Raw genomic sequence first — 45,547 nt, 5'->3', positions numbered from 1 at the left:
AGTGGTTCGAGCTGTTTCCACAACTCTTTACTGATGGGGGCGCGAGACATACGGCTGCGAAGCATAAACGCTTCGCAGCGCTTCAAAGGGAAGTAGCGTTAGCGGCTCTAAGACGAGCACTACGACAAACACTCAGACTGGTTCTACGGTTAACTCTTCAAGCGTTACGACAACGGTAGATAAAGCCACCTACTGCAGCCAGAACAAAACAGCCGGTGCCTGCAAGAACGAAAAAGGCGAGAACGAAGACGGCAACGGCAGTTTCGGCGGCTCCTGTGATGCAGGCTTCACCTGCAAAGGCGACGCCGTCATGTGTGCAATGGCGAAAGAGCAGCACAAGCGCAATTGCGAAATGCTTGGCGAAGACAAAGACCCGGCCTCGTTTTTCAACCAGGTCAAAAACGGCACCGACTCCAAGAGCGCTGAAGCCCTCAAGGGCGAAGCCAATCAAATCAACATCAGCACCCAGCTGGACATGTCCGGCTCTGGCCTGTCGCGTTCATGTCCAGCGGATCCGCGCATAGATCTGCCGTTCGCTGGCAAGTCGTTCGTGATCCCATTCAGCGCCGTCTGCCCCACGCTCAAAACCATGTCAGACGTCGCTTTGATGATCACAGCCTTGTCGCTGCTCTTCTGGCTCGTCAACGGCCGCAAAGAAGGTGAATAGCCATGCCAATGATCCTTGCACAACTCCTGGGTGGCCTCGCCATGGCCATGAGCTCACTGGTTGGCCGCGTGCTGATTGCGCTGGGCCTGGGCTTCGTCACATACCTGGGCTTTGACGCCTTGATGAGCTCCATCGTCGGCCAGATCAACTCCTTGATGGGCACTTTTGCGGGCTCATCGCTGGCCGCCTGGGGCGGCTTTTTCCAGCTCGACAAGCACGTGTCCATGGTCCTGTCTGCGATCACCACCAAGATCGCCATGAAGGGCCTGGCATACGGCAAAAAATTCCTGCGGAGGACCTGACATGGCCATCAACTGGGTTACCGGCAAAGTCCGTGAAGGCAAGACACTGTGGACCATCTGTTGGGTCAAACAACTGTCTGAGAAAGACAACCGCCCGGTCTACTACTGCAACATCCCCGAAGTCACCATTGAAGGTTGGACAGAGATCGACCACCCTGACAAATGGATGACCGATGTGCCCAATGACGCCATCGTCATCATTGACGAGGTGCAGGATTTTTGGGGCTCTGCAAGCACCGGCTCCAAGGTGCCCACGCCCATCCTGGAGCTGTCCAAGCACGGCAAGCGCGGCATCGACTTCTTCATGATCACGCAAGACCCCCACCTGGTGCACTCCACGCCTAGAAAGCTGGCCCACTGGTACTACCACGTGATTCGCTCCTTTGGCACGCAAAACGCCATGGTCTACAAGTGGCGCGGCGTCCAGGCCGACCCCGAGAAGGTCAAGAAAAAAGCGGATCAGACCATCGTCTTCCCGTACCCCAAAAAGGTCTTCGGCAAGAAAGACAAGGCCGGCAACTGGATCAGCAAGCCCTGGTACAAAAGCGCGGACGTCCACAACGTCAAACGACAGATTCACTGGAAGGTCGTTGCGTTGCCCATCGTGGCCGTGATCGCCATTGCCGCATGCTGGGGCGCCTGGAAGCTGCTACATCGCACCATCGACGATGCCAAGCAAACCGCAGGCGGCGCCCCAGTCGCTGGCATCGTGCCAGGCACGGGCCAATCCAACGTCGCCACGCCCCCCAGCATGCGCAATCAAGGCCCCGTGCGCATGACCAAGGAAGAGTGGATCGCACAGCATCAGCCGCGGCTGCCCGACTTCCCCAACAGCGCCCCCAAATACGACGAAGTCACCAAGCCCAGCGTGGCACCGTTCCCGGCCGCCTGCGTGGCCATGAAAGAGCGTTGCGAGTGCTTCTCACAGCAGGGCACGCGCCTGCCAGGCACCAGCCGCGACGTCTGCCTGCAGATCGTGCAGAACGGCTACTTCGTGGACTGGACGCTGCCAGAGCCCAAGGAGCCCGCGCCCATGGCCCAGCGCACGCCAGAGCCGTCGGCACGCCTGGTCAGCGCACCAGCGCCAGGTGCATCGGCCATCACGCCGCAGGACGAATTCCAGCAATGGAAGCAGTTCCAGCAGTGGAAGCAGCAGCAAGATGCCAACGAAGCCGGTAACGCCCTGGCGCTGCGCAATGCAGGGCCACGCCTGCAGGGCAGTCTGAGCGTGCTCAAGTAGGGCGAGGCAATCACCTGGTGATTGCCTTCACGCAGCCGGGAGAGAGCCTAGTCTTTCTGCAGGTGCTGCATAGCACCTGCGGGAAGCTGGGTGAACGGGAGGCACCCTGCACCATGCCATGGGGGGATGTTCGGGAGCGAAGCGGGCAGAGGTGCAAGGCACCTCTGATCGGTTTGCGGAGTTCTGCCAGGCAGAGCACGAGCTCGACCAGGTGGAGCCGGAGCTCGACCAGGTGGAGCCGGAGCTCGACCAGGTAGAGCCGGAGCTCGACCAGGCAGAGCCGGAGCTCGACCAGGCAGAGCATGAGCTCGACCAGGTAGAGCCGGAGCTCGACCAGGTAGAGCAGGAGCTCGACCAGGTGGAGCCGGAGCTCGACCAGGTAGAGCAGGAGCTCGACCAGGTGGAGCCTGGGGCTGTCTGCAGCGGAGCTGCAGCTCAGCAGGAGAAAGAAGGCGGGGCTTGGGTGCGCGCATGCGGCGTTTGGGGCGTGAGGCCGGCAATTCGCCTTGTGTCGCGCAGCGTTCCGGGTGATGTGCTCACAGCGCAACCAGCGCGCCAGGCTAGGGCTTCCAGAAGATGGGATTGGTCTAGCTGCCGCGTCGTAGCGGTCGCACAAGCACTGGCCGGTTACGCGTGGCGTGCAGCCTGGCCAGGCATGCCGCCAGCTCGTCGCTGATAAACACGGCTGTCGCGCGTCAGCGCTTCTGCAGCATGTGCTCCTATGATGCGCAAAAAAGGAGAGGGCATGTACAGACGACAGCAAACAGAAAGCGACTGGGGGTTTTTCGGTGATGTAGCCAAAATTGCCCTGGGCGTATTCATCGGCAGCATGGCTGCAATCTTTGCCTATGAGAGCGTGCTGGCCTGGCGCGCAGAGCAGGCTGCACGGCAGCTTGCACAAGAGCTAAAAGCCATGAACGACCAGCAAAGGCAAGCACAGCAACAGATGTTGCAGCAACAAAAAGAAGAGCAACGACGCCAGATACGGCAGGAGCTGGAGAAAGATTGGCAGCGACAGCAGATAGAGCTTGCCGCCAAGCGCAAGGAAGCAGCTTGGCAGAGCTACTACAAGCCGTCACCGATTTGCCGCCTGGATAACGTGCGTGCCGACTGCGCCAATGAACACATGAGAGCAAGGCGTGCATTTGAGGCTGAATACCGCGACTAGCGAACATCGTAGATTGGCGAGTTGGCCGCGCCGGTTGGCGTTTCGTCCAGCTTACGCTGCAGCCTGTCTATGTTGGCCTGCATTTGCTTGATCTGCCTCTCAAGCACTTTTGCGTGCATGTAGTTCATCCTGGCCTGGTTGATGGCGTTGCAGTCTGCGGCAGACTGTCCCCAGGTTGTCTCCCAAAACAGTGCCAGCATTACCGGTCGGGGTGCTTGGCCGTTCTTGCGCCAGCGATGAACTGTTTTTTTGGTGACACCAAGAAAACGGGCTACCTGGTGATCAGGTAGCCCGATGTTGTCAAGAATGCTGTGAAGGTGTGGGAGTTTTGCTGGAACAGGTGCTTTGAACATGCCCGCGCTTCTAGACGGCAAGCATGTACGCTTTGTTGACGCATCTCAGCCCCAAAATTCTGCAAATTAGTGATTTAACATAATATACAGACTGCCGCCCTGGCAGCTGTACTTGCTACAGCAGCAGTAGCGGTGCCAGCAGCGCCCATCAGGGTTCCTGCGATAGCTGCTCCGGTCAGAAATTTGCGCACCATGCGCGATTTGCAGGCGCTTTCACGCTCGCTTTCCAGTGCGGCAATCACGATCCATTCCTTGGGATCAAGACCCAGTTTTTCGGCCAGTGCGCCAGCAACGGCAGGGCTCAAGTGCTCCCTGTATTTGGACGTGTAGAGCACTCGCTTGGACAGCCCGATTTCGTCAGCCCAAGCACTCAAATCTTTGACCTTTTCTGCTTCGGCTAACAGATTCATTGTGTTTTGCATAGAGCCTCCAAAAAGTGTGGCTTGATTGTTACTCAGAATGGATAACGTGATTTCCGTTTTGTTATCCAACATGAGCAATGTAACGTTTGCGCATTATCCGATGTGGATAACAAGGAGCCGCAAGCATGTCCGACAACACCCCCGCCAGTTCTAGTCCGCCACCTGCCCCGACAAGCCCCGGCGAAAGCGTTGCGGCTCCCGCTGAGGTGGGGCAGGTGGGGGGCACCTCTCTCGATCTTCAAAAGCTTCGTCGTCAATGCCTAGTGATTTTTCTTGTGGCTGGGTTTCTTGCGCCTGTTCTGCTTTCCTCTGTATTTGTCATCGGCAGTGCATTGGTTGCTTTTATTGACGCTCGCTTTTCTGACTACTCGGGTGCCATTTACGGCTGGTTTCTTTGGCTCATCTTCTGCCTTGTGAGCACTCTCAAGGTGTATTGGGAAGACAAGCGGGAGATGGGCGCATGACCTCCATGGCTATCCAGCAGCAGCGCGAACTGCGCGCAGTGGCGATGACATTGCTGTCTGTAAAGCCTCCTGTCTACGTCACATCCGGTGGCGTCATGGCGGCGCGTGACTACAAGGCCAAGTGCGCCCTGGTCAACCGCTTTGCACGCGGTGGCGTGCTGAATGCACCGGTTCGTTCGGCTCTTGTCGCCATGGCTTCCATGCATGGCGTTGCTATCAATTTTGGTTCCATAGCCCAGCCTTGCACACCTCCTGTCCCCGTAGGTAACACGGGGACAACTTCTACGGGGCAGGGCGTATGACCAAGCACCGTAATGACTTGGTCTTGGAAGGCAATGAGGTCAAGGCCCGCATCCATGCTGAGCAGATCAAGCATCGCGGCTATGTGCACACCGATTGGGTCCGCTTCACGGTCCATCGTCGCAATGCACCCTTGCCATCGGAAGAGTTGCTTTTCCCCCGGCCTGAGTTCACCTCCAGCCATTACCACGTCAGTGACCATGCCCGCCTGAGCATGTGCATGGACGATGGCAAGCCCGAGCGCCGTCACGAAGTCCGGCTGGCAAATGCCCTGCGTGAAATGTCCGATTCCGACCAGATGGCCGGAGCCCAGGCGTTCGAGATGGCAAAGGACGTGGCAAGCATCCTCGGTGCCGATTTCACGGTTGATCTAGAAGTCCGCAAGGGAAAAGACTTCTACCGCCACCGCCTGGACATTCTCCGCAAGGGCCATCCTGTCGGCTGGGTCGGATTCCTGAGCACCTCCGCAGGCTCAAAAGGCGATGCCCAGTCCCAAACCCTGCACGTCAACCTTGAGGGCATGGCCTGCACCTTCGCTCAAGCTGGATGGCGCGACACCCTTGCCGACTACATCGACCAGCACCGCGGACTGCTGACCCGCATCGACCTCGCCGTTGACTTCTTCGATGGTATTGCCGGGGGTATGGAACGATTCCGCGATGAGTACAAGTCCGGTCTGATGGACCACCTGGGCCAGCGCCCTGGCCACCGCCTGGATGGCACCTGGGACTGCGATGACGTTGCGATTAACAAGGGTCGCAGCTTCTACCTGGGCAACCGCGCCTCCGGCAAGCTGACCAACATCTATGAAAAAGGGCTCCAGCTCTACGGCCCCGAATCCTCCAGCCAGTGGACCCGGTTTGAGCTGCGCTACGGCAATCAAAAACGCCTGCTGCCCACTGACATGCTTCGCCGTCCTGCTGACTTCTTCGCGGGGGCCAGCGACTGGCATGCGGCAATCCTGCGCGAACACGGAGCCCAGGCATTGCCTGAGTCCGTGCCATGTGAGGCCCGCCTGCCCATCCAGACCATCGAAGCGGAAGTTGAGCGCAGTGCCCGTTGGTTCATCCGCACAGCAGGTGCCTCGGCCTGCTTGGCATTTAAGTACCTCGATCCACAAACCATGCTCTCCATGCTTGAAGACGAAAGCCGGATTCCTGGCCGTCTTCGCAAGTTCTCCATGGCCGAAATCAAGGCCGCATACCTCCACGTTTTCAAGCGGATCAGCAGTAAAGGGCGTGCTGAACCCGCATTCGCTTAATGCCCGAACCAAGGAAAAACCATGCGCTTTACCGCTGAAGCTGTTCTGACTGGCATCCAGTCTTCCAAGGGCGAATACGAAGGCCGCGCCTTTGATTCCACCACCTTCCACCTGGCTGTCGATCTCGGCGAAAAGTCCACGGGCGAAACCATCGGCACCGTGACCCGTCCTTTCAAGCTGGGCACCTCGGCAGAGTTCGCCAAGTGGAAAAACATGAAGGGCAAGTGGCCTGCCGGTGGAATCGCAGTCGATGCTGTTTTTGATGTGGCTGCTGGTGCTGACAACAGCTCCAAGCTGACATTGGTCGATATCCGCCCCAAAGCGGCGGCCTAAGCCATGGCCTACGTGATCCAGTCGGCTTACACCGGGGCTTTCCTGGCTCCTGACCCTGATGACGGTCAGCCGCGCTGGGTCATGTTGCTGCGAGAGGCGCATGCAGTCCCTGATTACGAAACCGCTGTGGAGATGATTGAGGACCACATCGATCCCTTCCACAAAGCGCAGATCGTTGACCTGTCGGAGCTTTGACAAATGCCTGACCTGCTTTTGACCCTTTCTTTCGCCTTGTTCGTGTGCAGCTTGATTTGGTTCATCTCAAGCGCCGTCAGCTTTTGGCGATTCGTGCGCGGCACTCCTGGCCGTGAAGCTGCCGCCGTTGACCTCGCATCGGCTGAGCTGAACGTCCTCGGTTTTTTGCCGGCCTCAAGCCACCAGCCACGCAATGCGCAGAACGCCGCGTCACGCGGTGAGCGGGGCGCGGCGGGCGAAGCGTTGCGGGGCAGGTCGTGAAGGCTCTGGCTTTCTCCTTTGCAGTCCTCGCACTGCTCGCAGCGTGTTCATACGCTGTCGAGCGCCGCCAAGCAGGGCGGGCTGCGCATGAATTCCAAAAGGCGTGGGTACATGGACTGGTCTAACACCAACCACATCTTGCAAGTTCTGATGGTCATCGGTTTGGTGCTCATTTTTTTGCATGGCTTCAATTCTGGGAACAAGCTGTGATTGCAACGATTGATGCTCCAACCATCGCCAAAGTTATCGGCTCATGCATGGCTGTGTGGGTCTCTGGTTACGGCATTGGGCAGGCTGTCGCATGGGTGCGAAAGCTGCGTGATGTTGTTTGACGTGCCGGACGTTTTTCCGGTTTTTTTTCAAAAAAGGAAATCGCTATGAAGGCGAAGATTCAAGCTCTGGGCCGTCTGGCCCGTAACAATGCAGCTCGCGCTGTCGTCATGGTCGGCACTCTGCCTGTTGCTCTGGCTGCGCGTGCGCAGTCCACTGACCCTTTCGATGCTGCTGCTGCTGAAGTCACGACCAAGGTGGCCTCCTATGGCGGTGCGCTCGTCGGTGTCGCTGCTGCTGCTGTGGTGTTCATGGTGGCCATCAAGTACGTGAAGAAGATTCCCCGCGCTTCCTAATCGCGGCTCCTTCCCATTGGCCCGCGTGCGGGCCTTTGGCAAGGGGCTGCTATGAAAAAAATTCTTTTAATTGCTGCGCTTTTTGCGCCAACTGCGTTTGCCCAAAGTAGTGCAGACAAAGCCGCTTTTGATGCGTTTAAATCAACTGTTTCCGGTGGTTTGCACACAATAACTTTTGGCGGCGGTGGTGTCCCGATTGTTACCGCACCTAACACGGATTTGCCTACGGGCTCTGGTTGGGTCCGCGCTGGGAACATGTCTATTGCTTCCGGCGCAACGCCTTCTTATGGCTACGATGTTTCGGGTAAGGCGCAGTTGCCGTTGTCTGGTGGTGCAAAGGTCCCTGTAAATGTAGCTTCTAGAATAACTCCTGCTGCTTTGGGGCGGTCGGTTGTTAGCTGCATGGGTAATCTTTATTGTTCTGGTGCTTTGCTGGCTGGTTCTGCCTTTGCAAGCTGGATGGCTGAAAATCAATTGCAATATAGCCCCGATTCAGGTTTTACTGGGATTCCTTTAGATCAAAGATACATAGATCACGGGTGTAATACAGCTTATTCTAGTTATCTTTCAAGATATCCTTCTTTTGGTACTGTTGCGGGCGGTTGTAATGGTCAATATGGCGGTGTTGTTATTGTAGTTAAAGGTGTTTATGCATCTAATAACTCCTGCTCCATTCATTATTCATGTTCAAATGGTACTAATCCAAATGGCAAGATTGGAATATCTGGTTACGACTATAACGAACCATCAAGGGCTACAAATTTAACGCTCGATCAGGTTCGCCAATTTGTTGAACAAAAGCAGCCTTCACCTGCTGTTGTTTATGAGGTCGTTTCTGCTGGTCAGCCTGTACAAGTTGAGCAGCCTCGAGTTACAGGCCCTGCTAGTGTTGTTTCCTCTCCAAAAGTTTCAACAAAAACAGTAACTAATCCTGATGGCACTACGTCAACGATAGTTACAACTACAACAACGACTAATAATCTTACTTACTCTGATAACTCTGTAAAAAATACTGTTACGACTTCTTCTGTTGTTGTTAAGGATGGTCAAGCAATTGAAACTACAGAAACAGATGAGGGCGAGGCAAAGGAAGATTTAAAACTAGAGACTTGCGGTTTGCCAAATAAGCCAGCATGCAAAATTGATGAGGAAGGCACCCCAGCAAAGGTCGAAGATACTCACAAAAAGGATGTGGACGATGCTTTGGTTGATCTAAAGAGGCTTTCACAAGACCCATCTACTTTTTGGCCTACTTTTCCTCAAATTCGATGGGATTTTGCACTGCCTACTGGTTGTGCTGCGATTGCAATTACAGCATTTTCGCCTTGGCTTCAAGAAATCGACGTTTGTCAATTTCAACCAATTTTTCACGATATCATGAGCGCCGTTTGGGTGCTTGGTGGTCTTTTTGGAGCGATTTCTATTTTCTGGCGCTCCACATTTGCAAAGGCGGCCTAAATGCCATTAGCAGCACTATTTCTCGGAAGTATTGGTCAAGTCCTCTATCGATTTATTGTCTATTTGGTGGGTGCCCAGCATGCAGCCCGCGTTGCGGCTGTCTTGGCCTTGGCTAGCATCTATATAGCCTGTGTGAGCTACTTTTCTTCCATGATCGTTCCCTGGTTGCAGGGCATTTTTTCCAGTGCTTACGGCTCGTTGCTGGGCCTTTTGTTCCCGCCAGTCTCTGGCACTGTCCTGGCGTCGCTTTCTGCTTATTGGGTTTGCGTCTACGGCGTTCACTATGTGTCAAGCCTGACAAAGGCGGCGATGGGCAAGTAATGGCGGTCTACGGCGTTGTCGGCAAGCTCGGCACTGGTAAGACAAAGTTCGCGGTCTATCAGGCGCGCAACGCGTTGCTAGAGGGCCGTCGCGTGGCCTCCAATGTCGACCTCAAGCCCTGGTTGATGAACAAGTACCGCCGTCGGCATTACGTGCGCCTGCCGGACAAGCCCACCGCCTTCGATCTGGATGCGATTGGCCACGGTAACCCCGATAGTTACGACGAAGAGAAAAATGGCGTCTTGATTCTTGATGAGCTGGGCACCTGGCTGAACACGCGCAGTTTTCAAGACAAGGGCAGGTCGGCTGTGATCGACTGGATGATTCACGCCCGCAAGCTTGGCTGGGACGTGTACTTGATCGTTCAGGATGAGGGCATGATTGACAAGCAAGTGCGCGAAGCCCTGATTGAATATCAGTGTCGCTGCATGAACCTGTCAAAGGTCAAGCTGCCATTCGTCGGCAACATCCTGGGCCTCATTAAAAAATCATGGGGCTACCTGCCGAAGATGCATACCGTTACGGCGCGCACGGGCTACGGTCAAAACGCCATCATTGCGGAAAAATGGCTGTACCGAGGCACTGAGCTGCATGACTTCTACGACACGCGCCAGATCTTTAAGTCCGACTACCCGCATGGCGCGCACAGCGTACTGCCCCCCTGGGATTGGGAGCCTGAAAAGCTCCCCGGCGATGTGCTGAGAGAGCGCATACAGTCCATCAGGGCGCGATTGCTACCTGCTGCACCAGTTAGGCCAGCGCCGAAGCCGCGCAGTAGGGCCCTTGAGCTGATTGCATCGCTCAAGGTCACTCCGGACGAAAAGCTCCGACTGGCGCGCAGATACCTCCAGATGCAAGTGCGCTAGCATCGGTGCCCATGGCACTAGATACCCGTGACTACTGGAAAAAGCGCTTTAACAAGCGTGATGGCTATACAGAGAACGCCGATTTCCGCATTGGCGTAGCAGAACACAAGCGCAAAAAGTACCGCAGCGCCTGGGCATCCAACTTCCGCAAGCTCGGCCTGCTTGTCCTGCTGGTCATCGTCCTGGGTCTCGTCAAGCGCTGGCTGCAAAACTGAGGCTTTCGTCTAGGGCGAGGCAATCTCCTGGAGATTGCCTTCACGCGGCCGGGAGAGAGCCTAGTCTTTCTGCAGGTGCTGCATAGCACCTGCGGGAAGCTGGGCGAACGGAAGGCACCCTGTCCGTGTTCTTGGCGCGAAAGTGCGCCTGCAGGAATATTTCACGATCTACGCACTTTTTTGCAAAAAAACTGCAAGTGCAATCTGCGGCCGCAGAAATCACAGGATCATATGCGCGCATGCCTCGTTTGGGGCCTGCCGCCAGCAGTTCGCCTTATCTCGCGCGCCTACCTCGTGATGTGCTCACAAAGCAGGCTGGCGCGCCTGTCAATCGCTTCCTGAGGTGCTTGCATCAAAGCTGTCGCGTCGTGGCGCTCGCATAAGGGCTGGCCGGGTACGCGGGGCGTGTTGCCTGCCCAGGCATGACGCCAGCTCGTCGCTGATAAACAAGGCTGTTCGCGCCGTAGGCGCTGCGGGCCTGATTGGGGCTAGCGAACGTCAAAGATTGGGCTGTTTGCTGCCTTGTCCACCTCGGCCAGTGCTTTTTCGAGCTCAAGAATCTGGCGCTGCAGCTTGGCAACCTGGCGTTTGAGCATGGCGTTTTCCTGAAACTGGAGCCTTCCCCAGTTCACGGCATCGCAGTTTGCCGCCGATTGGCCCCAGGTGGACTCCCAAAACAGGGACAACATAACCACACGCGGCGCTTGGCCTTTGCTGCGGTAGCTGCCCAAAGTTCGGGGCGAAATATCCAGGAATTTGGCTAGATCTGCATCGTTGCGCCCGATGTTGTCCAGCAGCGAATGGAGGTGCGGAAGTTGCGCGGGTCTAGGTGCTCGGAACATGCGCAAAGCTGGTCACATCAGGCCGTGCGCAGTGGGTCGAAAACAGGGGTGTTGCTGTCGCTGCTACGGCGTGTGCAAACGCCTGTTTTAGCGATTAAACATAATATACATTGTATCTCTCTGAAATCTACAAAAAAATAGCCCGTAAGCCATTGATTTGTAAGGTATAGAGCTAACACAAAGAGCTAAGAACCTCGTTGATGCACGGTTTGAACTGTATGTTGTTCACTTGCAACTGTCAACTGTCAATCTGACCAGCATCCACGTAGATGCTTGAAATGAATCAGTTTTTACTTGCAGATTGAGGCCGGCAAGTGTTAGGTTTTGGTGAAGAAAAGTTAACATAACCATAATTTCTACCCCACAAACATAGCCTAGGTCTTGGCCAGAGCTGGATTGTTCGGTGGCACCGGTTGGACCCAGCGAAACGGCTCGAGCAGGACCACGCACGACAAATTGCCCACGACATCTCCACCGCGCCCCTGGATGGCGTACTTGACGATGTTGGTCCGATTGGGCCCCGGCAAATGCCAGCCGCATTTGATCAGCTCGCGCTGGGCCTTGCTGGCCAGCTCGGTCAAATTCGCATCACCACCGACAGCGGCCGCGTAGTCCTTGAAGATCCGCGGCGATACCAGCGCCATGCCCTCAGGCACAAAATGCACCACGGCACCCGCTTCGTTGTATTTGAGTTCACGGCTGACCAGGCCTTGCTGAACCCACTGCATGAAGTCCACCACCAAATCACTGGGCTCTTGCGCCGCAGCAGCTTCCTCTTGGCCAGGCAGATCCGGCAGCTGCTGCACCAGCAGCACGGGCTCATTGGGATGCGCGGCGGCCGCCGGTTTGACTGCTGTGCGCGGAAGAATCGCCGGGATGTCGTCCAGCTCCATGAGGTCACGGAACTCTTGACTCACTCGCCTGGCGGGTGCTGGAGGCTGCTGCACCGGCTTGGGCTTGTTCTGGATTGCTGCAGTTTGATGTGATTGGTTGGAAGGCTGCTGTTGCGTTTGCAGCCGTGGCGAAGCAGGCGCAGCGCTTGCGCCAGTTTGGTGTGATTGCACGTGTGGCGCCGCATCTCCTGCGGCCTTCTTGCCCGAGCGTAGCGAAGCTCGCGCTGCTGGCCGGCTGTTCGCGGCCGCGCTTTCTGCCATGTCCAGGTAGAGGTTGTCATCCAGCAAATACGCATCATCGCCTGCCTCATGTGCATTGCTGTTGGAGGAAACTGGCCCAGCATGAGATCCGCTGCGTTCAGTTGGACCAGCCAACGGGCTTGTAGCGGCTGGGGACCGCTGCTTGGCTTCAGGATTTGGTTCAAGCTTGGGTTCAGGCTTTGGCCCAGGTGATTTGCCGTTGGACTTCGCAGCTGCAGCAGCTTGAGGTGGTTTGCTGAAGGCCGGCTCACGCATGACAAGTGCAAGCTTCCTGTCTTGGGCTGTCGCAGCTTCTTGCCGCTTGGCTTGCTTGACTGGCGCAGCTTCTGGCGGGTTGGTTGAATCTGGCGCAACCTCATGCAGATTGCTTTGTGTTGCAGCATCCTGATGACTGTTGCCCTCCGCTGCAGCAGTTTGGTGCTCATCTGGCACCGTCAGTGCTGGCGCCAAGTCTTGCTGGTCTTCCGCACCCGCTTTGCGCTTGTCCTTGATCACCAGGTGCCCGCGCATAGGGGCCGGGTACATGCCTTCTTGGGCATACAGCTTGGACAGCGGAAAGCGCAGCATCGCAAACTCATGCGTGTAGCCCCCCTGCTCTGCCTCATTGCCGTGGACCTCGACGTACCAAATCGCCTGTCCTGTCGCAGGATTGAGATCGATGACACCGTACTCCTGCCAGGTGTCAAACAAACGGTCGTTCTTGGCCTGGCCAGGAATCGCCTCCTCCGGTTCATGTGTCTTGACCCACTCGCGCACGCTGTCTGCCAAGCGCTTGGCAACAAACCAGACTGACCCTTCAAACACCCATCCTGCAGCACCATTGCGATTGAGCGGCAACACCGTTCCAGCTTGCAGCATGCTGGTCATGGCCTGCATCAGCAGATCCACCAGCGGAACCGCCTTGGCTGTGGCAAACCTGGCTTTGCTGCCGTTTTGCAAAGCTCGCTTGGTCGATGCCTGGTCGGCCTTCTTGACAATGGTGGCCACCAGGCTGTCTTTGTCCTGGCCGCACAGGTATGCCTCCAGCACTCCCAGCGCCTTCGGCTCTCTGGCCAGGAACGACAAAGCTGAAGCCGGCGCTACGCGAGAGATCAAGGTCTGCGCCAGTCTGGTGTGTGCGCTGTAATCGCGCTGGCTCTTGGGGGCAAAGTCCACCAGGTACTCCCCCGCCCTGCGCTGGTCCATGATCTGCAGCAGGCTGCCGCCGCTGGGCATCCAGCGGACCGAGTCGGCCATGCCATCGCAGCGCCATTGAATCCGTAGATCAGTCATCGGCTTGGCGATGTCATGCAGCAAGGCCGCAAAGAACACCACATAGGTCCACTGGTCGCGTTGATTGTCGATCTCCTCAATCGCAGACCCTTCGGGCAGCAGATGCGCGTTGCGCCAGGTCATTGCCGCCAACAGCATTTCGATGGTGTGAGACAGCAACCCCCCGGCATGCGCGTGGTGGTGGGCTTCTGAGGCCGGCATCAGTTGCACAAACTCAGCGTAGCGATGGATTGCCGGCAGCAGATCACGTTGCCAGGTGGCTTCAGATTGCCTGGACTGACGCCAGATTTCAGCGAGTGCTTTGTCTGCCTTTACGCACTGCAGCAGTTGTGAGGCGGTGAGCACGCGCAGCCAACCTGGCTCGGTGCCTGCAACGACCACGGGGTTTGCAGCAGCAGTCTGCGGCGCAGCATCCACCGGCGGCGGCCGCTTACCCAGCCATCGCGTTTGCACCTGCTGCAGCAAGCTGTTGATTCGACCAAGGAGTTGCATCAGAAAAAGCCCGTCAGCAAGGCGGCAGCACTTCGTCTGGCGAGGTCAGGGTTGCCGGAGCCCGGCAGCCAGGTGGTCAGGCTTTCCCCAGGCATGCCCTCCTCCAGGAACTCCAGCCAGGTCTGGCCCATCGGGTCCCACTTGATGCGCGACTTCGTATGGATGCCCCAGCTGCTGTGGGTGTGGACGAAGTCCAGCCGCATGATGGACGAAACCATGCGCTCCCATGCATCGTCGGGTGACTCTTTGGGCGTGGATCTGCTGACCCGTGATGCCACAGCGGCCATCAGCAATGCGCGCACGCACAGCAGAGGATCTTGGTCCTCTTCAAGGTGGGCTTCCATGCCATCAAAACGACCCAGCCACCGCAGCAAGGTGCTGGTGCGCGAGGCCTGGCCCAGCTGATTGAGTGTGTCCGTGATGGTGAAGATCGCACGCTGGCGATCCAGCGTGTCCCGGCCAAGGTATGGGAAATGCTGGTGTGCCCGATGCTTTTGAAGGGCGCTTTGCTTGATAGGAGGAAACGGGCCGTTTTGCATAGCAGCACACCATAGGCATGCTGTTACAAGGTGTCAGCAGGAAACCGTGAGGTGTATAACGCACGGTTTTCAGTTGAATAGCGCGTAAAAATGTGCTAGCAAGAATTCGCCGCTAATCCAGCACCTCATAGCGCAGTGGCATGACCTTTAGCCCTTTGTTAATTTGGCGTAACTGAGGCAATCTACTGGCGTTCCGTTGATGGCCGCTCGCGGCCGGTTAAGGCTGGTTGCCGCCATCCTGTTTAGGTGAACCGATTACCGTTGCCACCTATAGCGGTCATTGGACTTGTGACGTCCCGAGTGACTGGTCCGCTGTCAAGTCCGGCCATTTAGCAGAAGTCTCAAGTTCCGTGGCTCCATGCAGGTCAAAGGCCGCTCTCACAGGTGGTGAACTGGCGATGCTGACCCTGACCTGCCATTTAAGCAAGACCTGCATAGCTGTCATTCAGCAAGAAAGCGTGTCCTGATTACATACCACCCGCCATTCATCTTTCAGCATGCTCGGCTAACAATCTAGGGAAACCTTTGCATAGACATCTCCAGGTGATGTTGCCCCTGTTTTGTGGAGTTCTTAGCTCCCTGCTTACGCGGCTTTTTTGCGCTGTGCCTCGTACCAGCGTTGCTCGTATTGCATGGGGCTGAGGTAGCCCAAGCTCGAATGTAATCTGCGGTAATTGTAGAAGGCCATCCAGTTCATGATGGCCTGCCTTGCGTGCTCCCGGGTAGCGAAGCGTTGGCCGTGGACGCAAGCGGTCTTCAATCGACCCCAGAAACTTTCGATGGGCGAGTTGTCCCAACAATTGCCTTTGCGGCTCATGGACGAGCGTATGCCCCAGCCTGCTAATGTGGCCTGGAAGCTCTGGCTGCAATATTGGCTGCCCCTGTCGCTGTGGAATATGGCTCCCGGTTCAGGCCGCCTTCGCCACCAAGCCATTGCCATGGCATCTTTAACCAAGCTGCTTTGCATGTGGGGCTGCAGGCTCCATCCCACCACCTGACGGCTGAACATGTCAATCACTGCAGCCAAGTACAACCAGCCTTCGTCGGTCTGGATGTATGTGATGTCGCCGCACAGAAGTTGGTTCGGTGCCTGCGGCGTAAAACGCCGCTGCACCAAGTCAGGAGCAACCGGCAGGCTGTGCTTGCTGTCTGTGGTGGCTTTGTTGCATAAATCGGCCATAGGCCAAGGCATCCCCAATCCCAAATAGATTTACGCAGCAGCGACTGTCTGGGGCGTGCCCAGAGCGGTAAATTGATTGAGGATTGAAGCTCGGATGTGCAGCTCGGTCACCTGGCGCTCAAACGTCCTGGCCATCACCTTCTCGCCCAGGCGCTTGAAGCAATTCATCTTGGTCTCCACCAGTGACCTTCGGTGGTAGCCGCTCCAGCGTTTCCAGATAGCCCGCCCCAACTGCCTACACGCCTTGACCGCTTCATTGCGGTGAGCAAATGCCAGCCCTTTGCGCAGCTTCGCTCCTTTGCGCGGCGGGATGATTGGAATGGCTCCCCGCAGGTAGCACGCCTTATGTACATCCTGCGTGTCGTACGCCCCATCACCGGTAAAGCTAGCTATCTCTTCATTGCTTGGAATTTGACCTAGCAGGTCTGCTGCCATGGGCGAGTCGCCCACTTCATTGGTTGTTACTGCGATGGCCCGAATCTGCAGTGTCTGGGCATCAATACCCAGATGCACCTTGCGCCACTGGCGGCGGCGCTCGGCACCGTGCTTTTTGGTTTTCCACTCACCTTCGCCCAAGAACTTGATGCCCGTGGAGTCGGCCAGCATGTGCAAGCCTTTGTCACTTGCACGGTAGCGCACCTGCACATCCAAGCTCTTTTGCCTGCGACACACCGTGCTGTAGTCGGGCACTGGCCAATGCAGGCCTGCCATACCCAATAGCGACTCAACCAGGCCCAGTGTCTGGCGCAAGGGCTGGCCAAACAAGCACTTGATGGTCAGGCAAAACTGGATGGCCGCATCTGAGAACTTCTGGCAACGACCACGCTTGCCCGTGGGCCGAGCTAGCCACTGCATATCCCTATCGAGCCAAATGGTCAGCTCACCTCGCGCCTTCAACGCTGCGTTGTAAGCCTTCCAGTTCGTTGTGCGGTACTTAACCCGACCCCAGCTCGTCTCTCTCATCTCCCGAGCCTACCTCAGCTGCGACCGGCATTTGTGCAACAACGCCCTTGCAAAGTAAAGCTCATGCAGCCAACAGTTTGCAGGTTTCCAATCTAATGTAAATCGTACTGACCTTTTAAAATCATTTTAAATTTAAATAGCTTCTCAAGCTATTTAAATTTCCTGTATCCCATAGAAGCATTTCCCTGTCCCCGTAAATCCTTTGCGCCTCCGACGAATGTTGAGGAGGAGGCGCGCCCTTTGGGTAGGGCCTGTAGCCTGTAAGAGCCATTTACCAGTTGCAAGACGCCCCGGCTTGCACCCCTTTTACACCTGCTAACTAATAGACACACATCGCAACGCTTGTCAAGCGGAAACCGTGCGGTGCATACCTACCGATTTCCGGTTGAGGGTTTGGTCCCACAAAACGAACATGCGACCCGGCGACGCTTTTGCGTCAACTTCCCGGGTCGCATGTTTTGTTTTCGTTCTCCTCCTTGGTGCGGCCCGGGTCTTTTTGACCAACAGGAAATTCATGTACCGCACCTTTGCTTGCCTATGCCTGGCATCCGTTGCAGCGACAGCCCATAGCACGACGCTGGTGGACGGCAATACACGGGTCATGCTGGGCCGCTACACCACGGCAGAAGCTGCACCCGCCAAAACCATGTTTGAGCCACTCGATTTGGTGGCCCAGATCACGTTTCCCCGCGAGCACGTGGTCAACGTGGGTGATGCCATTGAACACACTTTGCTGCGCACCGGCTACGTCCTGGTTGAACGCAGCGCCTTGAGCGCTGATGCAGCCCGTTTCTTGCAGCTCCCGCTGCCTGAGGCGCAGAGATCACTTGGTCCCTTCTCAGTGCAAGGCATTCTTGACGTGCTGGTGGGCCCCGCGTGGAACTGGCATCGGGACAACGTGCGCCGCAAGGTCTGGTTCACCCTGGCCAAGGAGTACGGTCCACGGACCCTGACACCCATTGTCTCGACCAGCAAGGAGTGACGAATGCACTCAGTCACTCCGGACACCGCATCGCATGTACCAGAGCACTCCCCCGTGGATGCTGGGTTGTTGGCACCCGAAATCGCCTGGCCACAGGAGCCAGACTTGGGTGTTGAAGGTCTTCATGCAGCAGCTGCAGGCAAAGCAGCTGGCCAGGCAGCGAAGCCCATTCCTCGCGCGAAGGACCAACGCCAAGGGCTGCTGGGCAACAGGGTTGTGCGCCGCTGCGTCCTGGGAGGAGCAAGCCTGGGCATTTGTGTGCTGGCATACCTCAATTTCTGGCCCAAAACGACTGTGCCAGACCTGCTGGGCACCAGCCTGCCCAGCGTGCCCGCTGAGGTGATTGCGTCAGCACTGCCCCAGGTTGAGCCAGTTGATCCGCGTTTGTCTGATGCGTCAGCCGACATGCTGGGTGACTTCTCTGGGTTTGTTCCAGCTCCAGAACCCATCAGTGCTGCAACTGACTTGGGTTCATCCCTGGATGGACTACCAGTGCTGCATACGCCGGCTGCTGGCACGGAGTCAGCTGCGTCGGCAATGACGGTTGCTGCGGCAGCTCCAGCGCCCGAATCCACTCCCCCCGCTGAAGCGCCCAACCCTCCTGCAGGCCCTGACAACACGGAATTGCTGCAGCGTCTGCAGCGCATGGAACTGCTGCTCGCCCAACTGCAAAAGCAGCTGGAACAGCAAGCAGCAGCAACTGCACTGTCAGCTCCTGCTGCTGACGCCGGAGTCGTAGGACCAGTGCCAGCGGCACGCCCTAAACCTGTGCCCGTGCAAAAGGTGGCCAAGGCCACCACGCCAAAGGCACCAGCTGCACCCAAGGCCTCCCAGCATGCGAAAGCTGCCCCAGCGCAAATTGCCAAGCAGCCATCTGCTCCAGCTCCAAAACTGTCGGGTCAGCTGGTTTCCGTGGACATGTGGAATGGCCAACCTTCGGTCGTGGTCGCCTCCGGAATCGCTGGTGACCGCCGGGTGCGTGTGCTGCGCCCTGGAGATGTCATCAACGGTTTGGCACTGCGCTCTGCTGATCCTGTCACGCAGTCGGCCAACTTTGCAGTGCCTGGCAGCGCTGGGTTGACGCTGTACGTGAGCCAGGGGGGATGAGCATGCGTGTTGCTCTCCAGCTCGCAGCAATCGCACTCCTGTGCTCTGCTGCACATGCCCAAGTTCGTACCGGCAGCACGATGGAGGCCAGCACACAGACTGCAGCATCCGGCAAAGGCCTGACCGAGCTGGATGCTGCAGATCGCGTGGCCCAGGAAGTATGGGGGCTGACGGCCGACGAAATGCGCCGCGCCAAGGTTTTGGCGCAGGGCCCCCGCAAGAACTTCTCGGTGGCCAACCTCTCGCCTTTGGAAATTTTGGGCATCCATGCCCGCAACGACGCGGAGCGCCGCCAGTATGCAGAGCGCTTTGCACGCATCTTCCGCGCCGATGTGGAGCGCTCCATCGCCTGGGACAGGGCCTACCAGGAAGCCATGGCCAAGCTCTACCCCAATGACCCAATGATCAGCTACGAAGGCATGCCCAAGGTGCAGTCGCCTGTTGGTGCTGCGGACATGCTGAACGTGCCACGCACCCAGATCGTGGAAAAGCCCGCCCCCTCCTCACAAATCCCAGCCCGGAGGAGCAAGTGATGGTGCGGATGATCGCTGCGCTGCTGACAAGCATGCTGCTGGTGCATCAGGTGCAGGCGCAGGGTGCTGCGCCCACAGTGCTGCATGACAGCGGTCGCAGCGTGCCGTTTTCTCCTTTGGTGGCCCAGCTGGTGGCCGGCGACGAGGCCGAATCGGTGCTCCAGGGTCTGTCCTTTCCCTTTGGCACCAGCCTGCAGCCCAAAGTGCTTGCACGCGATGGTGTGCAGGTCCTTGACCCCACCTGGTTGACCCAACCTCTGGCGATTGTGGCGGCCGAGGATCTGTCCATGCGCTGGCTGCAATTCAACCGCGACACGCTGCTCCAGCTTGGTGCTGTGGTGTTGGTGGTGCAAGCACAGGACGCACAGGGGTTCAAGCAGCTGCAGGAGCTGGTGCAGCCCATAGGGATTGCACCCGAAGTCAGCCCTTGGCTGGCTGAGCGCTTGCACGCTGCAGGCGCAGGTGTCTACCCGGTGCTGGTGCATACCGATGGGCGTGCCTACCAGGTGCTGTTCCAAATTTCTGCAGGAGAAGTGCAATGATGACAAGCACTTGCAATGCAATTGGACGACTTGGAACATTTGTGCGCCGGATTCGTCCACTTTCTGTTCCAGCGGAGCTGCAATGAGCGATGCTGTGATGGAAGGGCTGCTGCGCCCACCTGTGGAGGCATACAGCGCTGCTACAGCCTTCGGTATTGCTGGTGTGGCCGCAGCTGCGCCATGGGCGCTGATGATGCCGCACTCGCTGGGCCTGGTCGCCGCGGCGATTTCCGCCGGCTTCGGAGCCAAGCGATGTGGTCAGGCCTTTGGTGTGTACCGCTACCAACGTGGCCTGAAGTTCACCAAGATGACCCGGGTGCCGCCCCATCGTCTGCCTGTGACCAAGGAGCATCTGTACCTGGGTGAAGGCTTTGAATGGACCCAGGTGCACACCCAGCGCAAGCTGGATACCCGAGATAAGCGGGTACAGGAATATGTTCGCCCTTCGCTGCGGGAGTTGCGCCTGGCCCGCCTTGGCGAATCCTTGCGTAATTGGACCGATGAGCGCAGCGATTTGACCAGCCGCCTTGTGCGCACAGCCATTGATGCCGGTGGTCCTGCCAATCCATTTGCGTCAGGCGTGGACTTGGGAGGCTCCCCCATCTTGCACGGCGTTGGGGTACTGGAAGAAAAGCCCGTCAAGCTGCGCCAAAGCGCCCGCTCCGGCCACATGCTGGTGATGGGCACCACCCGTGTGGGCAAGACCCGGCTGCTGGAGCTGCTATGTACGCAGGACATCCATGCTGGCCATGTGACCATCGTCATTGATCCCAAGGGGGATGCCGATCTGATGCTGCGCATGCAGGCTGAAGCGCGGCGCGCTGGCCGTGAGAGCAGCTTTTACCTGTTCCACCTGGGCTACCCCGAGATTTCTGCCCGGTACAACGGCATCGGCAGTTTTGCGCGGATCACCGAGGTTGCAGGACGTGCCACGAATGCACTGCCCTCCTCTGGCAACAGCGCTGCTTTCAAGGAATTCTCCTGGCGTTTCACGAACATCGTGGCCCAGGCCCAGGTCGCCCTGGGGCGGATTCCAACCTACGAGACCCTGCTCAAGGACGTGACCGGCATCGATCCGCTGTTCATGGACTACGCCAACATGGTGTTTCGCCGCCATGCGGCCGAAGGCCGGTTCGTGGATTACGAAGCGCGCATCGAGCGCATCATCAGCCAGATCGCAGCCAAGAAAGCCCCCGTTCCTCGCAGCTTGGCAGACCGTGCACCTGAATTGGTGGCCATGTTCCTGTGGATCAAGGAGTCGCGCCTGGATGACAAGGTGCTGCTGGGCCTGGCGGCAGCGTTCAGCTACGAGCGCTCTTTCTACGAAAAGATCGTGGCCAGCTTGGGGCCCTTCTTGGAAAAGCTCACCTCTGGCGCGGTGGGCAAGCTCATCAGCCCTGACTACTTCGACCCTGAAGACACACGCCCGATCTTCGACTGGATGACTGTGTTCCGCCAGGGCGGCATTGTCTATGCAGGCCTTGATGCCCTGTCCGACGCAGTCGTGTCGTCTGCGGTCGGCAATTCGATGCTGGCCGACCTGGTCTCGGTGGGCGGCAAGCTCTACAAGACAGGCCTGGACCCGCACAACCAGGATGGCAAGCTCAAGCTGCCCAACGTCTGCTGCCACTTTGACGAGGTCAACGAGATCGCCGGCCCTGAGTTCGTGCCCATGGTCAACAAGCTGGGTGGCTCGGGTTTCAAGATAACGGCCTATACCCAGTCGATGTTCGACATCGAGGCCAAGGTTGGCGACAAGGCCAAGGCCGGCCAGATCATGGACAACTTCAACCACCTGGTCATGCTGCGTGTGCGGTCCGTGGCCACAGCCAACTTGCTGGCCGAGCAGGTGCCCCAGGTCAACGTGGTGCAGCTGACCCCCATGTCCGGGGTCACGGACACGGCCGCACAGGGTAACGGCGTGGACTTCGTCTCGCGCAATGACGACATCGCCACGCAGATCAAGGTGCCACTGATTGAGGCCTCCGACATTCTTGAGCTGCCCCAGGGGCAGGCGTTTGCGCTGCTGGAGGGCAACCGCCGCTACAAGATCCGCATTCCTCTGGCTGACACCACCGGCGATCCGTTCGTGCCGCACTCCCTCAAAGCTGTGGCCGAGGACATGAAGCGCCGCTACCGAACCAGCGAACGCTGGGCCGCCGAAACGGACTGGCTGGGCAGCCAGCCCCTGGGCCGCGACCTCATCGATACCACCCTGGCCGCCGACGAGGAAGACGGCGCTTCAACGCTTGCAGGCGCTGGCCAGACGGCTCTGGGCCACGGCGCGGTGATTGGCAGTGTGATGGGAGGCCGAGGATGAGCGCAGCGAAAAGTGCTCCAGCCAAGGCCAGGACCATCGGCCCAGTGGAGCTGGTGTTTGGCGCAGTCTTTGGCCTCATCGGTGCGACGCTCAGTGCATGGGTGATTGGCTGTCTGATTGAGATCGGCGGTGGCTATGTGCTCTGGAAGGGGCAAGGCATTCACCATGCCCAAAGCATCGTGCTGCAGGACCTGGGGTACATCTCAGCCGCACCGCGCAGCCTGCTGGTCAGCGACACCGTCAAGTTCTCCCGTGAGGTGGCCACCTGGGTGCGTTGGCCTTATGAGCGCCTGGGCATCCTGCGTTGGTACCAGCACCTGCGCAGCAACACAAGCTTGCCGCAAGCACAGGCAGCTGACCCAGTTTTTAGGAGCGTCAAGGACTCCAGCAAAGGGCTGATGCTCATCGTCAGTGAATGGCTGGTGATCAGCATGTTTGTGGCCCAGGACGTGGTTCTGCGCCTTTGCATCGCCGCTTTTGCAGTTCCCGCCTTCGCGCTGGCATGCCTGCTGGGAGTGATCGATGGCCTGGTGCGCAGAGACATTCGCCGCTGGACTGGCGGGCGCGAATCCTCCTTTGTCTACCACCACGCCAAACGCTACACCTCCTGGGCTTTGACAGGCGGGTTTGGCATCTACCTAGCCTGGCCCTTCGGTGGCTTCAACCCGGCCTACATGGTCCTGATCTTCACTGTCCTGGTCGCTGCGGCGCTGTCGACCACCGTGGGCAGCTTCAAGAAATACGCCTGATTCAAGAAAGCACGATATGCGCACACAACCTTCCCCCCTCTCCCGCCCCTGGGTGGCCCTGCTGGCTGCCGTGATCCTGGCCACGACCGCCTCGGCCTGGGCCGATGTCACCGACGACGAGCTGGAACGCGAAAAGCTCGCCCGCATCGCCCATGAGCTGGACAGCGTCAAAGCGCTGGTCAGCGATGCCGAACGCACGGCCCCCACCGGCCAGCGCGTGAAGTTCCGCTACGACTGGCTGCTGCGTGACCTGGAGCTGCTGCGCCAAGGCGTGGCCTCGCATGCCGATGCTCCTCGCCAGCCGCGCCCTGTTGCCCCACTGCGCGGCGACTACCGCCAGTAAAGGCCTCGGATGAAAGGCGCAATGGCCGTTGGCTTTGTCAGTGGCTCAGGCATTGAGCCAAGCCAGCTTCGGACTGTGATGCTTTCGATTGCACTGGGGTTTGTTTTTGTATTCGGTGCCTGGGTTTTGACAAAAGTGATTGAGGCACTGAATGATGACCATACAGACAGCGCCAAGATTTTCCGTTCAACGATTTCTCTTGGAATCATTATTTCTTTTCTGACCTACCTTCTATTGAAGAATTGATATTGGAGCCAAAACATGCTTATTACCCCCAAAAATACCACCCGCTGCTTGCAAATCATTATTTTGGGTGTCATGGCATACATGACTATGTCATCTGCTTTCGCAGCATTGCCTGTAATCAATCCACCAACTGGCGGTGGCATCGGTGGTGCTCAAGTTGCGAATAACGATATTCTCGCCATTATTGGTGCATATTTTAAGCAAGGGATAACCATCTTTGCTTATATCCTGGTGGCTATCTCTGGTCTGGTGGTTATCATCGGCTCGATGGTGCGCTGGAGAAAGTATTCGGCAGGCCAGATGGAGCTGGGCGATGTGAAAGAGTATTTGATCAGTGGTGTGATTTTGGTCATCTTTATCGCACTGTTGGCCAAGTGGGGCCTTGATGCAATGGCCTAAAGCTTGTGAAGAAAAACGAATCGCCCCCTATTCAAGAAGGCGTGCGCACGCCATTGACTGACCGAGTCAATGTAGAGCCCCCCATCTTGCACGGCATGGCTGCCAGCGAAGCCAAGTACATCGGAATTGCTGCTGGTTGCCTTGGCTTGCTGGTTGCAGGTCTGTTGCAAGTAATGACAGGACTGGGCACCTTGCTGCTCATCGTTGTCGTCGTCATTCCGCTGGTCGTGTTGTGGTTCAGCTCTCTCTTTCTGATGAAGATTAAGCGGGGTCGTCCAGACGGCTTTTATATCCAGAACATCCATCTTTATCTTGTAGAGAGAAATCTTATGGCACCGAAATTCATCAATCATTTTGATTTTTGGGATTTGGGCCGTTAAAACGGTTGTGCTTGATCACGCTGAGATTTAAAACCAATGAGCAGTCAAAAATTTACGAATGCTTTGGCATCCAGTCATGCGCACAACAAACAGTTGTTGCTTGTGATTCTGGCAATTGTTTTTCTCGCCAGTTTTGGCATTTACTTTGCTTGGCGCCAACCTAAGGCAGTTGATATTCATATTGCTACAGATTTGCGCTCTGGCGATACGATCCGCGTTGTTGATGGTGTTGCACCAATCAATAAATCCAATGTGTACAGCTTTGGTTACTACATCTGGCAGCAAATCAATCGTTGGCAGGCTGATGGAGAAAAAGATTACGGCCAACAGATTTATGCCATGCAGTATTTCCTGACACCCTCCTGCCAGGCGCAGCTCAAAGCAGATTTGAGCAAACGCCATCTGCGCGGTGAATTGCGCAGGCGTACCCGGCACATTACTGAAATCCCCGGATTCCCCTATTCAGAAAACCGTGTGGTTAGCGAAGGCCGTGATGCATGGACAGTGCTGCTGGATATGCAGGTGATGGAAACCTTCGGCGGCTCTGCCGTCAAGGATGTGTTCATTCGCTACCCACTGCGGGTTGTGCGATTTGACGTGGACCGTGAGCGCAACCCCTGGCTGCTGGCATTGGACTGCTTTGGCAGCAATGCCCCTGCCCGCCTCAATCCTGCAGACCTGAATCCAGCAGCTGCAGCCGCCAACTTGAAGGCCCCGCGCCTGCCAGGCACTGTCGCTCCGTCGAGCTTGCCTTCTGACACATCGGTGGATTGATATGCACCAGCAACGATTGATTTGGCTGCTTGCTGCAAGCTTTTGGATGAGCCAGGCCAGCCTGGCGCAACAGGTCCAGCCTCTTGCGGCCACAGACGATGCTCCCGAGCTGATCGGTGGCCAGCCACAAGCATCTTCATCGGTGGACTTGGGACAAACAAACTCGACCGTGCGCCGCTCCACTGCAGCTACTGGCGCCCCAGGCACCACCACCGTGGCCGGCATGAGCCTGCCAGCGCCCTTGGCCACCGCAGGTACGGCACGCGCTGCAGCTGCACGGGCCCAGCTGCGCCCTGTTCCCGCCGCTCCGGTATCCGGACCGATTGAGCGCGCTGTTTTTGCACGTGAACCCGTGCGCGTGAGCCTGGAGGTCGATCAAGAGCGCCTGATCACATTGCCCGCCGATGCACTGCTCCATGTTCCCAACGACATGGATGCCGTGGCACGGATTGAGTCGATTGGCGGCACCATCTATGTGACAGCACTGGTCGCGTTCGAACCCATCCGCATCATTGCCGAGCTGGTGGACAGTGGGCAGCAGATCCCGATTGACCTGGTGGCACAAGCACCAGCCAAAGGTGCAAAGCGCAGCAGCGCACGCGAGCTGCAGGTTGCGGTGATGGAGCCTGCATCCGTGCCCAACCCCACGGTCTCTCCCGCCCCTGAACCACCTCCCGTCGACATGGTGGAGCTGACCCGGCATGCAGCGCGCCAGCTCTATGCGCCGCGCCGTCTGGCTGTGGCCACTGCGGGCGTGACCCAGGTTGCGGTTCAAACCAATCCCATCCCGGGCCTGCTGCGCGGCACCAGCGTTGAAGCCGTCCCGCTGGGCCAATGGCGCTCCGCGAACCTGTCAGTGACAGCAGTGCGCATCACCAACCTGTCCCGGTTCGCACTGGAAATCCCCCTGGAGCAAGTGCGCGGCCGCTGGATTGCCGCGACTGCCCAGCACGGCCGGATCGGGCCTGCAGGATCTGATACCGACACCACGGCGATCTACCTGGTGTGCGAGCGCTCTTTTGAGTCTTGCTTGTAGGAGTGACCGATGGCTGTTAAATCCAACAAGCTTTTGCCAGTGGCAGGTGGCGCAGTTGTGCTGCTCATCGTCGCCATTTTTATGCAAAGCGGCGCTAAGCAAGATGGTGCTGCGCCGATGGAGCAAGTGCCCTTGCCCACCACCGTCGGGGCTGACCAGGACACACCAGACGAGACCTTGGCCACCGTGGTGCAAACCAACCGTGAGTTGCGCCAGGACGTACAGGAGGTCTTGCGGATCAACCAAGAGCTGCGCGAAAAGCTGGGCTCTGGTGGCAAAGCCAGCAGCAACGTCGACGTGGTGGACGTGGGAGGCCACCAGCCTGCTGCGCCAACGGCTGATCAGCCAGGGCTGACGGACGTGTTCAACAGCGCGTTCAGTACCTTTTCCAGCCTCAACCCTCAATCCAGGACGCACAACCCCGATGCTCAGCACCAGGAGCAGTTGCCCCAGGCCTCTGGCGTTGTGGGCTACAAGGTGCTGCCCCCTATGGGCTATGTGAAGCACACCGAGCGAAATGGCAACCAGGAGGTGACCCAGTACGTGCGACGCACTGGTGCAGCGCCTGCTGAAGGGACGGGTCGAGGCGCTGCGACCCAGGCGGCGGCGGCAGCTGCTCAAGCGCCGCAACCCCCAGCGGCCGAGGCCTACTTCACGCTGCCCGAGAACGCGACGTTGGCTGGTGTGACCACCATGACCAGTCTGATTGGGCGCGTGCCTGTCAATGGCCGTGTCACGGACCCCATGCAGTTCAAAGCCTTGATCGGGCGTGACAACCTGGCTGCCAATGGCTGGGAGCTACCCGAGGATCTGGCCGGCATGGTGGTCACGGGGGTGGCGATTGGTGACATGGCGCTGTCCTGTACCGAGGGCAAGGTCCGCAGCATGACTTTCGTTTTCAACGATGGTGCCATTCGGACCGTGTCCAACCGTCGCAGCGGATCGAGCAGCAGCGCAGGCGCTGCTGGCGGCGACCTGGGCTTCATTTCTGATCTGCACGGCAACCCCTGTATCCAGGGCACCTTCGTGACGAATGCGCCCCGCTACCTCGCGGACATCGTCGGCATCAAGGGGCTTGGAATTGCGGCCGAGGCCCTGGCCCAGGCACAAACCACGATCACCAGCAGTGGCGAGTACAGCCAATCCGCAGTTACAGGTAACGCGGGCAATTACGCCATGGGTCGCATGGGCGCGGCCGCAACCGAGGAGTTGGCCAAATGGCTGACCGAGCGCCTTAAAAGCAGCTTCGATGCGGTCGTGACCCCCAGCGGCCAACAAGTGGTCGTGCATCTGGATCAGGAGATCCACATCGACAAGCCAGCTTCGCCGCGCAAGCTGGTGCACCGCACGCAAACCCCCAACGTCCTGTCTGGAGCACGTTATGGCCTGCAGTAACAGTCCACTGATTCAATCCATTCCTGCCACGCTCTCAGCATGCCTGGTTGCTTTGGCCTTGTCTGGCTGCTCAGTCGTTGGCTCACGTGAGTCGCCCCTCAAGGAGGTGACTGCTGGCAGCCCGACCGTGCTGGACGTGTACCGGGGCAAAGCCCCTGCAGCGCAGCCCGCTGCCAAAGAAACAGCCCGTGACCGTTTGACCCGCGAAGCCGTGATTCGACCCATGGCCCAGGGTGATGAACTGACGCAGCGCTACTGGTCTGCACTGGAGCCTTTGCAGCAGCGCTTTGCCCGTGTGCCCAATCCAGACTTGGTGATGGTGGTCTATCCGCACCTGGCCAAGGGCAAGTATCCCGTGCCAGGCTATGTGACCGTGTTCCCGATGTATGAGCGTGCCGAGTACGCCATGCCTGGCGAGGTGGCCGAGGATCTGCGCAGCAGCCGTCTGGCCCGGGAGGCGCGCCAATGAGCATGATGAACAAGTTCATGGCCATGCTGGGCCTGCAAGACCCCGTGTCCAAAGAGCATCTGCTCGCCGTGGCAGACCGCCGGCGCATGGCATGGCGCCCGCCCTCATTTACGGCCTTGCTGCCTTACGCCAGCTACGCGCCCGACGAGCAAGTGTTCGTGATGGAGGACGGGGTGACTTTTGGGGCTCTGTTTGAGCTGGCGGCCGTAGCCACTGAGGCCCAGCCGATGAGCTACCTGGCTGAGCGGTGCTCCAAAGTGCAGGAGGCCCTGCAGGCCTTGCCTGAAATCGAAGGCGCGCCCTGGATCGTACAGTGTTTCTTGCATGATGACCGCAACATCAGCGGCCTCAACAAGATGCTGGCCGACTACGTGCTGGATCAGCACAAGCAAAACCCTGGCCGTGGCCAGGCTGTCTTGCAGTCGGAATTCACCCAGTCGGTACTCAAAGAGTTTGAAGCCCACTTTGAGCAGGTCTCACGACCCGAGGGCCTGTTTACTGACGAATTGGTCACCGGCCAGGTGTGGCGTGGTCAGCATCGGCGTGTGTACTGCTGCATCTACCGCAGCTTCACCGATTTCAAGACAGGCGATGCCCCTGCGGCGCAGCAAATTGAGTCGGTGGCGAACACGCTGATGGCGACATTGACGGAATCAGGTGTTGGGGTTCGCCGCTGCAATGGCAAGGACTTCTACGACTGGATGCTGCCGTTCTTCAACAGGAACGTGCCATGGGCACCAAGCACCGCGGACTTGCTCAAAACAGCGCCCTACCCTGGTGACACCATGCCGGCTGGCATGTGTGACTGGGACTTGGCCACCTCGTTGACCTTGTCACAGCCGCGCAGTGACAAGAAAGGCGGCTACTGGGAGTTCGATGGGGTGCCTGTGCGCTTCATGACGCTCCAGTCACTGCGCTTGAATCCTTCGATTGGTCACTTCAGTGCGGAGCTGAAGTCTGGCGATGAAGCCTTTGCGCGGTTCGACCGCATGCCGCCAGGCTCCATGCTGTCCATGACGATTGTGATCGAGGCACAGCACACAGTGGAGCGCCACATCCAGCGCATTCGTGACGCTTCGCGTGCGCAAACAGCGGTGGCCATGGAAACCCACCACGAATGTGAGCAGGTGCTCAGGCACATGGTCTCAGGAGACAAGCTGTTCCCGATGTTCATGGGGATCTATCTGACCGGCAAGGATGAGACCGAGCTGGAAAGTGCCATCACCAAAATGAATGCGTTGCTGACGAACACAGGCATGCGCTTCATCGATCCCAAGCATGACCTGGTCCCGCTGGATGCTTTCGTGCGCGGTCTGCCTTTTGCCTTCGATCCGGCATTTGACAGCAAGCACATGCGCCGCCAGCGCTTGACCTTCGCTTCGCAGGCGGCGGCGATCATGCCTGTCTATGGGCGCGCCCGAGGAACGCCACATCCTGGCATGTTCTTCTGGAACCGCGGCGGAGAGCCTTTGCTCATCGATCCGCTGAACAAGCGTGACCGCAAGAAGAACGCGCACATGATCATCATGGGCCCTACGGGTGCAGGTAAGTCGGCCACGCTGAACTACCAGGCTATGTTGACCATGGCCATTCACCGTCCCCGACTGGTGATTGTGGACGCAGGCAAGTCGTTCGACCTGCTGGTCAAGGACATGGCGGCCAAGGGCTTGTCGGTGCATCGGGTCATTCTCAGCATGGAGTGCGAAGAGTCGTTGCCTCCCTTTGTGCATGCACACAAGCTGCTGCAAGACAAGGAGATCATGGAGTCATTCCATGCGGCAGAGCACCAGGCCAAGGTCAATGCAGGGATGGCGCCTGAAGAAGCAGCTGAAGGCAGCAAGCTGATGGAAGTGGTGGACCAGGTCACGGACAAGTCGAGGGAGGAAGGCGACGAAGCGGAAGACGACGAGACCACTGAAAAGCGCGACCTGCTGGGTGAGATGCTGATCGCGGCCATCATGATGATCACCGGCGGCGAGAAGTCTGAGACTGAGCAGCTGCGCCGTGCTGACCGCTACCTCATCAGCCGAGCGATCATCCGCGCCACCATCAAGTCTGCCGAGCGCCAGGCGTTGCACCCACTGACCCAAGACGTGGCCCTGGAGTTGATGGCCATGCATGAAGACCCCACCCTCTCCCCGCACCGTGCGGCGCGGGCCGAGGAGATGGGCCAGTCCATGATGCTGTTCACCCAAGGCCTGCGCGGGCGCCTGTTCAACCGTTACGGCAACGACTGGCCAGATACAGATGTGACCTTGGTGGAAATGGGCACGCTGGTCAACGATGGGTATGGCGATGCGATGGCCGTGGCCTACACCAGCCTGATTGACTCGGTGCAGTCCCGTGGCGAGGCCTTCCAGGCCCAGGATCGGCCCTTGATCATGCTGACCGATGAAGGTCACTTGGTCACGACCAACGAGCTGCTGGGGCCCAAGATTGCCAAGGGCACCAAGATGTGGTGAAAGCTCAACCTCTGGTTCTGGCTGGCCACGCAGAACATGAAGGACTTGCCTGGCAGCATGGACCGCGTGCTGTCCATGTGCGAGTTCTGGATGCTGCTGACCATGGACAAGTCGGAGATTGCCGAGGTCGAACGCTTCCGATCTTTGACGCCGGAGCAGCGCGCCATGATGGAGTCCGCGGTCAAAGAGCCTCCCAAGTACACCGAGGGCGTGCTCATCAGTGCAACGGGCCAATGGCTGTTTCGCAACGTGCCCCCTCCTCTACCGATTGCGCTGGCCATGACAGAAGGCCATGAGAAAGCGCAGCGTCGTCGCCTTATGGAGCAACACAGTTGCTCCGAGGTTGAAGCGGCCTACATGGTGGCCGCAGAGTTGGCAAAGGCTCGGGCATGAGGGCAATCATCGTGATCTGCGCAGTCCTGGCCGCCGGCGTTGTCCAGGCGGCCCAGCCCATGACCGTGGAGGTCTTTGCCAACATGGCCACCATGGTTCCGATGCCTAGCGCTCCTGCCTACCAGCTGCGAGTGTATCGGCTGGATGCCATGACGCTCATCGAGGAGCAGCTCAGCCAGGGCCTGCCAGCGGTCGAGGCTGAGGCCTTGGCCGTGCTGCAGCGCATGGAAGGCGAGATCCGCCGCAAGTACCAGGCGCAGATCATCAATGCCTCCAACGGCATGACCTTGGCCATCCATTACCGGTTGGACCGTCTGCCCGCCGTAGTGATTGACCGCAAGGCCGTGATCTACGGTGTGCCCGATGTGGAGCGTGCCTTGGCAATTTATCAGCAGTCTGCGGGAGGCCGCCCATGATCATCCGTTGGCTCAGCCATTGCTTCGTCACTGCGGCCGCAGCTGCCCTGCTGTGCGCTCCGGCCGCAGCCAGCATCACGACCCCAGGGGTGATCAGCAAGACCGTGGCTGCTGCGCCCTCTTGCTTGAGCTACAGGGTCGAAGGCGTGTGCTTCTTCCTGTACTGCAGCTATGGGTGCCGTATTCGCACCTCCATCAAGATCAGCCACTACGTCCCTGATGTGGTGGTCAGCACCTTCAACGCGCCAACACAGCATCCCTGGAAGGATGTAGGCGCGCCTGTCGCTTCCGCCTTGACCGGAGCAGGATCTACCATCACCGGTCGGCTGCTGGATTCATCGGCAGGAAGCTTGGACGCCGGCAGCGGCCTGGCGACTTTCAAGAGTGCCGACGCGATTGGCAATCCAGCCGGCCAGTTCGCTGCCTTGCTGGCCAGTGGCGGGTCGATGACGCTGCCCACCACCATCGCTGTGCCTTCGGTGACTGAGCTGTCCAAGTTTTCCAGCCAGGGTCTACCTGCTATCGCTCGTAGCTGGGCCAATGTGCCCAGCAGTGTCGCAGACACTGTGGGCAAGGACGCCAAGGCGATGGTGAATGCGCCACAGGCGCTGATGAACAGCGTGTCCTCCGTCATGAAGTCTGTCGAGGGTGTGCGGCAGGCCTTGGACATCGTGGACAGCGTTCAGCAGGTCCAAGGTGCCATCGATGGCGTTCAACAGATCGCAGGCATTGCTTCCAGCATCTCTGGGAGTGGCAGCCTGTTTTGCCCTGGTGGAGCCACAAATTTCGGGCTGCACTTTCAGTCGGAGCTGGACGCTCCGTTTTGGCGAGGCATCTTGCCTGTGGAAATGCTCTACGCCCAATCCTGGGTGCCAGGCCTGGGCGAGGTCGGCAATGGCTACACACAAACTTGGGGCAATGTCTATCCACGCACTGGCGAGCTGTACCAGCCCCATCCGGTCAAAGCTTCGGCCGTGCTGGCTGAACGTGTCGCCTCGATCATCTACAAGTCAGCACAGCCCCACATCTACACGAAAGTCACGCCCACCAGCAGCGGCTATCGCTATTTCAACGCTGGTGAAAAACGCAAGTGGCAGATGTTGTCCCCCATCGCGGCCACCAAATGCGTGAATTTCGGTACCAACGATTCACTGGCTCTGACCTCATGGGGCGATGGCCAGACCGACAGCGCAGACGGCTACGCCTGGAACCTCTGGCAGCAATACACGTGCTGCCGCCGGCGTGGCGCTTACCTCTACTCGATCCCCTGATTCAAAGGCAAACCATGAAAGCACCCACAACTCGCTTGCTGCCTGCTGCTGCCCTGGCCGCGCTGCTGCTCATGCAGCTGGGCGCAGCGTCTTCTGCCCACGCTCAGGCTGTGACCTCATCCGGCCTCTACTACCGCATGGGTGGCGGGGCTCCCACAGGCGGTGCCCCTCACAAAAATGCCCTGGCCACACAGCTGAGCGCTGGAATTCGCACCAACTATTCCTGCGGCAAGTTCGATGTGGGTGCGTCCTGGTCCACCTTGATGAACGGCATCAAGAACCTGGGTGCGACGGTGACAGGCGCCGTACAGGCAGGCATTGCTGCACTGCCGCTGTATGCACTGCAGCGCGCCCAGCCTGGCCTGTACCAGCTGTTCCAAAACTTCAGCCAAAAGGCAGATGTGCTGGTCTCCGCATCTCTCAAAAGCTGCGAAGACATGGAGGCCATGATCAAGACAGGCAAGGACCCTTACGAGGAGTACGTTGCCATGGCCAAGGGTGAAATGTGGAAGGTCAAGGCCTCGACCAATGGCGACGTGGTCCAGGCCAAGTACGACATCAACAAGAACGAGGAAGCTCAGCGCCGCGGCGTTGACTGGGTTTTCGGTGCCAAAGCTGGCGGTGCTGGCACTGCCCCTATCCAGCCGATCCGCGACCTGGCCGTGGCCGGCTACAACGTGACACTCAACAAGTCGGCCAGCACGCTGTCGACCGCCAACTATGGCAGCTCATCGTTGGCTTCGACTCGCCTGGTGCAAGCCTTCCAAACCCCTGAGACCTTGGCCAAGTGGACCACCGAGGTGGTGGGCGATCAGAAGATCTACCTGTGCACGCAAGACGCCAGCTGCCCCAACCCCACATCCACGGTCACTGCCACAGGCTTGGCGCCAAAGTTTGAGCAGGAGCTCGAAGGCGTGCTGCCCTCTATGCGCCGCATGGCCGAAGCCTCATCGAGCAACCACGCCGACTTGGCCAAGATCAGTGCACCAGGCATGGCCGTGAGCCCTCAGCTGATGGATGCGGTGCGTCAACTACCCACAGATGTGCGCGCCGTCGCAGTCAATCGCTTGTCCCAGGAGCTGGCCATGCACAAGGTCATCGACAAGGCCCTGATTGCGCGCAACACGCTGATTTCGGGCATGAGCTTGCCCCAGGCAACAGCCTCGACCGAAGTCAACCGGCAAGCCCAGGAGAAGGTGGACCGGCTCACCCAGTACATCAACGATTTGATGTTTGAGTTCCGCATCCGCAAGGAAATGACCGGGGATACGGCCCTGGCCATCATGAACGGTGCGCTGGGGGCTAACAGCGGCTCCATGGGCACCACTGGCAGCCCTCGCGTTGACCATGCACCACTGTTCGATGGACGTGCCACACCATGAATATCAAGGTCCTGATTCGATGGAGTGGATGGATAGGACTGGGGATCGTCCTTTCCCTGATAAGCGTTCTGTTGATGAACTGGCTCTTGCAAATACCAGCCGAACGCTTGCCACAAGCTTATAGGCAAATGAGTGCCACCTTATCAGTGGGAGCATGGATTCAATCAATCCTCGCCCTAGTGATCGTGATTTATTGGCGAACTATTCTGAATTACGGCCGCGTCAAATCAATCGTTAGAAAGCATGAACATCACAGACTGATTGCAGCCAGGAAAAAGGTGGCAATGATATTGGCAGCATATTTAATTGTTTTCCCGATTGGTCCAGTTCGAACTTTGAATTTCATTTCAAGCCTCTACTAAAATGAAATTAGATAGCTATCTTGAAATTTTCACCACCCTATACGGTTGGGCATTCGCCAATTTGCTTGGTGAGATTATTACTGGAACGGGTTTGGCAGCACTACCCTTCGCGTTGATTGTGTTCAACGCCTGGCGTGAAGCCAAAGAACGCGGTATGGGATTTGATGGTGTCACCGGCCTACTGGAGTCCGTGCAAACCAAACTCATCACAGCTGTGATGGTCATGATGCTCTGCTTTATGAGCTCCCCATGGACATCGCTGAGCAACATTCGTTTGAGCTACGTTCCAACACGCTCTTATGACGGTGAACCACCCAAAGAAGCATCCCTCAATGGTGGCACTGGTTCTGGATACGATGCCGCGATGGCGAATGCCAAAAATGCCGCATTCAGCTCAGAAGGAAATTTGACGTTTGTCCCAATATGGTGGTATTCCATCATGACAATTTCTTCTGGTGTGAACAGCTCGTTCAAGGCTGGTTTCAATAGCTCTGGAGAAGACCTAAGAATGATTCAAGATATGGCTCGTATGGCCACTATCGAGGATTCGCAACTTCTGCATGATATTCAAAGGTTTTACAGCGAATGCTTTGTACCTGCTCGCAGCAAATACTTCAGAACCCCACGAAATGAATTATCTGCAAACGCTCTGCAAATTCTGGACCGCAATAATAAGCCTTATGGGCCAGGTGATGTAGATTGGATAGGTAGCCAGCTCTTTAGAACAGAGCCAGGTTTCTACACAACGATGCGATCTTACAACCCTGTGCCTGGTTGGACCATCGACTTCAGCCGGGACACAGATTACATCCAGACGCCGGCAACTGAAGGTCCAGAGGCTGGCTACGTCAATCCTGATTGGGGCCGCCCAACCTGCAAGCAATGGTGGGAGACAGGCACTACTGGCCTGCGCGACCGAATGGTCAACCACACCAGTATGTGGCAAAGGATGACGAACTTTGCATCTTCTGGCACCACCGAAGATCAGGGTAAAGACTCAGTGGCCAAGCTGGCGTTTCAAAAGGCGAATCCAACTTTTATTAGCCCAGACACAATGCTGGGCAACGACCGTGCGACAAGCACCAAAATATATCAAGCTACGACAGGTTTTGTTAGTTCTATTGGCGTTGGTGTGCAAACCTTGCAAGCCTCGCTGAGCCTAACGGCTTTGCTTAATGCCCTACCTATGGCACAAGCGCTTATTTTGATGGCCCTCTATATGCTATTGCCGCTAATCACATTTATGAGTGGTTACAGCTTAAGTGTCATGTGGCATGGCGCTATAGCAATTTTTACCATCAAATTTTGGACAGTGCTTTGGTTTGTTGCACGCTGGATCGACTCAAACCTTGTGAAATCTATGTACCCCGGCGCTGGAAATAACATGATTTTCCAAGAGCTTGCACAGGTGGCGACAGAAGGCGAGTCGCAGCTCTACAAGCGAATGATTCTGGAAGGGCTGATGATGATGATGTTCATGGGATTTCCATTAATTTGGACAACGCTTGTTGGTTGGATTGGTTTCCACCTTAACGGTCTGAACAACATGACTGAGAAATCTTCAAACTTCTCTAAAAGCGTAGGAAGTTCCTCGGTTGATATTGCAAAAAAGTTTGTGCCTATGAAAATTAAATAATCAGTCTCTGGTGCTGCGTGTTACAGCTTCATATTCAGCAACATTTATTCTCCCTTTCGACAATGCTTCATCAGCCGACATGGTGCCAGCGTAAAAATCACCTTCTTCCTCCTCATGATTGGATGAAGATGAATTACCAGCTGCATGAAGTATGAAAAGAAATGTATTTATTGCAAACTTTAAAGTTCCAACAACAAGAGACCAAAGAAGACTGAATATGGTTTCCATTATTACCACCAAGATGAGGTTTGATTCTGGAGCAGTGCCTTGATCTCAGCAAGACTGGGCGGTCGTAAAGACCCAAACCAAATTGCTACGCAGACAGCTGTGTTCTGCGCGTCAGGCTGATCTACGGGCCTGACCATCCAAAAAAGCGCCGTTGCTGGCTACTCAAGGTTTCATCGTAACGCAAAGCTACAAATTTTCAAGAGTGATGACTAATTTTGGTGCTCTTGTTGTTTGTATTGCACAATACAAAGCATGATCGAACATCCGCCTGCAAACGGTACGTCAACTCTAGCAAGTACCCCGACGAAAGAGACTTACGCGGAGTTGCAGCTTGCCTACGCCCACTTCAACGATCACTTGTTTGATGGAAAGCTACCCCACTGTCTCATCACGCTGCAACGTGAAAAACGGACGGTGGGCTACTTCTCAGCAGCGCGCTTTGCCACTCTCGACGGCCGTACAACGGATGAGATCGCGCTCAATCCCTCGTATTTCGCTGTGGTGCCGATCATCGAGACCCTGCAGACCTTGGTTCACGAAATGGCACACCTTTGGCAAGAGCATTTCGGTAAGCCTGGTCGTGGCCGATACCACAATGAAGAGTGGGCTTCCAAGATGGAGAGCATCGGACTGATGCCCTCATCCACCGGCCAGCCTGGTGGTATGCGAACGGGCGACAGGATGGCCGACTACGCAATTCAAAACGGCCGCTTTCTACAAGCTTGCGATGCGTTGTTGACCCAGCACTTTCAGCTCAGCTGGTATGACCGCTTCCCGTCTGAGGAGCATGTTCGACTGGGCGCACAAAGCATGGCCACGCAGATTGACGCACGGCATGGCACCACGGTTCCAATCGCTACGAATGTGGCGCTGGCAAATGCTGTTCATCCAGGTGGAAGCGTTCGATCTGCTTTACTGGCAACAGCCGATGGTGACAGGCCTTCACTGGTGAATAAATCCAATCGCATCAAATACACATGCAGCGGCTGTGCGAAATTCAGTGTTTGGGGGAAACCAGAAATTGAATTGATCTGTGGGAAATGCAAATCGAAATTTGTTCCAGTTTGATTATTAGCAGAAAATCCACTCGACGTTCGCACAACAAAATCTCTGGTGCATTGCATCCAAAAATCACCGGCGATTCGTATCAAAGACAACCACTTCTAGCGTGTAGTTGCCTGGCAAATCTAAGTTAGCTGTGAATCTAGCCTGATGTGCAACGGCTGCCGTCCACCACGGATTCAGTGTGACTGACCGTCAACGGTCATCTATCTGTCGTTCAATTAATTCTCCGTTCGATAGATTGAGCAATCAGAGGTGGATACAGACCTCACACACGTGCCTACCCATAAGGTAAAAATCCGCTTTCGTTTTCGTTTACTTTCAGTGGTTTCCCCACAAATGGGAAAGCCCGTTGTGGACAGGCATTTCGTTCACAGACCTTGCAGCCCATCCCAATAGGTGTGGCAGCCTCCAGATTACGTAAGTCCAGCCCCTTGGAGTAGACCAGCCGAGCAGCATGTTGCAAGTCACAGCCCAGGCCTATAGAGAAGGTCTTGCCCGGTGCACCCCAACCCGGGCCTGCGCGGCTGATGGTGCGCGCAATCCATAGATACACACGCCCATCTGGCATGCTAGCCAGTTGCGGAACGATGCGGCCTGGCTGAGCAAACGCTTCGTATACACCCCACAGCGGACAAGTGCCTCCTGTCTTGGAAAAGTGAAAATGCGTGGCCGACTGGCGCTTGCTGATATTGCCTGCCCGATCGACTCGGATGAAGAAAAATGGCACGCCCGGTGCTTCGGCACGTTGCAAGGTAGAGAGGCGGTGGCACACGGTTTCGAACCCCACGCCAAAGCGACGCGCGAGTAAATCGATGTCGTACTGCAGGCTTTCCGCCGCCTGTAAAAATTCTCCATAAGGAAGCACAAACGCTCCAGCCACATAGTTGGCCAGTCCCATGCGCGCGAGGCGCCGTGTGGCTTCGTTCTGCCAATGGGTGGATTGCAGCGCGTCTTCAATTAGGCCGTCAAACTCCAGCAGTGCCAGTTGCGTCGCCAACTGAAAGGCTTGCTGGGCCGGGCGCAACTGCGGGGCCACATACAACGTTCGCGTGGCCGAATCAAACCGGCGATGGCTGTGCGCCGCACCATGTACCTCCTGTCCGCCACGCAGCACCAACACTTGATGTCGTTCCTGTAAGCGAAGCTGCAGCCATTCCTGCAAACCACTTCCCTGGGATCTTGGTTGCTCCTTGGCCTGCACGGCCAGGGTTTCCGCAGCACGGTCCAGCGCATCAAAGTGGTTGCGATGGGCAAAGAAAAAATCGCGCACCGCTTCAAACGGCATCTGGCGAGCGGGCTCGGCCAGCAACTGGCCAGAGTTACCTGCCTCCTCGGAGTCTCCCAGGGCTGAACGGTCATCTCCCAAACGCAGCGTCAACGCTTCGAGCCGCTCGGCATCGGCCAGATGGCGCTGGTGCATGGTCAGCAAGGCCTGCGCAAGGTGTGGCAGTTTGGAAGCGAGCTCACGCAGCTCGGGCAGTGGCACAGCGGCTGCGGCCTGCGGCATCGCCGCGAGCGCATCCCGCAACTGGGCCAGCAGCCGCGCCTCTTCATCTTCCGAAAACTGCTGGATGTCAACACCCAGCACGCGGTGAATCTTGAGCAGCACCGAGACAGTCAGCGGACGCTGGTCCTGCTCGATCTGGTTCAGATAGCTCGGCGACAGCTCCAGTGCCTGAGCCAACGCTGCCTGGGTCATGCCGCGCTCGGCACGCAGGCTGCGCAGGCGCACGCCCATGAAAGTCTTGGCCACGGTAATTGCTCCTTGTGTGACTCGCAAAATTTGCAAACTTCGCAAATCAACTGCTTTTGCTTCGCAATGATTCGCCAATTCAGTTCTATCAGACTGAAGTGCAAATGCGTAGATTGCGAAGTATGGCAGATCATCGCAGGCACAAAACGGCTTGATCGGCCTTCCCCACATTTCCGGAGACACGCATGACTACCGTTGCTACCCCCACTGTTCCATCACCCTCCCCCGGCGCATTCAAGCCCAAGAAATCTGTGGCCCTGTCCGGCGTGACAGCCGGCAATACCGCGCTGTGCACCGTTGGCAAGACCGGCAACGATCTGCACTACCGTGGTTACGACATTCTGGACATTGCCGAGGTCTGCGAATTTGAAGAAATCGCCCACTTGCTGGTGCATGGCAAGCTGCCGACACGGGCTGAACTGAAGGCCTACAAAAGCAAGCTCAAAGCCTTGCGCGGCTTGCCCACCAGCGTGAAGACGGCACTGGAGCAACTGCCCGCAGCCAGCCACCCCATGGATGTGATGCGCACTGGTGTGTCGGCTCTGGGCTGCGCGCTGCCCGAGAAGGACGATCACAACCTGCCCGGTGCACGCGACATTGCTGACCGCCTGATGGCATCGCTGGGCTCCATGCTGCTGTACTGGTACCACTTCAGCAACTCTGGCCGCCGCATTGAGGTGGAGACCGATGACGACTCCATCGGTGGTCACTTCCTACACCTGCTGCACGGCGTCTCACCTTCGGACAGCTGGGTGCGCGCCATGCACACCTCGCTGAACCTGTATGCCGAGCACGAGTTCAACGCCTCTACTTTCACCGCCCGCGTGGTGGCCGGCACAGGCAGCGATATGTATTCGGCCATCACCGGTGCCATCGGTGCACTGCGCGGACCCAAGCACGGCGGCGCCAACGAAGTGGCTTTCGAGATCCAAAAGCGCTACGACAACCCCACTGAAGCCGAGGCTGATATCCGTCGTCGCGTGGATGCCAAGGAAGTGGTGATCGGCTTCGGTCACCCCGTCTACACAGTGAGCGATCCGCGCAACGTAGTGATCAAGGGCGTGGCCAAGCAGCTGTCTGACGAAGCCGGCAGCACCAAGATGTACGACATCGCAGAGCGCCTGGAGTCTGTGATGTGGCAAGTCAAAAACATGTTCCCCAACCTGGACTGGTTCAGCGCCGTCAGCTATCACATGATGGGCGTTCCCACTGCCATGTTTACACCGCTGTTTGTGATCGCCCGCACCAGCGGCTGGTCGGCCCACATTATCGAGCAGCGCCAGGACAACAAGATCATCCGCCCCAGCGCCAACTACACCGGCCCGGACGATCTGCAGTTTGTTCCCATCGACGAACGCCAGTAATCACGGCCTCTGGCAAGAACAATCGGTATGACTTGTCCCGAACACCACACCATGCAACCCCATTCCCTTTGCATTGCGATTGCTGACAAGCTCCGCGAGCGCATTCTGACCCACCAAATGCCTCCGGGCAGCTATGTGAATGACGGCGCGTTGGCCCTGGAATTCGGCATCAGTCGTACCCCCGTGCGCGAGGCCATGAAACTGCTGTGCCATGAAGGCCTGCTCACCGCCCAGGTGCGCCGTGGCATGACGGTCACCCAGCTCACAGCCGCCCAGGTGACCGAGGCTCAGCAGTTGTGTACTTTGCTGGAGCAGCACCTGGTCACCCTGGCTCGCAGCGCTCCTGGTGCTTGCCAGGAGCTGACCCATGCCATGCATGCCATGGCGCAGGCCAAGCTACGCCTTGCCTCGGGCTCTTCAAAGGCCCACCCGCCTTATGCCGCGCCTGCCCAGAGCGTGGCTTAAACCACCGCGCTCAGCTTTTTGTCCGTACCTGAACGCTCTTACTGCACAACAACAATGACGACCCCTCAGAGCCCCAACACCGCACATCACGCTTACCGCAAGCCCCTGCCCGGTACCACCTTGCACTACTTTGACGCGCAACCCGCTGTCGATGCCATCCGTCCTGGCGCCTGGGCCAGGCTGCCCTATACCAGCCGTGTGCATGCCGAAAACCTAGTGCGCCGCTGCGACCCGGCCATCCTCACCGAATGCCTGACGCAAATCGTCGAGCGCAAACGCGAGCGCGACTTTCCCTGGTTCCCGGCCCGTGTGGTCTGTCACGACATCCTTGGGCAGACGGCGCTGGTCGATCTGGCCGGTCTGCGCGATGCGATTGCCGAGCAGGGTGGCAACCCCGCAGCGGTAAACCCAGTGGTGCCCGTGCAGCTGATCGTGGACCACTCGTTGGCAGTGGAGTGCGGCGGCTATGACCCGCAGGCTTTCGAGAAAAACCGCGCCATTGAAGACCGCCGCAACGAGGATCGTTTTCACTTCATCGACTGGTGCAAGCGCTCGTTTAAGAATGTCGATGTGATTACGCCCGGCAACGGCATCATGCACCAGATCAATCTGGAGCGGATGAGTCCTGTGATTCATGCTATCAATGGTGAAGCATATCCCGACACCCTGGTGGGCACGGACAGCCACACGCCGCACGTGGACGCACTGGGTGTGATCGCAGTGGGTGTGGGTGGTCTCGAGGCCGAAAACGTGATGCTGGGCCGCGCATCGTGGATGCGCCTGCCCGAAATCGTGGGCGTGCAGCTTACTGGCAAACGCCAGTCGGGGATCACAGCTACCGACATCGTGCTGGCCCTGACCCAGTTCCTGCGTCAGCAAAAAGTGGTGGGCGGTTATCTGGAATTCTTTGGCGAAGGCGCACGCAGGCTGACTATTGGCGACCGCGCCACTATCTCTAATATGGCCCCTGAATATGGCGCCACGGCTGCCATGTTTGCCATTGACGAGCAAACCATCGACTACCTCAAGCTCACTGGCCGCGAACCTGCACAGGTGCAACTGGTGGAGACCTATGCCAAGCAGGCAGGTCTTTGGGCCGATAGCCTGGAGCACGCCGAGTACGAACGCACGCTGAGCTTTGACCTGTCCACCGTGGTGCGCAATATGGCAGGGCCATCCAATCCGCATGCACGCCTGGCCACCAGCGATCTTGCCGCCAAGGGTATTGCCGGTGAATGGACTCAGCAAGAAGGCCAGATGCCCGATGGCGCCGTCATCATTGCTGCCATCACCAGCTGCACAAACACCAGCAACCCACGCAATGTGATCGCCGCAGGCCTGCTGGCACGCAATGCCCGCAATCTGGGCCTGGCACGCAAACCCTGGGTCAAATCGTCGCTGGCCCCCGGCTCCAAAACTGTGCCACTGTACCTGGAGCAAGCCGGACTGCTGCACGACCTCGAAGCCCTAGGGTTTGGCGTCGTAGGATTTGCGTGCACTACCTGCAACGGCATGAGCGGAGCGCTGGACCCAGTCATCCAACAGGAGATCATTGACCGTGACTTGTACACAACGGCCGTGCTCTCTGGTAATCGCAACTTCGACGGCCGCATCCACCCCTATGCCAAGCAGGCCTTCCTGGCTTCGCCCCCGCTAGTGGTGGCTTACGCCATTGCGGGCACCATCCGTTTCGACATTGAAAACGATGTACTCGGCACCTTCCAAGGCCGCGAGATTTGCCTCAAGGACATCTGGCCCAGCGATGAGGAAATCGATGCTGTAGCCAAAGCCGCCGTGCAGCCCGAGCAGTTCCGCAAGGTCTACGAGCCCATGTTTGCCATCCACGCCGACAACGGCGAGCAGGTGAAAGCGCTGTACGGCTGGCGCCCGCAAAGCACCTACATCCGCCGCCCTCCTTACTGGGAAGGCGCACTGGCGGGCGAGCGCACGCTACGTGGCATGCGCCCGCTGGCCATCCTGCCAGACAACATCACTACTGATCACCTCTCGCCATCCAACGCCATCATGATGGACAGCGCCGCCGGTGAATACCTGCACAAGATGGGCTTGCCCGAGGAGGACTTCAACTCCTACGCCACCCACCGCGGTGATCACCTAACGGCCCAGCGCGCCACCTTTGCTAATCCCAAGCTATTCAATGAAATGGTGGTGGACGGCAGCGGTAATGTGCGCCAGGGGTCTTTGGCCCGTGTCGAGCCCGAAGGCCAGGTCATGCGCATGTGGGAAGCGATCGAGACCTATATGGACCGTAAGCAGCCGCTGATCATCATCGCTGGCGCCGACTATGGCCAGGGCTCTAGCCGCGACTGGGCCGCCAAGGGCGTGCGCCTGGCCGGTGTGGAAGCGATTGCGGCCGAAGGCTTTGAGCGTATCCACCGCACCAACCTGATCGGTATGGGCGTGCTGCCGCTGGAGTTCCTGCCAGGCACCACCCGCCACACCCTGGGGCTGGATGGCACTGAAACCTTTGATGTCATCGGTCAGCGCAAGCCTCGCGCCGAGCTGACGCTGCATATCTACCGCACCACCGGTGCCCGCACCGAAGTGCCCGTACTCTGCCGCCTGGACACGGCCGAAGAAGTCAGCATCTACGAAGCTGGTGGCGTACTCCAGCGATTTGCGCAGGATTTTTTGGCGGAAAACTCTGAACCCAAAGTGCTTGAACCCCAAGTCTGATGTTCGCAGACAGCTATCAAAGGCACGATAACTGTCTGCCAGAGCACCTCGAAGTCATTCAGAAAGCAATAGACAAATGAGTGAAAGCAAGCGGTTTGCGCCGCAAATCAAGATTGCCGCAACCTATATGCGTGGCGGCACCAGCAAAGGCGTGTTCTTCAAGCTACAGGACCTGCCCGAAGCCGCCCAGCAGCCAGGCGCCGTGCGCGACGCGATTTTTCTGCGCGCGCTGGGTAGCCCCGACCCCTACGTCAAGCAGATCGATGGCATGGGTAACGCATCGTCTTCGACCAGTAAAGGCGTGATCCTGTCCAAAAGCAGCCGCAATGGCCACGATGTGGACTACCTATTCGGCCAGGTTGCCATCGACAAGGCCTTTGTGGATTGGAGCGGCAACTGCGGCAACCTGAGCGCCGCCGTGGGCCCTTGCGCCATCCATATGGGCCTGATCGATGCCACCAAGATTCCGCACAACGGCGTTGCCACCATCCGCATCTGGCAGGCCAATATCTGCAAGACTATCGTTGCCCATGTGCAGATCACCGACGGCCAGATTCAAGAAACCGGTGACTTTGAGCTGGACGGAGTGACCTTCCCGGCCGCCGAAGTACCGTTGGAGTTTCTGGACCCTGTCGACGATAGCGAGGATGGCGGCGCCATGTTCCCCACCGGCAATCTGGTGGATCAGCTCGATGTGCCTGGCATCGGCAGCTTTGCCGCCACCATGATCAACGCTGGCATCCCCACCATCTTCCTGAACGCACAGGATCTGGGCTACACGGGCTGCGAGCTGCAGGACGCCATCAACAACGATGCCGAAGCTCTGGCCAAGTTTGAAACCATCCGCGTCCACGGCGCCATTCGCTTGGGCTTGATTCAGGAACTGAGCCAGGCCACCACGCGCCAGCACACGCCCAAGATCGCCTTTGTCGCACCCGCCCAAAGCTACACCGCATCCAGCGGCAAGGCGATTGCAGCCCATGACATCGACTTGGTCGTGCGTGCACTCTCGATGGGCAAGCTACACCACGCCATGATGGGCACAGCTGCCGTAGCGATTGGCACCGCTGCTGCCGTGCCCGGCACCTTGGTCAATCTGGCTGCCGGTGGCGGTCAGCGCAATGCTGTGCGCTTCGGTCACCCCAGCGGCACGCTGCGCGTGGGCGCCGAAGCCAAGCTTGTGGCCGGCCAATGGCAGGTGACCAAGGCCTTGATGAGCCGCAGCGCCCGCATTCTGATGGAGGGCTGGATTCGAGTTCCGGGCGAAGTGCTGGACGCCAAATAAATACCCAATCAGGCTGCAACGCCTGCTGATGAATCACAGGCAGCTATCAAAAACGTGAACAGAAACAGATGATGAATTCCAAGCAAAAACTCAACGCCTTGGCTGATGCCCGTCGCGGCGTTCTGGTGCCCGGCGCTTTCAACGCCATGTCTGCCAAGCTGATTGCCGACCTTGGTTTTGAAGCCATTTATGTGACCGGCGCCGGCGTCACCAATATGTGGTTTGGCATGCCCGACCAAGGATTTATGGGGCTGACTGATATCGCCGACCACACGGCCCGCATCCGCGACGCCGTAGATGTGCCGCTGCTGGTCGATGCAGACACCGGATTTGGCAACGCCGTCAACACCTACAACGCCGTGCGCACGCTGGAGCGCGCCGGGGCCGACTGCATTCAGCTGGAGGACCAGGTTTCGCCCAAGCGCTGTGGCCACTTCAACGGTAAGGCCGTGATCGAAACCAGCGAGATGCTGGGCAAGATGGGGTCGTCTCAGAAAACGGAAAATAAAGCACGCTAAGCGTGCGTGGAGGCTGGCACCCAGCGGTACAGCGTCGGAATGGACACGCCGAGGTTCTTGGCCACGTCCTTGGGCGGCACC

The 45,547-nt window shown here is 57.9% G+C and carries 51 protein-coding genes and 1 pseudogene; 42 read left to right on the top strand and 10 right to left on the bottom strand.

The window, feature by feature from the left end; genetic code table 11:
* Positions 1-310: 310 nt before the first annotated feature.
* Genes PO78_RS00285 through PO78_RS00275 form a run of 3 tightly spaced genes read left to right on the top strand, consistent with a single transcriptional unit; the run spans position 311 to position 2,209 of the window.
* The gene (locus PO78_RS00285; RefSeq protein ID WP_156147742.1) at positions 311-667 is read left to right on the top strand and encodes a hypothetical protein; all 357 of its coding nucleotides are present in this window, start codon (positions 311-313) and stop codon (positions 665-667) included.
* 2 nt (positions 668-669) lie between these two features.
* Positions 670-969, top strand: coding sequence for a DUF2523 family protein (locus tag PO78_RS00280; RefSeq protein WP_043741152.1), 300 nt, complete (start codon positions 670-672; stop codon positions 967-969).
* Position 970: 1 nt separating this feature from the next.
* Entirely contained in the window at positions 971-2,209 is a 1,239-nt protein-coding gene (locus tag PO78_RS00275; protein WP_043741148.1) for a zonular occludens toxin domain-containing protein, read from the top strand.
* A gap of 10 nt (positions 2,210-2,219) precedes the next feature.
* Here the strand turns inward: PO78_RS00275 and PO78_RS00270 are convergent, their stop codons facing one another.
* Positions 2,220-2,756 carry a hypothetical protein gene (locus PO78_RS00270; RefSeq protein WP_043741145.1) on the bottom strand — a complete coding sequence of 179 codons (537 nt, stop codon included), beginning with the start codon at positions 2,754-2,756 and terminating at the stop codon, positions 2,220-2,222.
* A gap of 198 nt (positions 2,757-2,954) precedes the next feature.
* Here PO78_RS00270 and PO78_RS00265 point away from each other — a divergent pair, with 198 nt between their 5' ends.
* On the top strand, positions 2,955-3,377 hold the full coding sequence (locus tag PO78_RS00265) for a hypothetical protein (protein ID WP_043741142.1): 423 nt from the start codon (positions 2,955-2,957) through the stop codon (positions 3,375-3,377).
* Here PO78_RS00265 and PO78_RS22670 read toward each other — a convergent pair.
* Together PO78_RS22670 and PO78_RS23090 are read right to left on the bottom strand one after the other, a co-directional pair.
* Positions 3,374-3,730 carry a helix-turn-helix transcriptional regulator gene (locus PO78_RS22670; RefSeq protein WP_043741139.1) on the bottom strand — a complete coding sequence of 119 codons (357 nt, stop codon included), beginning with the start codon at positions 3,728-3,730 and terminating at the stop codon, positions 3,374-3,376. The genes PO78_RS00265 and PO78_RS22670 overlap by 4 nt on opposite strands.
* Positions 3,731-3,804: 74 nt before the next feature.
* The gene (locus PO78_RS23090) at positions 3,805-4,224 is read right to left on the bottom strand and encodes a hypothetical protein (protein ID WP_197068706.1); all 420 of its coding nucleotides are present in this window, start codon (positions 4,222-4,224) and stop codon (positions 3,805-3,807) included.
* Between the two features lie 53 nt (positions 4,225-4,277).
* On the opposite strand from PO78_RS23090, the gene PO78_RS22665 reads away from it, so the two are divergent.
* From PO78_RS22665 to PO78_RS00225, 11 genes are all read left to right on the top strand, one after another.
* On the top strand, positions 4,278-4,616 hold the full coding sequence (locus PO78_RS22665; protein ID WP_156147741.1) for a hypothetical protein: 339 nt from the start codon (positions 4,278-4,280) through the stop codon (positions 4,614-4,616).
* The gene (locus PO78_RS22660; RefSeq protein ID WP_156147740.1) at positions 4,613-4,918 is read left to right on the top strand and encodes a hypothetical protein; all 306 of its coding nucleotides are present in this window, start codon (positions 4,613-4,615) and stop codon (positions 4,916-4,918) included. Before PO78_RS22665 ends, PO78_RS22660 begins: the two co-directional genes overlap by 4 nt.
* Positions 4,915-6,177: a replication initiation factor domain-containing protein gene (locus tag PO78_RS00255; protein ID WP_043741136.1), complete on the top strand. Its 1,263-nt coding sequence runs from the start codon at positions 4,915-4,917 to the stop codon at positions 6,175-6,177. The genes PO78_RS22660 and PO78_RS00255 overlap by 4 nt, the downstream gene beginning before the upstream one ends.
* A 21-nt stretch (positions 6,178-6,198) precedes the next feature.
* Positions 6,199-6,510: a hypothetical protein gene (locus PO78_RS00250; RefSeq protein ID WP_043741134.1), complete on the top strand. Its 312-nt coding sequence runs from the start codon at positions 6,199-6,201 to the stop codon at positions 6,508-6,510.
* Positions 6,511-6,513: 3 nt separating this feature from the next.
* Positions 6,514-6,705, top strand: a complete 192-nt coding sequence (locus tag PO78_RS21810; protein WP_052484325.1) for a hypothetical protein — start codon at positions 6,514-6,516, stop codon at positions 6,703-6,705.
* 3 nt (positions 6,706-6,708) lie between these two features.
* Positions 6,709-6,966 carry a hypothetical protein gene (locus PO78_RS22655; protein WP_156147739.1) on the top strand — a complete coding sequence of 86 codons (258 nt, stop codon included), beginning with the start codon at positions 6,709-6,711 and terminating at the stop codon, positions 6,964-6,966.
* Positions 6,967-7,343: 377 nt separating this feature from the next.
* A complete protein-coding gene (locus PO78_RS00240; protein WP_043741126.1) occupies positions 7,344-7,592 on the top strand; it encodes a hypothetical protein in 249 nt (82 codons plus the stop codon).
* A 51-nt stretch (positions 7,593-7,643) separates the two neighbouring features.
* A complete protein-coding gene (locus PO78_RS22650; protein WP_156147738.1) occupies positions 7,644-9,050 on the top strand; it encodes a hypothetical protein in 1,407 nt (468 codons plus the stop codon).
* Positions 9,051-9,371 carry a hypothetical protein gene (locus PO78_RS00235; protein WP_156147737.1) on the top strand — a complete coding sequence of 107 codons (321 nt, stop codon included), beginning with the start codon at positions 9,051-9,053 and terminating at the stop codon, positions 9,369-9,371.
* On the top strand, positions 9,371-10,237 hold the full coding sequence (locus tag PO78_RS00230; RefSeq protein ID WP_052484324.1) for a zonular occludens toxin domain-containing protein: 867 nt from the start codon (positions 9,371-9,373) through the stop codon (positions 10,235-10,237). Before PO78_RS00235 ends, PO78_RS00230 begins: the two co-directional genes overlap by 1 nt.
* An 11-nt stretch (positions 10,238-10,248) precedes the next feature.
* The gene (locus PO78_RS00225; RefSeq protein WP_043741122.1) at positions 10,249-10,452 is read left to right on the top strand and encodes a hypothetical protein; all 204 of its coding nucleotides are present in this window, start codon (positions 10,249-10,251) and stop codon (positions 10,450-10,452) included.
* A gap of 488 nt (positions 10,453-10,940) precedes the next feature.
* Here PO78_RS00225 and PO78_RS00220 read toward each other — a convergent pair whose 3' ends face one another.
* The 5 genes and pseudogenes from PO78_RS00220 to PO78_RS00200 form a co-directional block, all read right to left on the bottom strand.
* Positions 10,941-11,294: a hypothetical protein gene (locus PO78_RS00220; RefSeq protein WP_043741118.1), complete on the bottom strand. Its 354-nt coding sequence runs from the start codon at positions 11,292-11,294 to the stop codon at positions 10,941-10,943.
* Positions 11,295-11,668: 374 nt separating this feature from the next.
* Positions 11,669-14,212 (bottom strand): MobH family relaxase, encoded by a 2,544-nt coding sequence (gene mobH, locus PO78_RS00215; RefSeq protein WP_082047657.1) that lies wholly within the window; start codon positions 14,210-14,212, stop codon positions 11,669-11,671.
* Positions 14,212-14,751 carry a hypothetical protein gene (locus tag PO78_RS00210; protein WP_052484322.1) on the bottom strand — a complete coding sequence of 180 codons (540 nt, stop codon included), beginning with the start codon at positions 14,749-14,751 and terminating at the stop codon, positions 14,212-14,214. The genes mobH and PO78_RS00210 overlap by 1 nt, the downstream gene beginning before the upstream one ends.
* A gap of 583 nt (positions 14,752-15,334) precedes the next feature.
* Positions 15,335-15,907 (bottom strand): annotated as a pseudogene (locus tag PO78_RS00205) (IS3 family transposase); the annotation flags it as partial.
* Positions 15,908-15,961: 54 nt separating this feature from the next.
* Positions 15,962-16,894 carry an IS5-like element ISAav2 family transposase gene (locus PO78_RS00200; RefSeq protein ID WP_043387407.1) on the bottom strand — a complete coding sequence of 311 codons (933 nt, stop codon included), beginning with the start codon at positions 16,892-16,894 and terminating at the stop codon, positions 15,962-15,964.
* Positions 16,895-17,408: 514 nt separating this feature from the next.
* Here PO78_RS00200 and pilL2 point away from each other — a divergent pair.
* The 21 genes from pilL2 (at position 17,409) to PO78_RS00120 (ending at position 36,091) form a co-directional block, all read left to right on the top strand.
* Entirely contained in the window at positions 17,409-17,876 is a 468-nt protein-coding gene (gene pilL2, locus PO78_RS00195) for a PFGI-1 class ICE element type IV pilus protein PilL2 (RefSeq protein ID WP_043741115.1), read from the top strand.
* A gap of 105 nt (positions 17,877-17,981) precedes the next feature.
* Entirely contained in the window at positions 17,982-18,983 is a 1,002-nt protein-coding gene (locus PO78_RS23085) for a hypothetical protein (RefSeq protein ID WP_197068705.1), read from the top strand.
* Positions 18,980-19,516 (top strand): integrating conjugative element protein, encoded by a 537-nt coding sequence (locus PO78_RS00190; protein WP_043741113.1) that lies wholly within the window; start codon positions 18,980-18,982, stop codon positions 19,514-19,516. The genes PO78_RS23085 and PO78_RS00190 overlap by 4 nt, the downstream gene beginning before the upstream one ends.
* Entirely contained in the window at positions 19,516-20,058 is a 543-nt protein-coding gene (locus PO78_RS00185; RefSeq protein ID WP_197068704.1) for a PFL_4695 family integrating conjugative element protein, read from the top strand. Before PO78_RS00190 ends, PO78_RS00185 begins: the two co-directional genes overlap by 1 nt.
* An 82-nt stretch (positions 20,059-20,140) precedes the next feature.
* Positions 20,141-22,378, top strand: a complete 2,238-nt coding sequence (gene traD, locus PO78_RS00180) for a type IV conjugative transfer system coupling protein TraD (RefSeq protein WP_043741109.1) — start codon at positions 20,141-20,143, stop codon at positions 22,376-22,378.
* Positions 22,375-23,127 carry a TIGR03747 family integrating conjugative element membrane protein gene (locus tag PO78_RS00175; protein WP_043741107.1) on the top strand — a complete coding sequence of 251 codons (753 nt, stop codon included), beginning with the start codon at positions 22,375-22,377 and terminating at the stop codon, positions 23,125-23,127. The genes traD and PO78_RS00175 overlap by 4 nt, the downstream gene beginning before the upstream one ends.
* A gap of 16 nt (positions 23,128-23,143) precedes the next feature.
* Positions 23,144-23,470, top strand: a complete 327-nt coding sequence (locus PO78_RS00170; RefSeq protein WP_043741104.1) for an integrative conjugative element protein, RAQPRD family — start codon at positions 23,144-23,146, stop codon at positions 23,468-23,470.
* A 9-nt stretch (positions 23,471-23,479) separates the two neighbouring features.
* On the top strand, positions 23,480-23,716 hold the full coding sequence (locus PO78_RS22020) for a TIGR03758 family integrating conjugative element protein (RefSeq protein WP_082047656.1): 237 nt from the start codon (positions 23,480-23,482) through the stop codon (positions 23,714-23,716).
* A gap of 15 nt (positions 23,717-23,731) precedes the next feature.
* The gene (locus PO78_RS00165) at positions 23,732-24,115 is read left to right on the top strand and encodes a DUF2976 domain-containing protein (RefSeq protein WP_052484321.1); all 384 of its coding nucleotides are present in this window, start codon (positions 23,732-23,734) and stop codon (positions 24,113-24,115) included.
* Positions 24,116-24,120: 5 nt separating this feature from the next.
* Entirely contained in the window at positions 24,121-24,495 is a 375-nt protein-coding gene (locus PO78_RS00160) for a TIGR03750 family conjugal transfer protein (protein WP_043741165.1), read from the top strand.
* A gap of 36 nt (positions 24,496-24,531) precedes the next feature.
* The gene (locus tag PO78_RS22015; protein ID WP_082047655.1) at positions 24,532-25,269 is read left to right on the top strand and encodes a PFL_4703 family integrating conjugative element protein; all 738 of its coding nucleotides are present in this window, start codon (positions 24,532-24,534) and stop codon (positions 25,267-25,269) included.
* Position 25,270: 1 nt separating this feature from the next.
* On the top strand, positions 25,271-26,305 hold the full coding sequence (locus tag PO78_RS00155) for a TIGR03749 family integrating conjugative element protein (RefSeq protein WP_043741102.1): 1,035 nt from the start codon (positions 25,271-25,273) through the stop codon (positions 26,303-26,305).
* Positions 26,306-26,314: 9 nt separating this feature from the next.
* Positions 26,315-27,700 (top strand): TIGR03752 family integrating conjugative element protein, encoded by a 1,386-nt coding sequence (locus tag PO78_RS00150; RefSeq protein ID WP_043741098.1) that lies wholly within the window; start codon positions 26,315-26,317, stop codon positions 27,698-27,700.
* On the top strand, positions 27,687-28,169 hold the full coding sequence (locus PO78_RS00145) for a TIGR03751 family conjugal transfer lipoprotein (protein WP_043741095.1): 483 nt from the start codon (positions 27,687-27,689) through the stop codon (positions 28,167-28,169). The genes PO78_RS00150 and PO78_RS00145 overlap by 14 nt, the downstream gene beginning before the upstream one ends.
* Entirely contained in the window at positions 28,166-30,631 is a 2,466-nt protein-coding gene (locus PO78_RS00140) for a conjugative transfer ATPase (protein WP_197068703.1), read from the top strand. Before PO78_RS00145 ends, PO78_RS00140 begins: the two co-directional genes overlap by 4 nt.
* 36 nt (positions 30,632-30,667) lie before the next feature.
* Positions 30,668-31,024, top strand: coding sequence for a hypothetical protein (locus tag PO78_RS23080; RefSeq protein WP_231570572.1), 357 nt, complete (start codon positions 30,668-30,670; stop codon positions 31,022-31,024).
* Positions 31,021-31,440, top strand: a complete 420-nt coding sequence (locus PO78_RS00135) for a TIGR03757 family integrating conjugative element protein (RefSeq protein WP_043741092.1) — start codon at positions 31,021-31,023, stop codon at positions 31,438-31,440. Before PO78_RS23080 ends, PO78_RS00135 begins: the two co-directional genes overlap by 4 nt.
* On the top strand, positions 31,437-32,711 hold the full coding sequence (locus PO78_RS00130) for a TraU family protein (RefSeq protein ID WP_082047654.1): 1,275 nt from the start codon (positions 31,437-31,439) through the stop codon (positions 32,709-32,711). The genes PO78_RS00135 and PO78_RS00130 overlap by 4 nt, the downstream gene beginning before the upstream one ends.
* A 14-nt stretch (positions 32,712-32,725) precedes the next feature.
* Positions 32,726-34,093, top strand: coding sequence for an integrating conjugative element protein (locus PO78_RS00125; protein ID WP_082047653.1), 1,368 nt, complete (start codon positions 32,726-32,728; stop codon positions 34,091-34,093).
* Complete coding sequence (locus PO78_RS22645) at positions 34,090-34,455, top strand: hypothetical protein (protein WP_156147736.1); 366 nt, start codon at positions 34,090-34,092, stop codon at positions 34,453-34,455. The genes PO78_RS00125 and PO78_RS22645 overlap by 4 nt, the downstream gene beginning before the upstream one ends.
* A gap of 1 nt (position 34,456) precedes the next feature.
* Positions 34,457-36,091, top strand: a complete 1,635-nt coding sequence (locus PO78_RS00120) for a conjugal transfer protein TraG N-terminal domain-containing protein (RefSeq protein ID WP_052484318.1) — start codon at positions 34,457-34,459, stop codon at positions 36,089-36,091.
* On the opposite strand, the gene PO78_RS22640 is transcribed toward PO78_RS00120, so the two are convergent.
* Positions 36,092-36,319, bottom strand: a complete 228-nt coding sequence (locus tag PO78_RS22640; protein WP_156147735.1) for a hypothetical protein — start codon at positions 36,317-36,319, stop codon at positions 36,092-36,094. It lies immediately after the preceding gene.
* Between the two features lie 252 nt (positions 36,320-36,571).
* Here PO78_RS22640 and PO78_RS22010 point away from each other — a divergent pair, with 252 nt between their 5' ends.
* Positions 36,572-37,387 carry a SprT-like domain-containing protein gene (locus tag PO78_RS22010; protein ID WP_082047652.1) on the top strand — a complete coding sequence of 272 codons (816 nt, stop codon included), beginning with the start codon at positions 36,572-36,574 and terminating at the stop codon, positions 37,385-37,387.
* Positions 37,388-37,661: 274 nt separating this feature from the next.
* Here the strand turns inward: PO78_RS22010 and PO78_RS00115 are convergent, their stop codons facing one another.
* Positions 37,662-39,137: a short-chain fatty acyl-CoA regulator family protein gene (locus PO78_RS00115; protein WP_043741089.1), complete on the bottom strand. Its 1,476-nt coding sequence runs from the start codon at positions 39,135-39,137 to the stop codon at positions 37,662-37,664.
* Between the two features lie 185 nt (positions 39,138-39,322).
* Between PO78_RS00115 and prpC the strand changes: the two genes are divergently transcribed.
* The 5 genes from prpC to PO78_RS00090 all read left to right on the top strand — a co-directional run bounded on the left by prpC (position 39,323) and on the right by PO78_RS00090 (position 45,466).
* Positions 39,323-40,501, top strand: a complete 1,179-nt coding sequence (gene prpC, locus PO78_RS00110) for a bifunctional 2-methylcitrate synthase/citrate synthase (protein ID WP_043741086.1) — start codon at positions 39,323-39,325, stop codon at positions 40,499-40,501.
* Positions 40,502-40,552: 51 nt separating this feature from the next.
* A complete protein-coding gene (locus PO78_RS00105; protein WP_156147734.1) occupies positions 40,553-40,966 on the top strand; it encodes a GntR family transcriptional regulator in 414 nt (137 codons plus the stop codon).
* 54 nt (positions 40,967-41,020) lie between these two features.
* Entirely contained in the window at positions 41,021-43,663 is a 2,643-nt protein-coding gene (gene acnD, locus PO78_RS00100; RefSeq protein WP_043741080.1) for a Fe/S-dependent 2-methylisocitrate dehydratase AcnD, read from the top strand.
* 76 nt (positions 43,664-43,739) lie between these two features.
* Positions 43,740-44,948 (top strand): 2-methylaconitate cis-trans isomerase PrpF, encoded by a 1,209-nt coding sequence (gene prpF, locus PO78_RS00095; RefSeq protein ID WP_043741078.1) that lies wholly within the window; start codon positions 43,740-43,742, stop codon positions 44,946-44,948.
* 68 nt (positions 44,949-45,016) lie between these two features.
* Positions 45,017-45,466: an isocitrate lyase/PEP mutase family protein gene (locus PO78_RS00090; protein ID WP_231570571.1), complete on the top strand. Its 450-nt coding sequence runs from the start codon at positions 45,017-45,019 to the stop codon at positions 45,464-45,466.
* Positions 45,467-45,547 lie beyond the last annotated feature (81 nt).

The sequence above is a fragment of the Thauera sp. SWB20 genome, assembly GCF_000831325.1.
GTDB lineage: Bacteria > Pseudomonadota > Gammaproteobacteria > Burkholderiales > Rhodocyclaceae > Thauera > Thauera aminoaromatica.
Note: the sequence above shows the minus strand (reverse complement) of the source record. Positions and strands in the feature narration are given on the sequence as shown.

Excerpts from the sequence above, each read along its gene's own strand:
- PO78_RS22660 (WP_156147740.1), top strand. The coding sequence starts at position 4,613 with ATGACCTCCATGGCTATCCAGCAGCAGCGCGAACTGCGCGCAGTGGCG.
- PO78_RS00155 (WP_043741102.1), top strand. The coding sequence starts at position 25,271 with ATGCACCAGCAACGATTGATTTGGCTGCTTGCTGCAAGCTTTTGGATG.
- PO78_RS00170 (WP_043741104.1), top strand. The coding sequence starts at position 23,144 with ATGCGCACACAACCTTCCCCCCTCTCCCGCCCCTGGGTGGCCCTGCTG.
- PO78_RS00165 (WP_052484321.1), top strand. The coding sequence starts at position 23,732 with ATGCTTATTACCCCCAAAAATACCACCCGCTGCTTGCAAATCATTATT.
- PO78_RS00190 (WP_043741113.1), top strand. The coding sequence starts at position 18,980 with ATGAGCATGCGTGTTGCTCTCCAGCTCGCAGCAATCGCACTCCTGTGC.
- mobH (WP_082047657.1), bottom strand. The coding sequence starts at position 14,212 with ATGCAACTCCTTGGTCGAATCAACAGCTTGCTGCAGCAGGTGCAAACG.
- PO78_RS00255 (WP_043741136.1), top strand. The coding sequence starts at position 4,915 with ATGACCAAGCACCGTAATGACTTGGTCTTGGAAGGCAATGAGGTCAAG.
- PO78_RS22640 (WP_156147735.1), bottom strand. The coding sequence starts at position 36,319 with ATGGAAACCATATTCAGTCTTCTTTGGTCTCTTGTTGTTGGAACTTTA.
- PO78_RS22655 (WP_156147739.1), top strand. The coding sequence starts at position 6,709 with ATGCCTGACCTGCTTTTGACCCTTTCTTTCGCCTTGTTCGTGTGCAGC.
- PO78_RS23080 (WP_231570572.1), top strand. The coding sequence starts at position 30,668 with ATGAAGGACTTGCCTGGCAGCATGGACCGCGTGCTGTCCATGTGCGAG.
- PO78_RS00105 (WP_156147734.1), top strand. The coding sequence starts at position 40,553 with ATGCAACCCCATTCCCTTTGCATTGCGATTGCTGACAAGCTCCGCGAG.
- PO78_RS00130 (WP_082047654.1), top strand. The coding sequence starts at position 31,437 with ATGATCATCCGTTGGCTCAGCCATTGCTTCGTCACTGCGGCCGCAGCT.
- PO78_RS00250 (WP_043741134.1), top strand. The coding sequence starts at position 6,199 with ATGCGCTTTACCGCTGAAGCTGTTCTGACTGGCATCCAGTCTTCCAAG.
- PO78_RS22665 (WP_156147741.1), top strand. The coding sequence starts at position 4,278 with ATGTCCGACAACACCCCCGCCAGTTCTAGTCCGCCACCTGCCCCGACA.
- PO78_RS00120 (WP_052484318.1), top strand. The coding sequence starts at position 34,457 with ATGAAATTAGATAGCTATCTTGAAATTTTCACCACCCTATACGGTTGG.
- PO78_RS00150 (WP_043741098.1), top strand. The coding sequence starts at position 26,315 with ATGGCTGTTAAATCCAACAAGCTTTTGCCAGTGGCAGGTGGCGCAGTT.
- PO78_RS00235 (WP_156147737.1), top strand. The coding sequence starts at position 9,051 with ATGCCATTAGCAGCACTATTTCTCGGAAGTATTGGTCAAGTCCTCTAT.
- PO78_RS00185 (WP_197068704.1), top strand. The coding sequence starts at position 19,516 with ATGGTGCGGATGATCGCTGCGCTGCTGACAAGCATGCTGCTGGTGCAT.
- PO78_RS00265 (WP_043741142.1), top strand. The coding sequence starts at position 2,955 with ATGTACAGACGACAGCAAACAGAAAGCGACTGGGGGTTTTTCGGTGAT.
- PO78_RS00285 (WP_156147742.1), top strand. The coding sequence starts at position 311 with ATGTGTGCAATGGCGAAAGAGCAGCACAAGCGCAATTGCGAAATGCTT.
- PO78_RS22650 (WP_156147738.1), top strand. The coding sequence starts at position 7,644 with ATGAAAAAAATTCTTTTAATTGCTGCGCTTTTTGCGCCAACTGCGTTT.
- PO78_RS00230 (WP_052484324.1), top strand. The coding sequence starts at position 9,371 with ATGGCGGTCTACGGCGTTGTCGGCAAGCTCGGCACTGGTAAGACAAAG.
- acnD (WP_043741080.1), top strand. The coding sequence starts at position 41,021 with ATGACGACCCCTCAGAGCCCCAACACCGCACATCACGCTTACCGCAAG.
- PO78_RS22020 (WP_082047656.1), top strand. The coding sequence starts at position 23,480 with ATGAAAGGCGCAATGGCCGTTGGCTTTGTCAGTGGCTCAGGCATTGAG.
- PO78_RS22010 (WP_082047652.1), top strand. The coding sequence starts at position 36,572 with ATGATCGAACATCCGCCTGCAAACGGTACGTCAACTCTAGCAAGTACC.
- PO78_RS00220 (WP_043741118.1), bottom strand. The coding sequence starts at position 11,294 with ATGTTCCGAGCACCTAGACCCGCGCAACTTCCGCACCTCCATTCGCTG.
- PO78_RS22670 (WP_043741139.1), bottom strand. The coding sequence starts at position 3,730 with ATGTTCAAAGCACCTGTTCCAGCAAAACTCCCACACCTTCACAGCATT.
- prpC (WP_043741086.1), top strand. The coding sequence starts at position 39,323 with ATGACTACCGTTGCTACCCCCACTGTTCCATCACCCTCCCCCGGCGCA.
- PO78_RS00240 (WP_043741126.1), top strand. The coding sequence starts at position 7,344 with ATGAAGGCGAAGATTCAAGCTCTGGGCCGTCTGGCCCGTAACAATGCA.
- traD (WP_043741109.1), top strand. The coding sequence starts at position 20,141 with ATGAGCGATGCTGTGATGGAAGGGCTGCTGCGCCCACCTGTGGAGGCA.
- PO78_RS00125 (WP_082047653.1), top strand. The coding sequence starts at position 32,726 with ATGAAAGCACCCACAACTCGCTTGCTGCCTGCTGCTGCCCTGGCCGCG.
- pilL2 (WP_043741115.1), top strand. The coding sequence starts at position 17,409 with ATGTACCGCACCTTTGCTTGCCTATGCCTGGCATCCGTTGCAGCGACA.
- PO78_RS00135 (WP_043741092.1), top strand. The coding sequence starts at position 31,021 with ATGAGGGCAATCATCGTGATCTGCGCAGTCCTGGCCGCCGGCGTTGTC.
- PO78_RS00225 (WP_043741122.1), top strand. The coding sequence starts at position 10,249 with ATGGCACTAGATACCCGTGACTACTGGAAAAAGCGCTTTAACAAGCGT.
- PO78_RS00210 (WP_052484322.1), bottom strand. The coding sequence starts at position 14,751 with ATGCAAAACGGCCCGTTTCCTCCTATCAAGCAAAGCGCCCTTCAAAAG.
- PO78_RS00280 (WP_043741152.1), top strand. The coding sequence starts at position 670 with ATGCCAATGATCCTTGCACAACTCCTGGGTGGCCTCGCCATGGCCATG.
- prpF (WP_043741078.1), top strand. The coding sequence starts at position 43,740 with ATGAGTGAAAGCAAGCGGTTTGCGCCGCAAATCAAGATTGCCGCAACC.
- PO78_RS00090 (WP_231570571.1), top strand. The coding sequence starts at position 45,017 with ATGATGAATTCCAAGCAAAAACTCAACGCCTTGGCTGATGCCCGTCGC.
- PO78_RS00200 (WP_043387407.1), bottom strand. The coding sequence starts at position 16,894 with ATGAGAGAGACGAGCTGGGGTCGGGTTAAGTACCGCACAACGAACTGG.
- PO78_RS23090 (WP_197068706.1), bottom strand. The coding sequence starts at position 4,224 with ATGTTGGATAACAAAACGGAAATCACGTTATCCATTCTGAGTAACAAT.
- PO78_RS00140 (WP_197068703.1), top strand. The coding sequence starts at position 28,166 with ATGAGCATGATGAACAAGTTCATGGCCATGCTGGGCCTGCAAGACCCC.
- PO78_RS00175 (WP_043741107.1), top strand. The coding sequence starts at position 22,375 with ATGAGCGCAGCGAAAAGTGCTCCAGCCAAGGCCAGGACCATCGGCCCA.
- PO78_RS21810 (WP_052484325.1), top strand. The coding sequence starts at position 6,514 with ATGGCCTACGTGATCCAGTCGGCTTACACCGGGGCTTTCCTGGCTCCT.
- PO78_RS22015 (WP_082047655.1), top strand. The coding sequence starts at position 24,532 with ATGAGCAGTCAAAAATTTACGAATGCTTTGGCATCCAGTCATGCGCAC.
- PO78_RS00275 (WP_043741148.1), top strand. The coding sequence starts at position 971 with ATGGCCATCAACTGGGTTACCGGCAAAGTCCGTGAAGGCAAGACACTG.
- PO78_RS22645 (WP_156147736.1), top strand. The coding sequence starts at position 34,090 with ATGAATATCAAGGTCCTGATTCGATGGAGTGGATGGATAGGACTGGGG.
- PO78_RS00145 (WP_043741095.1), top strand. The coding sequence starts at position 27,687 with ATGGCCTGCAGTAACAGTCCACTGATTCAATCCATTCCTGCCACGCTC.